We start from the raw sequence: 57,671 nt of genomic DNA, 5'->3' as shown, positions 1-57,671 counted from the left end.
GCCTCTTCGGCGGCGAGGATGCGAACCAGCTTGCCGTCGAACATGGTCGCCGCGCCCCGGTACGGGTAGCCCACGGCGTCGATGAACCGGCGGATCTCTGTCGAGGACTTGCTCCAGTCGATCCGGTAGTCCTGCTCGTCGCGCCACACGCTGTAGGTTGCCTGGCGTTCGTCCTGCGGCGTCGCCTCGAGTGGAGCTCCGTCGAGCAGCGCCTGCAGGACGGTCTCGGCGCAGGCCAGGTAATTGGCGTTGATGGCCTGGATGGCGTCGGCGATCCGCAGCGGATACCGCACCGCCGTCCGCGACTGGGCAATGATCGGGCCGGTGTCGAAATCGGAGGCGCCGAAAATGGCGGAGACGCCCACTTCGCTTTCGCCGTTGATCAGGGCATTGACCAGCGGCGAAAAGCCGCGGTACCGCGGCAGCAGGGAATCGTGGAAGACGATCAGCCGCTGCGCCGGATGCTCGATGAGCCAGCGCCAGGACACGGCCAGCGCGTACGGCGTTTCGACCTTGCCGAAGTCCGCCCGCCTGACCCAGCGCAGCTGGTGCCCGGCGCAGAACGCGATGATTTCATCCGCATGGTCCTTGCGCAGCGAGCCGTCGCTGCCGACCACGACCAGGTCGAACAGCGAGCCGTATTTCGCCGTCGTCTCGACCAGGAACCGGTAGCCCTTTTCCGTCATCAGGAACAGGGTCAGCATGCGGGTGTCCTGGGCCATCCGCTCACCCGAGGTGCTTGTCCGCCTCGCTCGTGAACGCGTCGGCGTAGAACTCCTCCGGCGGCAGTTTCGCGACCTTGACGTACTCGGCCCGGGCCGAATCGACCACGATCGGCGCGCCGCAGGCGTAGACCTGGTGCGCCGACAGGAACGGGAAGTCCTCCAGCACCGCCTTGTGCACAAAGCCCGTGCGCCCGGTCCAGTTGTCTTCGGGCAGGGCGTCGGAGACCACCGGCACGTACTTGAGGTTCGGCATCTCGGCGAGCTTCGTGCGCACCCAGTCGTCGAGGTACAGGTCGGCCGGGCGGCGGCCACCCCAGTACAGCGTCGCCGGGCGGGTGATGCCCTTGAACTGCATGTGCTCAATCACCGCCTTGATCGGCGCGAAACCGGTGCCCGACGCCAGCAGGATCATCGGCTTGTCGGAGTCCTCGCGCAGGAAGAAGCTGCCGAACGGCCCCTCCACCCGCAGGATCTCCTTTTCCTTCATCGCCGTGAACACGTGTTCGGTGAACTTGCCGCCCGGCATGTGGCGGATGTGCAGCTCCACGTGCGGGCCGTTGTGCGGCGCGTTCGCCATCGAGTAGCTGCGGCGCGCGCCATCGCGCAGGATGAACTCGATGTACTGGCCGGCGTGGTAGCGCAGCGCGTCGTTGGCCGGCAACTGAAGCTTGACCACCATCACGTCGTGCGACTTCTTCTCCAGCGAGATCACGCGCGAGGGCATCTTGCGCACCGGGAACGCGCTCTCGTCGGTGACCTGTTTCGATTCCAGCACCAGGTCGGTCCGCGGCACGCCGCAGCAGGTGAGGATGTAGCCGTTGGCTTCTTCCTCCGGGCTCAGCGCCTTGGTCTGGTGCTCGCCGTGCACCACGGTGCCTTCGAGCTTGCGGCACTTGCACGAGCCGCACGCGCCGTCCTTGCAGCCGTACGGCATGCCGATGCCCTGGCGGATCGCGGCGGCGAGGATCGCCTCGCCTTCTTCCACGCGAAACGAGCGGCCGCTGGGCTGCACCGTCACCTGAAATGGCCCGCTCGCGGTCTCGGCGCTCGACATGGTTTGGGTATCCTCGCTGTCTGTCCCTGTGTATCGGTCGATTGTGCCTTCAAACCAAAGCCCCCTCGGCGCCTTGCCGGCCCGCTTCCGCCGCGAGCGCGTGCTCGTCGTCGGCTGTGGCGACGTCGGCACCCGGGCCGCGCGCATGCTCGGCCGGCGGGTGCGCCTGCTCGCGCTGACGTCGTCGCCGGAGCGCTCGCCGCGCCTGCGCGAGCTCGGCATCACACCCCTGGCGGGCGACCTCGACCGCCCGGCGACGCTGGCCCGGCTGGCCGGACTGGCCACGCGCGTCATCCATCTCGCGCCGCCCGAGGGCGACCTGGCCGCCGACTGGTGGCGCGACTTCCGCACGCTGGCCTTGCTGCGCGCGCTGCGCCGCAGGGAGCCGCCGAGATCGATCGTGTATGCCTCGACCACCGGCGTGTACGGCGACTGCGGCGGGGCGCGAATCGACGAGACGCGCGCCGTCAACCCGCGCACGCCGCGCGCGCAGCGGCGGGTGGATGCGGAACGCGCGGTACGCCACTACGGCCGCGCGGCGCATGTGCGCGCAAGCATCCTGCGCATTCCGGGCATCTACGCGCCCGACCGCGAAGGCGGCACGCCGCGCGAGCGCCTGCTGCGCGGCACGCCGGTGCTGCAGGCGCCCGACGACGTCTACACCAGCCACATCCATGCCGACGACCTGGCCCGCGCCGTGCTGGCGGCGATGTGGCGCGGCCGGCCGCAGCGGGTCTGCAACGCCGCCGACGACACCGAGCTGAAGATGGGCGACTACTTCGACCTGGCGGCCGACCTGTACGGCCTGCCCCGGCCGCGCCGCCTGCCGCGCAGCACCGCGGAGGCTGAGTTGCCGCTGATGCTCCTCAGCTTCATGAGCGAATCGCGGCGGCTGGACAACCGGCGGCTGAAGGAGGAGTTGCGGGTGAGGCTGTGGTATCCGACGGTGGAAAGCGGGCTGCGGGAGAGGCCCTCACCCTAGTGCCCTGTCCCACAAACATCTGTACTCTCGTTCGGATGGATGCGGGGATGATCGGTGGTTGGCCAGAGCGGGTCCAGACTGGACGTCTGGACCCGCTTTGGACGGCCGCCGAGCGCCCCGCAGGCGCCGAACCCTCCGGGCTGGCTCGTAGCGGGCCGCATGCCGCGTTACGGTCACCGGCCAATACGTCAAGTATTGGCCGGCGCCCGCGCCTTGCCTGCGGCCCGCTACGAACCAGCGAGAGCACAGATATTTGTGGGACAGGACACTAGCCCTCTCCCGGAGGGAGAGGGGATCTTCACTCCCTCCCCCTCTGGGGGAAGGGGTTGGGGTGGGGGCACGCACGAACCCGCACCCCTGTTCGCCACGCGCCACACTCCTGGCGTCTTTCCCATCGCCGATGCCGCCGCCGCTCCCATAATCCGACAGCTGAACAATCCGGCCATCTTCCAATGATCCAACCCGTCATCCTCTGCGGCGGCTCCGGCACCCGGCTCTGGCCCTTGTCCAGGAAGTCGTTCCCCAAGCAGTTCGTGCCGCTGATCGGCGGGCGCAGCCTGCTGCAGCTCACCCTGGAACGGGTCAAGCCGTTCGGGCAGGGCCAGGCCAGGCCCGAGACCATCTGCGTCGGCTCCGAGGAACACCGCTTCTTCATCCGCGACGCGGCCGAGGCCGCCGGCACGGCGGGCACCATCATCCTGGAGCCGGTCGCACGCAACACGGCAGCCGCCATGGCGCTGGCGGCCCTGCACGCGGCCCCCGACCAGAAGCTGCTCTTCGCCCCGGCCGACCACCACATCCCGGACATCGACGCCTTCGTCCGGATGGTGCAAGCCGCGGCGCCGGCTGCCGATGCCGGCGCCATGGTGATCTTCGGCGTCACGCCCAGTTTTCCGAGCACGGCCTACGGCTACGTGGAACAGGGCGCGGGCAATTCCAACGGCGGATTCGCCGTCTCGCGCTTCATCGAAAAGCCCGACGCCCAGAAGGCGCAGCAATTGCTGCTGGCAGGCAACGTGCTGTGGAATGCAGGCATCTTCCTGTGCACCGCTGCCACGCTGTTGCATGCATTGGAAAAGCACGCCCCCGATATCCTGGCGGCCTGCCGCAAGGCCATCGCCAATCCGGCGCGCGACGGCGACTTCCTGCGCCCGGATGCGCAGGCATTTGCCGCCTGCCGCTCCGAGAGCATCGATTACGCCGTGATCGAGAAGCACGACAACGTGGTGGTGTTTCCGTTCAGCGGCGCCTGGAGCGACGTCGGCAGCTGGAACGCGGTCGCCGATCTCACGCCGCCCGACGCCGCCGGCAACCGCATTTCGGGCAACGGCTCCGCCTTGGCGGCCGAAACCACCTATATCCATGCGCCCACCCGCCGGGTCGTGGCGCTGGGGACCAGGGACCTGCTGATCATCGACACGCCCGATGCGCTGCTGGTCGCCGCCCGCTCGGCCGCCGAACAGGTCAAGTCGGTCGTCGCCGCGCTGGAAGCCGAAGAGCGGCCCGAAGCCGTGGTGCACCGCAAGGTCGCGCGTCCCTGGGGCTGGTTCGACAGCATGGAGGCCGGCGACCGCTTCGTCGTCAAGCACATCCACGTCAAGCCGGGGGCGTCGCTCAGCCTGCAGATGCACCACCACCGCGCCGAACACTGGGTGGTCGTGCGCGGCACCGCCGAAGTCACCTGCGGCAGCGAAACCTTCCTGCTGTCCGAAAACCAGTCCACCTACATCCCGCTGGGCGAGGTGCACCGGCTGCGCAATCCGGGCAAGACCGATCTCGAGATGATCGAGGTGCAGTCGGGCGGCTATCTCGAGGAGGACGACATCGTCCGCTTCGACGATTCGTACGGACGCGTGGTGCCGCTGGACACCGCGAAGAAGGCGGCCTGAGGCTGCCGCGGCCATGACCCAGGACAAGGTCTACGTGGCGGGCCACCTCGGGATGGTGGGCTCGGCGATCGTGCGCGCCTTGGCGGCGCGCGGGACCGGGAACCTCGTCACGCGCACCCATGCCCAACTGGACCTGGTCGACCAGGCCGCCGTCCGCGCCTTTTTTGCCGCCGAGCGTCCGACCCGGGTGGTCCTGGCCGCGGCGAAGGTAGGCGGCATCCATGCCAACGACACTTTTCCGGCCGACTTCATCTATCGCAACCTCATGATCGAGGCCAACGTGATCGACGCGGCCTTCCGCGCCGGCGTCGGCAAGCTGCTCTTTCTCGGATCGAGCTGCATCTATCCGCGGCTGGCCCCGCAACCGATGCGCGAGGACGCGCTGCTCACCGGGCCGCTGGAGCCCACCAACGAGCCGTACGCCATCGCCAAGATCGCCGGCATCAAGCTGTGCGAGAGCTACAACCGGCAATACGGTGTCGACTACCGCAGCGTGATGCCTACCAACCTGTACGGTCCCGGCGACAACTACCACCCCGAGAACTCGCACGTGATCCCGGCCCTGATCCGCCGCTTCCACGAGGCCAAGGCAAACGCGCGGCCCGCCGTGACGGTCTGGGGCACCGGCACGCCGCTGCGCGAGTTCCTGCACGTCGACGACCTGGCGGCCGCCTGCCTGCACGTGATGGACCTGGACCGGGGCACTTACCAGAGGCACACGCAACCGATGCTGGGCCACGTCAACGTCGGCAGCGGCGCCGAAATTTCCATCCGCGACCTGGCCGCGCTGGTGGCGCGAACCGTCGGCTACGCCGGCGAGATCGTTTTCGACGCGACCAGGCCGGACGGCACCCCGCGCAAGCTGATGGACAGTTCCCGCATCGCGGCGCTGGGCTGGCGGCCGACGATCGGCCTGGAGCAAGGCCTGCGGCAGACCTATGCCGCCTTCCTGCAGGCGGCGGCCGCGCAGGCATCCACCGGAACACAGACATGACCGCACGCGAAAAAGTAGCCCTGATCACGGGCATCACCGGGCAGGACGGCGCGTACCTGGCGGAGTTCCTGCTGGGCAAGGGCTACGTCGTCCACGGCCTCAAGCGCCGCACCAGCCTGTTCAACACCGACCGCATCGACCACCTGTACCAGGACCGGCACGAGAAGGACGTGCGCTTCTTCCTGCACCACGGCGACCTCACCGACAGTTCCAGCCTGACACGCATCATCCAGCAGGCGCGGCCGGCCGAGATCTACAACCTGGCGGCGCAAAGCCACGTGGCCGTCAGCTTCGAGGAGCCGGAATACACCGCCAATTCGGACGCGCTGGGCGCGCTGCGCATCCTGGAGGCCATCCGGATCCTGGGCATGGAGAAATCGACGCGCTTCTACCAGGCCTCTACCAGCGAGCTGTACGGGCTGGTGCAGGAGAGCCCGCAGAAGGAGACCACCCCGTTCTACCCGCGCAGCCCGTACGCCGTCGCCAAGCTGTACGCGTACTGGATCACCGTCAACTACCGCGAGGCGTACGGCATCTACGCCTGCAACGGCATCCTGTTCAACCACGAGAGCCCGGTGCGCGGCGAGACCTTCGTCACCCGCAAGATCACCCGGGCCCTCGCGCGGATCAAGCTGGGGCTGCAGGACTGCCTCTACCTCGGCAACCTGGACGCCAGGCGGGACTGGGGCCACGCCAGGGACTACGTCGAGATGATGTGGCTGATGCTGCAGCAGGAGCAGCCCGAGGACTTCGTGGTCGCCACCGGCGTGCAATACAGCGTCCGCGATTTCGTCGATGCCGCCGCCCGCGAGTTCGGGATGTCCATCACCTGGAAGGGCACCGGCGTGGCCGAAAAGGGCTACGACGCGGCCGGCCGCTGCATCGTCGAGGTCGACCCGCGCTACTTCCGTCCGACCGAAGTGGAGACCTTGCTTGGCGATGCCAGCAAGGCGAAGGACAAGCTCGGGTGGGTGCCGAAGATCTCGTTCGCGGAATTGGTGGCCGAGATGGCGCGCGAAGACCTGCGGTCGGCCGAGCGCGACGAGCTGATCAAGAGACACGGCTACCAGCCGATGGACTACAACGAGTGAGCGCGACGATGGACATCTCGGTGGTCATTCCGGCCAGGAACCGGGAGACGAAGCTGCCGTATTGCCTGGAGTCTGTGATTTCGCAGACGCTGCCGCCCCGGGAAATCATCGTCGTCGACGACCGCTCCACCGACGGCACGCGCGCCGTCGTCGAGTCGTACGCGAAACATGGCGTGCGCTACGAGCGGCTGCCCGAAGGCCGTGGCGCGCAGGCCGCCAGGAACCACGGCATCCGTTCGGCGCGCTGCGACTGGATCGCGTTCCAGGACTCCGACGACCGGTGGCTGCCGACCAAGCTCGAAAAGCAGGTGGGGGCGCTGAAGGCCAACGGGTCGTCCGACCGCCTGGTGGTCATCACCAACGGACGCATCGTCTTCACCGATGGAACGCGCTCGGCCCCCCTCATCGAGTGGGGCTTTCACGGCAACTGCCATCGCAAGCTGCTGCTGCGCAGCGGCCCGATGTTCCCGACGATGCTGGTGAGCAAGCGGGCCCTCGACGACATCGGCCTGCTTGACGAGGACTGCCCTTCGTACCAGGAGTGGGACACGGCCATCCGGCTTTCCGAGCGCTGCGGCTTCCTGCACCTGGACGAATGCCTGTTCGAATGGGTGGCGCACAACGACGAGTCGATCAGCAAGGACCCGGCGCGCGACCTCGCCGGCCATGAATACGTGATGCGCAAGCACCGCGCGGCGATCATCGACGCCCACGGGCCGGTGGCCTGGCGCATGGCCGTGGCCGGCCTGGTGGCCAGGGCGCTGGCGTTCGGCGCGTTCGACCAGGCCGAGCGCCTCGCCGCGAGCGAGTTGCCGGCGCTGGCGCGATCCCTCACGTCGGCGCTGGTTCGCCGGCACAAGTCGCCGCGCCGCGCGGGCACGCTGCTCAAGGTCGCGGCGGCGATCCCTCTTGGAGCCACGAGATGATCGACGCAGTCAAGTGCGAAGGCCGGGACCTGGCCCTGATCCTGAGGGCGAGCTACGCTGGCGAAGGCATCCAGTTCTTCACGCCCCCCGACTTCTCGCAGCAACTCGCGTACATGAACCGCCCGGCCGGCTACGTCATCCCGCCGCACGTGCACAACCCGGTGCCGCGCGACGTGCAGTTCACCAAGGAGGTGCTGTTCATCAGGTCGGGCCGGGTGCGGGTGGATTTCTACGACGAGGGCCAGCGCTACCTGGAAAGCCGGGTGCTGGCTGCGGGCGACGTGATCCTGCTGGCCTTCGGCGGCCACGGCTTCGAGATGCTCGAGCCCAGCGAGATCATCGAGGTCAAGCAAGGTCCCTACGCGGGCGATGCCGACAAGACCCGGTTCGAGCCCGTGCCGCCCGGCCAGGTGGTGCTGAAGGACTGATGCCCATGACCAGCGCCCCCGCCGTCTTCGACGCCTACAGCCGCTATTACAACCTGCTGTACCGCGACAAGGACTATGCCGGCGAGGCCGCGTACGTCCATGGCCTGCTCGGGCGCCATGGCCGCGGTGCGGGCGACCTGCTGGAGCTGGGCTGCGGCACCGGCAAGCACGGACGGCTCCTGGCGCAGCAGGGATACCGTGTGCATGGCATCGAACGCAGCGAAGCGATGGTGGCGCAGGCGGTCCAGGGCGAGGGGTTCACCTGCCAGGTGGGCGACATCCGCACGACGCGGATGCACCGCACGTACGACGCGGTGCTGTCGCTGTTCCATGTCGTCAGTTACCAGACCGGCAACGAGGACGTGCAGTCCGTGTTCGCCCGCGCCGGCGAGCACGTGCCGGGCGGCGGCCTGTTCGTGTTCGACTTCTGGTATTCGCCCGCCGTGTACGCGCAGCGTCCGTCGGTGCGGGTCAAGCGCATGGCCGACGAACACGTGGAGATCACGCGGATCGCCGAGCCCGCGACGTACCCCGATGCGAACCGGGTCGACGTGCACTACACCATCTACGCCCGCGACCGCGCCAGCGGCGCCGTGCAGACGTTGACCGAGGTCCACGCCATGCGCCACTTCTCGCTGCCCGAGATCGACCTCCTGGCCGCGGCGAGCGGCTTCCGCCGCATCGCCGCCGAGGAGTTCCTCACCGGCCGTCCGCCCGGCGAGGACACCTGGGGCGTCTGCGTCGTCCTGAGAAAGAACTGAGACATGGCCGGCTTCATTCCCGTCAACGAGCCCTTGCTGGACGGCAACGAGAAGAAGTACCTGCTGGAATGCATAGCGAGCGGCTGGATCTCCTCCGAAGGCCCGTTCGTGAAGGAGTTCGAGCAGAAGTTCGCCGCCCGGGTCGGCCGCAAGCACGGCATCGCCGTGTCCAACGGCACGGGCGCGCTGGACGCCGCCGTGGAGGCATTGGACATAGGGCCGGGCGACGAAGTGATCATGCCGGCCTTCACCATCATCTCCTGCGTCAACCAGGTCGTGCGCAACGGCGCCACGCCGGTGCTGGTGGACAGCGACCCGGCCACCTGGAACATGGACGCCGCCCAGGTCGAGGCGAAGATCACGCCGCGCACCAAGGCCATCATGATCGTCCACATCTACGGCCTGCCGGTGGACGTGGACCCGGTGCTGGACGTCGCCCGGCGGCACGGCCTCAAGGTGATCGAGGACGCCGCCGAGATGCACGGCCAGACGTACCGCGGCCGGCCGTGCGGCAGCTTCGGCGACCTGAGCACCTTCAGCTTCTATCCCAACAAGCACGTCACCACCGGCGAAGGCGGGATGATCGTCACCGACGACGACGAACTCGCCGAGACCTGCCGCGGCCTGCGCAACCTCTGCTTCCAGCCGCACAAGCGCTTCGTGCACGAGCGCCTGGGCTGGAACCTGCGCATGACCAACCTGCAGGCGGCGCTCGGCCTGGCCCAGCTCGAACGGCTCGACGAGTTCGTGGCCCGCAAGCGCCGCATGGGCGCGCTCTACACCCGTCTGCTGGCCGGCCTGCCCGGCGTGCAACTGCCGCTGACCCACACCGCCTACGCCGACAACATCTACTGGGTCTACGGCCTGGTCCTCGACGAATCGACGGGGCTGGACGCCGAGACGGCGATGAAGCGCCTGGCCGACCGCGGCGTGGGAACGCGCCCGTTCTTCTGCCCCATGCACCAGCAGCCCGTGCTGCGCAAGCGCGGGCTCTTCGAGGGCGAGCGCCATCCGGCGGCCGAGCGCATGTACCGGCAGGGGTTCTACGTGCCGAGCGGCATGGCGCTGTCGGACGACAGCATCGGCGTGGTGGCCGGCATCCTGCACCAGGTGCTGCGGCCGTGAGCGGCGCGCCCGTCATGCGTCCGGTCCGCCTGGCCGTCGTCCTCGAGCAGGAGATCCACCAGGGCGGCGGCTACCAGCAGTCGGTGAATGCGGCGCGCCTGGTCATGCGGCTCCCCAGGGACCTGGCGGAACCGGTGTTCCTCACCTTGCACGAAGGCAACCTGGCGGCGCTCGAGCGGCACGGCATTCGCGCCTCGCACCTGCGCGTGTCGGCAGCCGCTCGCGTGCTGGCCAGGATCGAACACGAATGGCCCAACCTGCATGGACCCTGCCGAACGCTGGCCGGCGGTGCGGCGCTGGAAGCGCAGTTGTCCCGGCGCGGCATCGACCTGGTCTACTTCCTTTCGCCGTCGCTGCTGGCGCGGCATCTCGACACGCTGAACTACATCACCACGGTGTGGGACCTGTGCCACCGCGACGAACCGGAGTTTCCCGAAGTGCGGCGCGGCCGCGAGTTCGAGCAGCGCGAGTCGGTGTACCACAGCATCCTGCCCAGGGCGACGGCCGTGCTGGTCGATTCGGAGGCGGGCCGCTACAACGTGGTGCGCCGTTACGGCGTCGACGCCTGGCGGACCCACGTGATGCCGTTCTCGCCGGCGGCGGCGCAGGACATCTCCGACGAGGCCTACCAGGCAGGCTTTTTCGACGTGAAGGAGCGGTACGGCCTGGCCGGCGACTACGTGTTCTATCCGGCCCAGTTCTGGCCGCACAAGAACCACGTGTACCTGCTGGAGGGCCTGCAGCGCCTGGAGCAACTGCACGGCCACCGGCTGGGCGCCGTCTTTTCGGGCGGCGACAAGGGCAACCTGGCGTTCGTGAAGGCCAAAGCCGAAAAACTGGGTCTTGCCGACCGGGTCAGGTTCGCGGGCTTCGTTCCCGACGGGCAGATGCCGTATTTCTACCGGCAGTCGGTGGCGCTGGTGATGCCGACGTATTTCGGGCCGACCAACCTGCCACCGCTGGAGGCCTTCGCCAACTCGGTACCCGTGCTCTATCCGGACAAGCCGGGCCTGCGCGAGCAGGTCGGCGATGCGGCGTTGCTGATGGATCTGCGCCGTCCCGATTCCATGGCGCGCCACCTGGCCGACCTCATGGCCAGCCCGGGATTGCGGGCGCGCCTGGTTGCAGCCGGGCACGCGAAGCTGGCACGGCACAGCGACGAGGATCGTCTTGCGACGCTGCGGGCGATCGTCGAGGACTTCCGGCGCCGCAGGGCCGCATGGCGATGAGCAGCGCGCTCGGCACGGCGGCGGCGAGCATCGGCACGCGGCCCATCCTGCACATCGTCACCCTCGACAAGTTCATCGCGCCGTTCATCGACTTCGTGGAGCAGGAGTGCGGCGACTTCGACCGCCACCGGTTCATCTGCCTCGGCGACTCGCAGCGCTATCCGCTGCGCCAGCGGCCCAACGTGCTGCTGGAAGCCGGACTGACGCCCTGGCAGCTGCGGCTGGAACTCCTGCGCGCGACGAACCGGGCCGACAGGATCATCCTGCACGGCCTCTTCGACGAGCGCGCGGTGCGGCTGCTTGCGCTCCAGCCCTGGCTGCTGGCCAGGTGCTACTGGATGATCTGGGGCGGCGACCTGTACTGGTACCGGTCGGCCCCTCGCACGTGGGCCTGGCGCAGGAACGAGTTCCTGCGCGAATTCGTCATCAGGCGGCTGGGCCACCTGGTGAGCTACATCGAAGGCGACGTGGCGCGCGCCCGCGAGTGGTACGGCGCGCGCGGCCGCTACCGCGAGTGCCTGATGTACACGAGCAACGTGTACCGGCACGCCGGCATGCCGCCGCGCAGTGGCGGCACCATCAACATCCTGGTCGGCAATTCGGCCGACCCCACCAACGAGCATCTCGAGGTGCTGCGCAAACTGGCCGCGCACCGCGACGCCGACATCAAGGTCTTCGCGCCGCTGTCGTACGGAGACCTGGAGTACGGGCGCGCGATCGCGCAGGAAGGGCGCCGGCTCCTGGGCGAGAAGTTCGTGGCGCTGACCGACTTCATGCGTCCGGACGACTACCTGGGCCTGCTGCGCGAGATGGACGTGGCGGTCTTCAACCATCGCCGCCAGCAAGGCATGGGCAACATCATCACCTTGCTGGGGCTGGGCAAGAAGGTGTTCCTGCGCAGCGACATCAGCACCTGGGAGTTCCTGCAGGGGCTGCAGCTGGCCGTGTTCGACGTCGCCGGGCTGGACCCGGTGCCGCTCGACGAGGACACCGCCCGCGCCAACACGAAGATCGTGGCCGAGCGGTTTTCCGCCGACGTCTTGCGGGCACAGCTGCGCTCGCTGTTCGAGTCCCCATGATCAGCAGGCACCACGCCAACCGACAGGCGCACAACTGGCTGGTCTACGACATCGGGGACCGGTTTCTCGAGCAATTCGTTCCCCTGTACAAGGGGGTGCTCTACGACCTCGGCGCCGGCGAGGCGCCATATCGCGAGTTCTTCACCCGGCACAGCGACAAGTACGTCACCGTCGACTGGTCCGGCAGCCAGCACCCGATCCAGGCCGACATCGTGGCGGACCTCAACGAGCCCTTGCCGGTCGCATCCGGGGTTGCCGACACCGTCGTGTCGCTGTCGGTGCTGGAGCACCTGCGTGAACCCGGGCGGATGCTCGCCGAGGCGCACCGCATCCTGAGGCCGGGCGGGGCCATCGTGCTGCAGGTGCCCTGGCAGTGGTGGGTGCACGAAGCGCCCCACGACTTCTACCGCTACACGCCGTACGCGCTGGAGCACCTGTTGAGGACGGCCGGGTTCGTCGACGTCACCGTGCATCCCCAGGCCGGGTTCTTCACCACCATGACGCTGAAGGCGAACTACTTCAGCTGCCGTCTCGTCCGGGGACCCGCCCCGGTGCGGCTGCTGCTGCGGGCGGTGTTCTCGGTGTTCTGGTTCGCCGGGCAGAAGCTGGCGCCCCTGCTCGACCGGCTGGACGACGACTGGGCCCTGGAGGCCTGTGGCTACTACGTGACGGCAAGAAGAAATTGAACCTCCGCCAACGGGCACTCAGCGGGGTCCGGTGGACCGCGGCCGAAAACCTCTTCAACGTGGTTTCCGGCATCGTGTTCATCGCGGTGCTGGCGCGCCTGCTGCAGCCACAGGCCTTCGGCCTGATGGCCATCGCTGCCGTCGTGCTGGGCTTCTCCCAGTTCTTCGCCGACATGGGCATCAGCAACGGCATCATCCATCGCCAGGATGTGAGCGAGTCCCAACTCAGCACCCTCTATTGGGTCAATGTCGCCGCCGGGCTGGTCGTCTTCGGCGTCGTCGTGGCGCTGGCGGGCCCCTTGGCGACGTTCTATCGCGAGCCCGAGCTGGCGTCCGTGATCATGGTGGCCGCGCTGACATTGCTGGTGCAGCCGTTCGGACAGCAATTCGGCGTGCTCCTCCAAAAGGAATTGCATTTCAATTTGCTCGCGCGCATCGGCATGGCCAGCAGGTTTTGCGGGCTGGTGGCGGCCGTTCTATTGGCATGGTCCGGCGCGGGCGTCTATTCTCTGGTCTATTCGGCCGTGCTCACCGCGGCGCTCGAAACCGCATTGACCGTCGTATTCGGGCGGCGAATTCATCGCCCGCGGCTGCATTTCCGGCCGGCGGAAGTGCGGCATTTCTTCAGCTTCGGCGCCTGGCAGATGGGCGAGGCGGTCATCAATTTCTTCAACGCCAACCTGGACAGCCTGCTGATCGGCCGCCTGGCGGGCACGGAAGCGCTGGGCCTGTATTCGGTCGCCAGGCAGCTGGTGATGCGGCCGGCCGAGATCGTCAACCCAATCGTGACGCGGGTGTCGACGCCAGTGATGGCCAAGGTGCAGGACGACCTGGCGCGACTGCGAGCCATCTACCTGCAGACGATCAACCACCTGTCGTCGCTCAATTTCCCGATCTACGCGGCCATCGCCGTCTTCGCCCGCGAGATCACGCTGCTGCTGTTCGGCGAGAAGTGGCTGGCGGCGGTCCCGCTGATCCAGATCCTGGCCGCGTACGCGGCGGTCCGGTCCACCGCCAACCCGGTCGGCTCGCTCCTGCTCGCGCGAGGCCGGGTCCGGCGCGGGTTCTGGTGGAACGTGGGCCTGCTGGTGCTGCTGCCGGCCTTCATCGCCGTCGGTGCCACGTGGGGCGTTGCCGGCGTGGCGTGGTCGCTGCTCGCCATGCAGTGCCTGCTGCTGGTGCCCGGCTGGCTGCTGCTGGTGCGGCCGCTGTGCGGTGCCGGCTTCCGGCAGTACCACGCGCAGTTGATCGTTCCGGCGCTGGCTGCCGCGGCTGCCGCGCTGGCGGGCTTTCTGGCAGCCTCGGCGGTGCCCGGAACGATCCCGAGGCTGGCCGCCGGTCTCGCGGCAGGCGCCGCCGTCACCCTGGTGGTCTATCGCGCCTGGAACCGCGAGTTCCTGGAAGCACTGGCTGCCATGGTGCGGCGCGGTTGACCCGACCGGCGGCGGGCCTGGCGCCGGTCAGGCGCTCACTCGGTCGATCGCGCCTTGTGCCGCGTCGACGACCCGGGCCTGGTGTTGGTCCAGGCCGATCCACAGCGGCAACCTCACGAGCCGGTCGGCCGCGTCGGTCGTCAGCGGCAGTTGGCCGGCAGCGCGCCCGTGGCGCAGGCCGTGCGGCGAGCTGTGCAGCGGGACGTAGTGGAAGACGCTGTGGATGTCCTGGCCGGCCAGCCGCTGGATGAACGAAGTGCGCTGCTCCAGGCCGGACAGCAGCAGGTAGTACATGTGCGCGTTGTGCCCGCACCCGGCGGGAACGATCGGGCGGCGCAGGGCGCCGGAGCGCGCCAGCGGCTCGAAGGCGGCGTGGTACGCGTCCCACAGCGCCAGCCGCTGGCGCGTGATGGACTGCACCTCCTGCATCTGCGCCCACAGGAAGGCGGCGACGATCTCGCCGGGCAGGTACGACGAGCCGATGTCGACCCAGGTGTACTTGTCCACCTGGCCGCGGAAGAACAGGCTGCGGTTGGTGCCTTTCTCGCGGATGATTTCGGCTCGCTCGGCCAGGTGCGGATCGTTGACCAGGAGCGCACCGCCTTCGCCCGAGATGATGTTCTTGGTCTCGTGGAACGAAAAGCAGCCCAGGTGGCCGATGGTGCCGAGCGGGCGCCCCTTGTAGGTGGCCATCACGCCCTGGGCGGCGTCCTCGATCACGAGCAGGCCGTTGGCGCGGGCGATGTCCATGATGGCGTCCATCTCGCATGCCACGCCGGCGTAATGCACGGGCACGATGGCCTTGGTCCGGCGCGTGATGGCGCGCTCGATCAGCCGCTCGTCGATGTTGAGCGTGTCGGGCCGGATGTCGACGAACACCGGCACGCCGCCGCGCAGCACGAACGCGTTGGCCGTCGACACGAAGGTGAAGGACGGCATGATGATCTCGTCGCCCGGCTGGATGTCCGCCAGGATCGCCGCCATCTCCAGCGCCGCCGTGCACGAGTGCGTCAGCAGCGCCTTCGCGCAGCCGGTGGTCTGCTCCAGCCACCCGCTGCACAACCGCGTGAAATGCCCGTCGCCCGCCAGTTGGCCCCTGGCATGGGCCTCGGCGATGTAGTGCAGCTCTTTGCCGGTGAGATACGGCTTGTTGAACGGAATATGCATGGCAGCCCTCGTGCGTCCAATGTATCGGACTTTCTCCCTCTCCCGCTTGCGGGAGAGGGCAGGGGTGAGGGTGACTTGCTCCCTCCCCCTTTGGGGGAGGGCAGGGGTGGGGGCAACCCCCTATCTGTCTCCCTCTCCCGCTCGCGGGAGAGGGCAGGGGTGAGGGTGCTCCCCCTCAAATCCCCTTCGGCTTCGCCATCGTCGTCATCCGATCCACCCCTCGCACCGTGATCGTCTGCATCTCCTCCCCGCGCAGCACCGTCACCCGGATCTCGTCGTCGGGGTTGGCCCGCTTCCACAGGCGCTTGTAGAAGCCCTCCAGCGAAGCCACCGCCTCGCCGTCGATGGCCACGATCACGTCGCCGCGCTGGATGCCGCCCTGTTGCGCCGGGCTGCCGGCCGCCACCCGCACCACGATCACCCGCCCGTCCTGCTCGCCCGACGTCACGCCCAGCCACGGCCGGTGACTCTGCTTCGTGCTGCCGGTGGCCTGCAGTTCGTCGAGGATCGGCTTGAGCAGATCGACCGGCACGAACATGTTCCCCGGCACGCGCGGCGCCTGCCCCAGCGCGTCGGCCACGAACAGGCTGCCGATGCCAAGCAGCTCGCCACGCTGGTTGAACAACGGCGCGCCGCTATGGTTGCCCACGGCGGGACTGGTGAAGAGGGCGCCCTCGATGTGGTATTCCCAGTAGCCCGAGAACGGCCGTTTGCTGACCAGGTGCGTGAGTTCCACCTCGGCGTCCTCGCCGCCGGTGGACACCATCATCGGTTCACCCGCCGCCGCCTGCCCGGCGTCGCCCAGCCGCACCGGGCTCACACCCCGCAACGGCATCAGCGGCCGCACCAGCCCGAAGCCGGTGGCCACGTCGTACGCCACCGGCCGGGCCGGCCAGGTCTTGCGGTCCTGCGTGGTCACCTGGATGGTGTCGGCTTCGAGGATGAGGTAGCCGATGGTGAGGATCAAGCCGTCGGCGGTGATCACCACCCCGGAGCCGCTGCGCTGCCGCCCCAGGGTCTCTGCCGAGCGGGCATCGGCGATGGCCGTCACCTCCAGGCCCACCACGGCTGCATTGGCCCGCTTGAGGGTCTCCAGCGCGGACTGCACGCCCGCTGCACTGTCAGTTGCACCGAATGCGGGCGACACCGCGCCCAGGAACAGCGACACCACGAGCACGAGACGCGGCCACATGACACACCCCCTGAAAGCGACGGTCCGACATCGGAAGAATGGGCGTTCCCGCGGGTTCTGGCAACCGGTTCAGCGCGGGCGTACGAGTTACAGCGCTCCAGCCTAAGGACCACCACTCTGCGCGCCGTGGGTCGAATTGAATGAAGGCGGAAATCCCGCATAATTGGAATTCCTCCAATTCATCTTCAAAGGGAAATCATGGCGACGTATATCGAGCTGATGGAAAAGGCGCAGCAACTGATGGCCGAGGCCGAACAGGTGCGGCAAAAGGAAATAGACGCCGTGATCGCCGATATCCGCCAGAAGATGGAAACCTACGGCCTGACGGCGCAGGACATCGGCGGCGCGGCCGCCCCGCGCAAGCGCAGCACCGGTGCCAAAGGAAAGAGCGCCGTCAAATACCGCGGCCCGAACGGCGAAACATGGTCCGGCGGCCGTGGCCGCAAGCCGCGCTGGGTCCAGGAGGCGCTGAAGGCCGGCAAGAAGATCGAAGACTTCGCAGTCTGAACCCGACGGCAGGCGGGCATCTCGCCCTCGCCGCAACGCCCGCCTCGAGCGGGCTTTTTTGCGCCCATTCCCCACGGCCGCCGTCGGGTGAAGCGCACCGCGAGTGATATCCGTCACGACAAACCGACCCAAGCGTAACGAACTGTCGTTTTTGTGTCTCAGAAAATCGCTGTGTCGTAGTGGGTGTTTTCCCACACTGGACGCGGCGAACTTCGTGAACTACAGTCGCCACTCGCCGTGCAAGCCCGAGGGCACACCCCGGCGAGAGGTCATTCGCAGTACTGGAGTGGTGCACGGAGCGGTTTCATGAAGGTACAAATACATGCTTGACACATATGCAGTTTCGTGGCAAGCGGCATCCGCCGCGGTGGCGTTGCTGTGTGCCTTCTCGGTATCGCTCGCCCTGGTGTTGACCAAGAAGCACCACGGCCACCTCACGCTGGACAGCACCATCGGCGTGCAGAAGTTCCATGCGGAGCCGACGCCCCGCGTCGGCGGAATCGGCATCTACCTCGGCGTCGTGCTGGCCTGGGTGGTTGTGCGCGACAAGGGCGTGCGCGACATCCTCGGCGTCATCCTGGTCGCCGGTTTCGTGCCGCTGGTGTGCGGCCTCGCGGAAGACCTCACCAAGCGCGTTGGCGTCCTGCCGCGCCTCGTCGCCACCATGCTCGGCGGGTTTGTCGCCTGGCTGATCACCGGCGTCGCGCTTGATCGGCTGGATGTCTACGGCCTCGACTGGATCATGACGATCACGCCGATCGCGGTGCTGTTCACCGCCTTCGCCGTGGGCGGCGTCGCCAACGCCATCAACATCATCGACGGCTTCCACGGCCTGGCCAGCGGCACGACGATCATCGCGCTGATGGCGTTGGGATCGATCGCTGCGCAGGCCGACGACCCGCAACTGGCCATCGCCTGCTTCATGCTGGCGGCCGCTATCGGCGGCTTCTGGCTGGTGAACTACCCGTGGGGCAAGTTGTTCATGGGCGACGGCGGCGCCTACTTCTCCGGGTTCGCGCTCGCCTGGCTGGCCGTGCTGCTGCCGGTCCGCAACCCCGAAGTTTCAGTATGGGCGGCGTTGCTCGTGTGCGCATACCCGGTGATCGAAGTGATCTACAGCATGGCCCGCCGCTACGCCAAGCGCCAGTCGCCGGGGGCGCCTGACAGCGGCCATCTTCACAGCCTGATCAAGGTGAAGCTGATTCGGCCGAAGTTGTCGGCGATCGGGGTCGACAAGAGCGTGAGGAATGCGGCGGTGTCGCCGATCATGTGGGGGTTCAGCGCGTTGCCGGCGGTCGCTGCCACGGTCTATTTCGATCGGCCCCTGCTGCTGGTCTTGGGAACTGCCATTTGCGCGCTGTCGTATCACGCCTCGTACAGGTACTTGGCTCAAAAGATGGGGGTCGATGGGTCGACGCAAGTGGCGGCGTCCTCCGCATTGCCTCCGTATCGGTTGGGCAGGCACACCAACCGTCAGCGTCAACACGGCCGTGACCGGCGGACGATAGTGGGGCGCAGTTAAGCCTGCTCATCCTCTCATCCGGACGCAGATATAGGCAACCGTACGGTTCGGCGGTTCCCGCAAAAGGCGTCGGCTTTTTTTAATATTTCCGAGAATGTTACATTTTTAATGCTGCGAGAATTTGGTTAGTTGCTGCTGCAGGCGAAAACAAACGTCCAAAAAGCTGTTTGCACCGGCCGCGCATCTCCAGATCGCGCTCTAGCTGTAGCAATAAATCCTCTGCGAGTCCGTGCAGCGTTGCGACGGAGTTATCCGTGCAAGCTCGACCAACGTCCTCTGTTCGTATTAATTTTACAAGATCGTTGCCATTATTTACAGTTGCAAGTACCGGCAAACCGCTTTGCATGTATGTGAGAAATTTTCCTGGAATATTGTGAGTTTTATGGCGTGGATCTAGTGCAACGATGCCCGCTTGGCATTGTGCAAGTAGACCAGGAATTTGTTGCGGCTCGATTTCATCAAAAAAGAGCACATTCTGCAGCCCCCGCGTTCGTGCGTTAGTCACTAAGCGTGAGGCGTCACTGCCGCGGCCCACGAACACGAAACCGATGTCTTGTCGCCCGCGAAACGAGTCCGCTAATTCCAGAAGAATATCCATTCCCTGCGCTACGCCCATGTTACCAGCATAGACAAAGATCTTCCGGTCGGATAGGGTGGTTCCTGTGAGATTGATCGAGCAACCGCAGACTGGTGCGTCGGCGAGCCAATTTTGGAGCACCTCCAGTCTGCCGAAACCGCGGTCTTTCCACTTTTTAAAGAATTCGAGATTTCCAGGACTCTGTACGCCAATCGTGTCTGCTACCAAATACTGATACTGAGCGACAGCTTTGAAAAACCAATATAGCGCACCCCGACCCATCAGGCCCATGTCCACTGCCCACTCCGGGAAAATGTCCCGAACGATCAGGTAGCTGTTGCAGTTACTCGCCTTCTTAAGCACGTTCGCGACCGGCCCGAGAAAGATGCTGGGTGAATACCATATGACGCCGTCCCATCTGGTCTCAGCCAGAGGACTCTGGCGTAAGTTTTTGATCATCGCAAATGGCATGCACATTTCAGCCAGGGTGCGGTGCGCGTAGTTCAAATCTTTCGTTCTTGGGGCCCGCAGACGTAGCACTTGCACATTTTCGCGATGCTCGAGCGACCACGGTCTGTCCAACCCCGCAGCAGGGAGTATCACGGTTATATCGATGCCCTCCTGTGCAAACTGGCGAGAAAGATCCCTAAGCTGAACGGCACCAGACGTCCTGAATGGCGGGAACGTGTCGGCAATCAAAGCGATTCGACGTGCCACCTCATTTGCACCAGACGGTCCGGTTGATGTAGTCGATGTAGCTCAATAACACTCGAATAACTTGATTGGAAACATGCGGATTCTCGTACTCGATTACGCTCAATGTCGGTCTGGCGCTGGCGGAGTATTGCCGCGTCACCGCTCTGACTGCGTCGAGGACCCGCTCCGGCTTGAGACCGCTCATGATTAACGTTCCTGTGTCCATTCCTTCTGGTCGCTCGTGGGCGTTGCGGATCGTGACGGCCGGAATGTTCATGAGAGATGCTTCCTCGGTGATCGTGCCACTATCGGATAGCACACAGCGGGCATTCAGCTGCAACTGAATGTAGTCGTGGAATCCGAACGGCTTGCTGAAGATAATTTGTTTGTGCAGGTGTCGGCCACCTCGCTGATCCAGCTGCTTGCGTGTGCGGGGATGGGTTGAAACGATCACTGGGATGTTGTATTCGTTAACAAGGGCGTTTAGTGCGTCGAGAAGGTCCTGCAGATTTTCAGGAGAGTCCACGTTTTCCTCACGGTGCGCACTCACCACAAAAAACCTCTTCGGTTCTAGGCCGAGCCGCTGTAGCACCTGTGACTCCTGAATCTGCGGCATATAGAAATCGAGAACCTCCCTCATGTGAGAACCGGTCTTAAAGATGGTCTCGGGGCGCAGTCCTTCCGCGAGCAAATAGCTCCGAGCGTGCTCGGTCAACACAAAGTTCACATCGGCGAGATGGTCGACGATCTTCCGGTTCAACTCCTCCGGTACCCTCTGGTCGAAGCAACGATTGCCTGCCTCAAAGTGGAATACGGGTATCTTGCGCCGCTTCGCCGCCACCACTGCGAGGCAGGAATTGGTGTCGCCGTAGAGCAGGACTGCTTCTGGAGTCTCGCGTTCGAGAATTTCATCGCTCTTGGCTATAACAGTGGCAATGGTCTGAGCTGCGTTTCGTCCCGCGGCATTTAAGAACGCGTCCGGTTTCCGTATGCCGAGGTCGTCGAAGAACACTTGGTTCAGTTCGTAGTCGTAGTTCTGTCCCGTGTGGACCAAGTAATGGGAGGTCTCGCGGTCCAGCGCCGCGATGACCCGGCTCATTTTTATGAGTTCCGGCCGCGTTCCGACGATCGTCATTACCTTACGCACCGAGTTGCTCCTGAATGTACGGTAGCCGGAGAAGCAACTTTTTCACTGCTGGCACTGGGAGCCGTTCGGTGTTGTGCGAGGTGTAGTCGTCGAGCTCAGAAATTCTTGTTTCGCCCTCGACGAAGTACTTGCTGTAGTTCAGATCGCGGTTGTCTGCTGGGATCCGATAGTAGAGGCCCATGTCCTCGGCTCTTGCCATCTCCTCACGGGATACGAGAGACTCGTACAGCTTTTCGCCGTGCCGGGTCCCGATCACTTTGATGTGCGACTTGGATTCGAATACCTCGATCAGCGCCTTCGCCAAGTCTTCGACAGTGGATGCTGGGGCTTTTTGAATGAAAGTATCGCCTTGGCCCGCATGGTGGAACGCATGGAGTACGAGATCCACTGAGTCCTCGAGGGACATCAAGAACCTTGTCATCGAGGGATCCGTGACCGTCACCGGTTTGCCTTCCTTGATCTGTGAGACGAATAATGGAATTACTGAACCTCGCGAGGCCATGACGTTTCCGTAGCGTGTCGCACACATCACGGTTTCGCCGGCGGAGCGCAGCCGTGATTTCGCGACCATGAGTTTTTCCATCATCGCCTTTGACAACCCCATGGCGTTGATCGGATACACGGCCTTGTCTGTGCTCAATACCACAACACGACCGACATTGTGGGTGACAGCGGCGTTCAGGACGTTTTCGGCTCCGAGAACATTAGTTCGGACGGCCTCCATCGGGTAGAACTCGCAGGAAGGAACCTGCTTCAGGGCCGCCGCATGGAAGACGTAGTCGACCCCTTTCATTGCGTCGTAGACGCTGTTGTACTCCCGCACATCGCCAATGTAGAACTTCAGTTTGGAGTTGGCGTAAGCGATCCGCATGTCCTCCTGCTTCTTTTCATCGCGGCTGAAGATGCGAATCTCCTTCACTGCGGTCCTGAGAAAGCGATCCAACACTGCATTCCCGAAGGAGCCCGTTCCGCCGGTGATCATCAGGGTCTTATTGTCGAACATTACACGGTCCCCGCTTCGTTGTGCTTGCGCATGTTCCCGACCAAGGTTGGCCAGTCTGGCACCACGTACCCCGTGCTCAGTCGGAATCTCTCGGATGACAGAGACCGGTCGACTTTCACCGTGTCATCAGGTACGAGATTGATTGATTTTTCGTAGACCTCCGCGACCAGCCTAAGGAGGGAGTACTTGTCAATGGGAGCGGACGACACATGGTACAAACCCCGCAATGCTGGGCGTGGCAGGACGAAATCACGGATGACCCGCGCTAGTTCATCGGTCGGAAGGCCGGAAAAGATGGCCTTGGTGTAGCCGCGCGCTTCGCTGGTTTGGCTCAAAAACCATGATAGAAGGCTTCTGGAGCCAGCAAGTTCATGCCCGATGATTGAAGTGCGGAGCGTGATTGCATTATCGTAATCGATCTCTCCCAAGAGCTTGCTCCGTCCGTACAGATCCTGCGCATCGGGAGCATCATCTTCTGAATAGTTGCCACGCAAGCCGGAAAAGACGCAATCGGTACTAATGTGGATCACGCGCGCACCAACCAGTGACGCCAGACGGGCTAGTCTATGCGGAAAGATGGAATTGATCGGAATTACGGTGAGAGGATCGGTTGACGCAGCCAGTTGCTTTACCACTCCGACGCAGTTGATCACGACATCTGGCCGGATCCTCTGTATGGCGCCCACAAGATCGTCGGAACGTTCGATGTCGATGCCGCAGATGACCTTCCCATGCCCCTCCGGAGGGAGCTGAGGCCCCCGAGACGAGCGCGATGAGCCGAACACGTCCAGCCCATTCGTGCCGGCCAATATGCGGAACACGACGCTGCCGAGCATCCCCGTCACGCCCAGAACCAGTACTCTGCACCGCTTTTTCACAAATTCCTCCCGATCTTGCGTGCCACTTGGAGATTGACTCCCTGGGCTACGCGTGCCCTGTTGTTGTGGCACGCCGTGCTCGAGGCCTGAGCGTCAGTGAACATCCGTCTGCGCCGCACCAGCCCTCGCCTCAGAGGTTGTGTCTTTTCCGATATCGTCCTATCACCTATGTGCAGCGAGGTTCCCGCAGCCAGAAGCTCGTAGGCCGCTTGACCGAAATGTTGTCCATGCGGGCGAGGCGGCTCGAACGAAACGCTCGTGACTAAGGGCTCTGTATTCCGTCTGACAGAACTGCAGTGGGCGCCCGGCGGAGATGTCTTGTCGCACATGTTGATCAGTGGACCCACTGGGCCAAGTCTGCTGCATCCCCCGCGGGACCAAGATGATGGAAATCATGGTGCCCGCTCGTACCATGGAGCGTGTGGGTGCGGATGAACAACCGGCCCGCACTGGGCGGCGGACAGGGTACTTCTGCTCGTTCCGTACGCCAGGGTTTCGAGTTATCCAGGTTTTGCTTGCTAAATTCGAGGTTGTTCACGCCAACTTGGCCTTGAACGCGAATCCCGGGAGGGCTCACAGGTCGCGAAAGACCTTACCGGACGCCGAGCAAGCGCGACAGCTGCGCAACAATCCGCTCCGCTGCCTTGCCGTCCCACTTGTCCGGGATCCCGCCGCTCTTCCACTGTCCGGCCATCAAGCGGGCGAGTGCTGGGCCGAGATTCACCGGGTCAGCGCCCACCAGTTCATTGGTGCCGATGCTCACCGTCTCCGGCCGCTCCGTGTTGTCGCGCAGCGTCAGGCACGGTACACGCATCACCGTGGTTTCCTCAGTGATACCACCCGAGTCGGTAATCACCCCCTTGGCATGTCTCACCAAGTGGTTGAATTCCAAATAGCCTTGCGGATCTACGTAATGAAGGCTCGGCATCTGGTTTTCTAACGCGCGCAGGTTCTTAGCAGTGCGTGGGTGTACCGGGAACACCACCGGCAACCCGCCCGTTCCGTCCGCGATCGCACGCAGCAGGCGCAGCAACTGCTGCTCGCCATCGACGTTCGCGGGCCGGTGCAGTGTCACGACAAAATACCGACCAGGCTCCAACCCCAGCTTGTCCCAGAACAGCGGTGGACGCAAGCGGGGCATATGCGTGAGCAGCGTATCGATCATCGTGTTGCCGACGAAGAAAATGCGGTCATCCGTCACCCCGGCACGGCGCAGGTTCGCGTTGGCTGTTTCGCTGGTGGTGAAGAACCAGTTGGTGATTGAATCCGTCACTACCCGGTTGATTTCCTCCGGCATCGTCCAGTCGCCGGATCGGATGCCGCCTTCGACATGAGCCACTGGCACGCCCAGCTTGCGAGCCACGATGGCGCACGCCATCGTCGAGGTCACATCCCCCACCACGAGGCACAAATCGCTGCGTTGCTCCAACAGCAATTTCTCGTAGCGAACCATGATGGCGGCGGTCTGCTCCGCTTGCGTGCCCGACCCGACCTCCAGATTGAAGTCTGGCTCGGGGATGCGAAGCTGCTCGAAGAAGCCACCGGACATGGCGCGGTCGTAGTGCTGGCCCGTATGAATGAGGCGGTATCTGAGCGAACTCCCCTGCGTTTCTGCAGCAGCCCCTAACGCATCGATGATCGCGGCGATCTTCATGAAATTGGGGCGGGCGCCGGCGATGAGGTCAATCGACTTCACCCTTTTTTCTCCGCCAAAATGGCCCAACCACGTTCGGCTGAATTCAAGCTAAATGTATATAAGATGGTCATGTTTGTACTGGGACGACAAGTATGCTGTGGCAGCCATCCGCTCGGGCTCCAGAATGCAGTGCGTGAAGTTGTATTTCTCGCCACTGCGGGATGCAGGTGTAACCGAATGAGCTGGAGAAATCCAGCACTGCGGCAAACATACTGTCGAACGCGTGCATCAGCATTGCACGGGATGGGTCGTCAAAGCACTTCATGGGCGAGCGCCGAGTCAAGACTTCGCGAAAACGGGGGCAGCCCTGGATGCCCCTGCGTCGCCTCGCAGGCCCGAGCCGGCGAGGGGGGAGATTTGATTGCCATGGTTTTGAAGCCGGTCCCAAGAAAAGCAGAGGTATGCATTAGCTATCCTTGGGGACGCCGTCCAGCAACGCTTCCCAGAAGTCTGCGGGTGAGTAGGGGACAATCGCAGGGTGAGCTTGGTCCAGGAAGCGGCGAACGGCGCTCGCAATCGAATGTGCCGAGGTCGCGTCGAAAGTCTGCGCCGGGGTGCATACGTCCCGGACATAGTCGCGTTCGGGAGCAAGGATTGGCAGGGAGATCTGTTCCGCCTCAATCAGGGGCAGGCCGAACGATTCCAAAAGCGATGGGAAGATGAGGGCACGCGATCTCCGGTACAGGAGGAGGATCTGATGATGCGACATCTGCCCCAGGTTGTAGACTTCGGCGCCGGTCCGAGTGCGCAAGGCATCGACCGCCCGCGCGAGGGCAGCATCGCGTGGGCCTAGCGTCAGTGCCAGTCTCGGTTTGAGGCCCTGCGTGGCCAACTCACGCCAAGCTTCCAAAAGCGTGCGATGGTTCTTATGGGCTTCACCATCTGCAACGTAGACGAAGTCCCATTCGGGGTCACGGGCATCGCCCGGTACCTCGATGGGCTGATGGTCCGCGAAGGGAAACACCCGTACGGTTGGTCTTTCCACGGGTTCTCCGCCGTACCACAGCAGTAGCTCTCGCGCCATAGTGGGTGTCTGAACCACATATTCCGCGACCCGGAAGCGGAGCAGCCGACCTATCAGGCGTTCCAAACATAGGCGGGTCGCTGTCCGCGCAGAAAAGCCAGCCAACGCCGAGCGCCCGAAGTAATGGCGATTCTGCTGGAACACTACGATCCGCCCCCGGTTCGGCAGCAGCGGTGGCAGCCCATGAAAACATAAGACGACGTCGCCAGTCTGGCAGGTTTTGTTTAGCGCGACCTCCGCACTCCCGCGGGATACCATTGTTGGTTCCACCCACCACACGCTCTCCCCTCCCGCCAGCGCTAGTCGAGAACGCGCCCGCTCGTCGAGGAACGCCCGCAGAGGAATTCGCGCGGGCCAGGCCGCCAGTAGCGCGCGCAACAACACATATCCTCCGCCCGTGTGAACGTTGGGGGCGTAGAGAACGACACTCCTCGTCGAGCCGCGTGTCTCCGGGGGCTGGTGGGGCACGACTTCGCTTGACAGATGCCCGTGCAACCTCATGATGCTGTCCCCCCCGTCGCGGGAGCAATGGCGACTTGCTGCATCGCCGTCTTTGGGAACAGCTTGAAGAAGAGCAGCGCATAGGCTATCGCGAACATCGTGGTCAACTCCTCCGAGTGCACCCCAAACGCGATTAGCCAAGCAGCATACGCCCAGACCAGAACGAACAACGACGGCCCGTGGCTACGCGCATTTATGCGAAACACGTGGTAGAGCGGATATCCGAGCAGGAATACCAACGCACCGAAACCGAAAAATCCTAGGCTGTACAGAGTGTTGAGATACAGGCTCAGAAAAGAGGCAATTAGGTCGTTCCCCGTCGCCGTGGAAAATTCGATGTTCGCATTGCCAAGGCCGCTGCCTGCAAAGGGGAAGGCCGTTTCGGCGAGGTATTCGTAGACGTAGTTGCGGTTGCTCTCGATCATGCCGCCCGACCAAATCTCCTTGGTGCGGAATTCCACAGTGTCGAGCAACAAGCCGGACAACGCCAAGTCCACGCCATACACTAAGAGCAAACCCAGTGCCAAACCTCCGAAGGCGCGTCCGACCATTTTTGTGGAGCACCTCGGCCGATGCGGCCGCAAGAAGATGGCGACGTAAGACACGCCGAGGCCGATGAGCAGTGACATGATGCCCGTCATGCTGCCGGTGAGAAGAATTGAGGCACCCATCAGCAGCTTGTGGGGCTCGAACTGCTTGGGATTGTGGGCGAATGACAGGACGAAAGGCACCATCAACCATTCGGCGAGATGGCTTGGCTCACGGAACGATCCGATCGCCCGGTGGAAGGCGTATGTAAACGTCGTCGACTGCTCGCCGCCGCCTGTTCCCATCCTCGAACGGGGAAGAACCTCCGGCAGTCCGTATAGCTGCGCGAGATAAACATAGATGGCATAGGCGGCGACAAGCGTCCCGAGTTTCACAACAAGTTGGATCACACGCTGCTGATGGCCAGCCCGACACAGCCTCACCACGATAACCGCGGAAGCTACAAAAGAAAAGACGGTAAGGTATCGCAAGATGACGTAGGCCGCGTAGGAGGTGTTAGCCTTCAGCGGAAGGTTCCGCCCAAACTCTGGCCAGTTGAAGAGATTGATGACCAGCGCCCATGCAAGCAGCAGCGAGACGGGAAAATAGAGCCCCTCATACAGTCTTCGCGGCCCAGCAAGGAAGCGGGATGCCACGGCGACCGTGCCCGCCAGTCCCAGCCATGGCAGTGGGATGCCAAGAATGGATACGGAGGCGAGTCCATTCAGGGCCAGGAATACCGCAAATAGACCAAACAGTGTCGTTCTCACGGCAATTTAACCGCAATTCAAACCGGCATCAGCGCGGCGCCGCAGCATGGCTTCATAACACGCGCAGACATAAGAAATTGAGTAACGCGCCAATTCTGCTTCAACCGCCTCGCCCGGCACGACAGGCTTGGCTAGCACGAACGCCCGGATGGTGTCGACAGTCTCCTGGACGGGCAGCCCCACAGTGCGGTAGACATGCAGCACCGCAGGATACTGAGCTAGTGCTGCGAGTGACGTATCCCGGGACGAGCTGACAAGATTCAGGATTGGCTTCCCCACGGCCATGTACTCGATCACCTTACTCGCCAGTTGGGTCTCGGATTCGTTGCCGATGTTCACCAGCACGGTGGCGTCGACCATCGCCTGCAGCACTTCCGCACGGTCGACGAGCCCGTGGACGAACAGCGCCCCTTGCGCGGCTTCCTGATAAGCCGCAAGATCCTCGGCGCAATCGTTCACCGAGCCGTAGAAGTGCATTTCCAACCGGTCCTGCGGCAGCGCCGCTCGCAGAGCGGAAAAGCACTCCAGTAGAAACCGTGGGCTGCGCAGCTTGCGGTACAGGGTGCCCACAAACACAATCCGCACGACTCCATCGCCTGCATGAGGCGACGGGGGCGGCGGCGTCGGGAGCGACAACAGGGGAGGCACGACCCGCACCTTCCCGTGTGGCGGCGAAAAGAATGATTCATAGACGCCTTGGGTGCTCGGCGTGGTGACGCTGATCGCGTCCGCCGTGGCGACGACGTGTGCCTCGACCCGGCGGCTCAGCCAGCCGTATAGGCGTCGGTTGTTGGGTGACGGCTCCTGCATGAGATGGAAGGGGTCGCCTATATCGACCATCCAGCTTGCCTGTGGTGCCGCTGGCCGCAAAAGCGCACCGACCAGGTGGCCGGTGAACGGGTGGGAGACCGAAATAATCCAGTCGTACCGGTGGCTCGAACAAAGGGAACGACCGGCTCGGACGGCAGGGATGATCCAGCCGCAGGCGTAGTCTGGCCAGCGAAGCGCCCGCCACAGCGAGCGTGCCAGACTGCGCAACCTGGCCTGCCATGCTGCGGGCGCTGGGGCAGAGCCCTTGCTCGGCATCGTACTAACCGGCTGTGCAGACGTCGCGATCAGCCAGTCGCGCACTCGATGGATCACTACGCCGTGTTCGCGCTCCTGCTGCTCGCCGCGCGATGCGCACAGAACGTGCACCTCGTGTCCGTTGCGCGCGAGCTGAGCAGCCACCGACGACCAGCGGAACGCTCGCGGGTTCAGGTCGGGGGAGTATGAATAGGTCAGGATCAGCAGCTTCATGGCGAACGGGGCATATCGGGAGATTGCAGCCGGCCGTAGCCGGGCGAAAAGGGTAGCCCAACCGGCGTCGGGTCCGTGAGCACGAGGTTGCCCTCGGCGAGGTCGTTTACCGCTACGTCGCTTTCAGAAAGCGCGACCTGCCGGTAGACCCATGCGCCATAGCCCCGGTGACGCCCCACGAAGCCCAGCGGTCCGAAGTACAGGCACTCGCCTTCGGCTGCGCCACGCAAGTCGAAGATCCCGCGGTCAAGGTCGGCCGGTTCGCGACCGGCCACGCGGGGCACATGATGCGCTGCCGCCGAACGATAGGCATTGCGACGTTCGGGCAGGGGAGTGTAGATATACGTTCCCGGGTCGCGCACAATCGTGCGGCCGTCGATCACCAGCTCGATGCCTAATTGGTCGCAATGCGCATGAGCGCCTAGCCCGGCGATGCCGATCTCGCCGCATCGGATCGCTAAGTACAGGCGCGGGCTGCGAAACACGTAGCATCCCATCCTGGGGAATGCTTGGCACTGCAAGCCGGTGAGCAGACCTGCTCGCTCTGCTGTGGGCGGCGCTGCGGTAAAGCGGGTGGTCCAACGTTGGCGGGCAGCCGCCGCCCCATGGCGCGCACTGCAGTCCGCGAAGGCCGATTCATCGCCGAGTTGCCGAAACGGCGTGCTTGCCGCCCGTACCGGGGTGCCGCTAAAGTCTGCACGGGCGAGAACCCGCAACAGGTAGGCAGCGGGATCGCGGCCGCCCCCTGGATCGGATGGCACTCCCAGCAGCGCCTCGATGCCGGCGACCAGCGACGAATGGTCGAGGGACCATGCGGCGGCAGCCAGACTGTTAGCGCAGCGCACCTGCTCGATATTGCCAAGAGTGATGAAGCGACCGCTGTCGTTGTCGCCAAATTGCACGACGAGACCGTCCGGCCGCGTCATGGTCCGCGTGAAGTCCGCCATCCTCGCAAGGCGCTGCCGGACCCATTCCGGAATCAGTGGCCCCTCGGGCAGCGGGGGCACCGGCTGCAATCGTGGCAGCGTGCGATACCGATGGACGCACCGCAGGACTGCCTGCTTTGGCGGCGGGAGCCCTTCGAGCAGCGCGCAGGCCCACAACACCATTTCCGCCGACAGCCGGTGATAGCAGGTCGATGCCTCGAAGTTGCTTCCGTCGTCGTGAAACTGATAGGCGACTTCCACCAACAGTTCCTGCGCCGCGAACGCCAGCCACGCGTCCACCTCTTCGCTGTGCGGAAGGTAGGCTGCGATGAAAAGCAGACCAGCGATGTTCGCGAGATAGTGGTTGCCGCGATGCTGCGGCCACCACTCGAGGTTGGCGACTACGTGCCGTCCGTGGGCAAAGATGCTCCCGGCAAAAACCGCCTCGAAAGCGTCATCGAAGCGGACGTCCGCCGACAACGCGATGTCATGCGCGACCAGCAGATTCGCAGCGCGAATCGCAACATCCATTGTGCAGGCCCAATTGACCCCAAAACCGGGCGGGTTGTTAGCGATGAAATCAAGAACTTGGTTGCGCAACTCGGCCGCGTAGCGGTCGATGGCATCGAATCCTGGTGACCCTGCGCGGGCAAAATGACAAGCGAGCGCCAGCGCCGGCAGGTGCTGGCAGCGCGCCAGCTCCCATGGGACCTTGATGTCGACCCCCGGCAGGGGCGCGATGCCGATGTCGCGGTGCCAAGTGCGTTCATGCCAGCGATAGCCCGACTTGAAGTCGCGCTGCCAGTCGATGCGGATGTAGGCGGGCTGCACCAGATCCCAAATCCGCTTCGCCTCCGGACGGTTCCTGGCATTGATGCGGCTTTCGTCGAAGGCCGCCCAGGCATCGGCGCGCGCGGGAAGGCAGCCGTGGTATCGGTGGCCTTCGAGCCCCTGGCAGCGCGCGCAGTACGCAACGATTACCGGGCCGGATCCGAGCAGGTCGAACCGGTGCGCCAGGGCATCGGTGGCTTGCCGCCGAATGATCCTGGCGAACTCTTCGCCGAAGGTCGGGCGCAGGAGGAAGGAGCCGTCCGCCAATGCTGCAAAGCGCCGCGGCAGGTCAGCCGGCTGGCAGGCGCCGGCGAGCACGAAGGTGGGGACGATGCGGCAACGCGCTTTCTCTATCGCAACGGACAGTTCCCGGCGCAAGCGTCCCATCCCCCGGCGGGCCAGGTTCCGCAGCATCCATGGCATCGTGGGGCGCACCATGGCCTCAGACCACGCCGCCGGATTGCTTGCGCTCGAACAGCCGGCGGATCTCCACAAATATCGCTCCCCACACCAGGACGGTCGAGGCGAGCGCCACGAACACCTGAGTCCATGCGATGCCCCAGATACCATGTTGGACGCTCATCGGATAACCTATCCCGATCGTGAGGGCGGTGGTCACCAGCGCGATGCCAGTCCCGAGCCGGATGGCGCCGATCCCAACCAGCGCCGCGCCCCCGATTGCATAGGTGCACCATAGGCAGAACTTGATCATCAGCAACCCAACGAACAGCGATAGATGCTGGTACCGCGGCCCGAGGAAGTACACCTCGACTATCCAGGCCACCAGGACGGAGATGGCAGCCAGCGGGATTGCCGCAGCCGATAGAAGTCCGGACCACTTCAATAATTGCGCGCGGAAGCGCTGGGGCTGGTTGAGCAACGCGGTGAACGTCGGGGTAGCAATCCCCTGGGCGGCGCCGCCGACCGCTACTGCGGAAAAGAAGAAGATAGTGGCGAGCGAATAGACTGCCACCTGCTCCTTATCGACTCCGGTCACGTCCAGGAGGATCAGGTCGGCGTACTGCCCTACGACGGTAATCAGCGAGCCCGTCACGCTATGGAACGCCAAGCTGGAGAAATCGGCCGGAATCCGCAGAGCTCCGATCGGCCGCCATGCGGGGCGTGTCGCTAGAAGCAGTGGAACACAGGCCAGATAGGTGAGCGCCAACGACGATACCAGCAGCCCGGGCAGGCCATGGCAGTACGTGGCCCCTGCAGTGACCGCAAGCGCCATGAAGCGCGTGGCGACGGGGAAGTACGCCATCAGCTTGAACCGGCGCTCTGCTTGCAGGTACACCCCCAGCAGGCTGGTGGCAGCGAGGGCGGGAAGCTGCAGTGCATAGGCGCCGAACACAGAGCTTTCGAGCGGATCGGCCGGCTTGGCAGCGATCAGCAGCAGCAGGATACCCAGCGTGGTGAGCGCCACGGTCAGCATCCGCTTTAGCGCGAGGCCCAGGAGGCCGCGGCGGGCTGTGCCGTCGAACGCATTGTCGGCGCAGTAGCGCAGGACCGGGGCAGTCAGCCCGCCGGCGGCAACCACCGTGGCCACAGCCACGTAGGCGAGTGCTACCCGCACTATGCCGAACTCCCCGGGGTCGAGCAGTCGCGCGATCACCAGCACCGTCGCGAAGCCGAAAGCCTGCTGCGCGGCGTTCCCCAATATCACGTGCGGCAAGTCGCGCCTGGCCAGCGCACGCGCGGCTCGCCCGATCCCGCCCGCGCCCATTAGGGCTCGACCTTTAGCCGGATCTTGCCGCTGCGAGTGCGCACCGGTGCCGGAATCAGTTCGACGCACCAATCGACGTCGAGCCCTGAAAAGTCGAACCCCCGCAGCAAGCCGCCCGCGTCGCGTACCGCGACCCTGGGCACGACCAGCAGGGTTGCACGTCCGGCGCAGTCCTGCCGAACCTGGAGGTGGCGGACTTCGTCGAAGGCAGCGTGGTGACGCCCGAAGATGATCGAGGTCAGCGCCAGCCTTCGTTGTTGGCGGTCCACGATGAAGTCGCCGATACGGCCTTCCGAGATGCGGAATACCAGGGAGCCGCGCGATGCGCATACCGGCTCCACCCGGTCACCCGTGTCGTAGCGGATGAAGGGATGCACACGGTTGTGCATGGACGTGCACACGAGGCGGTGGTCCGCGCCATCCGCGGCCGGCACCGCCTCGCAATACCCGTACGTTGGCAGCGAGCGATACAGACCGAGCGCCGTCTCGTGGGCGAGCAAGGCCATCTCGCTGTGCCCGTACCAGCTGATGATGTTGGTGGACAGCATCTGCTCGATTGGCTCGCGGTACATCGGAGCGGGGTATTCCGATCCCAGCAGCACACCGGCGAGCCCCTGACGGAAGCGTGCCGCCGTTACCGGTGGCAACTGGGCCAGAGCGTGCGCGAACTCGGCCACCAGGCTGGGGTAGCCGTGCAGCCACCGGATAATCCGTTGCGCCGGCAGTGCGGCCACGGCCCGCACTACCACCTGCATGTCGGCATTGGCATTGACGATGTACTCGTTGTGCCGGGGGTGGTAGCGCAATGGTTCGCCATCCGGGAAATAGGTGCCGCCAAATCGCAGCTTCATGTGGTTTACGCGGTAGCCGCGCGCCGTCCAGATCGCATGCATGTGCGCCCACTCCACTGGCATAGCATTCTTCTCCAGCAGGAAAGCTAGCGGCTCGCCTGAGGTGCCGCCGGTGTTGGCAGTCCGGCCCGATAAGCCTTTAGCGGTGCGTGCCTCGATGGGATGTTCCTGGAGGTCATGCTTGGTGACGACAGGGACCATGTCCCAGTTGTCCAACGTCCGCAACTCGCGCGGAGAGAAGCCACGCTTGTCGTAGAACTCGCGATAGAACGGAACCCGCCCGTACGCATGTTCCAGCAGGGCTTGCAGCCGGCGGAGCAGTGCGGCCTGGGATGCCTCGGGCCCCGCCCGTCCGGCCTCTGCGATGCTCCTTCGCATGCGCAGATACCCTGGGCCGATGCGCACGAAGGCAGGCACGGACGACAGCGGTCCTGCCCAATGTTCCGCCAAGCGAAGCACTCGGCTGCGCAGTGTCGACCGCATAGCCGCGGCGACAGTGGCCGTATGTGCGTGGATCGGGCTCATCGTTGGACAGGTCTCATCCTTCGAAGCCGACCCGGCGATAGACGTCGAGCATGTCCCGGGCAACGATGCGGGCGTCGTGGTACTTCTCGGCGTAGGCCCGGCTCGCCGCGGCCGTCTCGGCGCGCCACTGTGGTTCCATGATGAGCCTGCGCAGCACGTCGAGCACGGTGTCGGGGTTTGCATTGACCAGCGGCAGGTCCGATGGGTACCTGGCGATGAGGTCCGGCCGGATGTAGGTCACCGTCGCCTTGCCCGCGGCCATCGCCTCGACGGCGGTCACACCGTGGGAGCCGCAGCGCAGTTCGTCGACATAGACATCGCAGGCGGAAAGCTCGCGGAAAAATTCGGCCTGAGTGAGCTGCCGGATGAGGCGAAATTCGAATTCGAGCCCCTCCGACCGCAACTGCTTGAACGCGGCCACGATTTGCTCCGTTCCCTTGACCAGGGGCTCCGTCGGCACGTGCAGGAAGACTGGTCGGCGATCGAGGTTCAGCGGAATGGGCTGCAAGCGGTCGAGATCGACGGGCTGTCGAAACGTGAACACGTCCTTGAAGAAGGGAGTCACGTACTCGGCCATCTCGCAATCAGTCGCTACGTACGGGACGTAGCGGGCGACGGACCGCAGGTAGCGGCGGATACTCTCGTCGCGCGCGGGATCCGCCGGGCGATAGAAGTAGGGATTGCGTGCTCGCGCAATCTCTACAATGCGCGCGTCGCCGCCCCCGAAACTGACAATCATTGGAACGCTGCGGGCCGCGAGGTACCGCCCCTCTAGCACATGATGCATGCTGCCGCGCAGCAAGTGACTGCCGTGGTAGTGCACCAGCGAATACTGCTGCGGGACGCGGGCGAGGAAGGACGCGCGCTGCAGCATGCGCACTGACCGCGACGACGAGGTACGGCTGATGGCCGCATGGTGCGGCAGGCGCCGATTCAGGTCGTGCACGTCCCTTTCCTCCGGAATCACGTTCTCGGATGGATATCCCAGCCGGGTCAGCGCTTCGGCCAAGAGGAAGGGCCAACCGGCAAGACTGCCGTACTGAAGGATGGGTTTGTCGACCACGATGGCGCTGGCGGCTACTTCGCCGTGTACTTGATGTAGAAGCTCTTGGGCACCAGATCCATGCGGTACAGCAGCCAGAAGAGCGGGCGCAGGCGCTCGAACGTCTTCTTGTAAGTGCGGTAGTCCTTGTATGTCTTGCGCGGCAGGTTCATCAGGTGCTCGAACTCCGTGTCGGAGAAGCCTAGGCGCTTCTTCACTAAGTCGACTAGGTCGTCCTCGATGAAGGGCGGCTGCTTCATGAGCTCGAGCGCGTCCTCGCGCGACATCCAGCCATTGCGGCAGTACGCAGAATAGCCCGCGATGCGGAAGTCGGTGTCCCAGCGGCGTGGGAAAAAGTAGCTATGGACAAACGCGGTGAAGCGGTTTTCCAGGTGGTGACCACCGTACCACTGCCAACCGTACGTCTCGGCGAGCAGCGTCTTCGCCGCTTCCTTGTCATAGTCGATGTAGTACAGTGGGCGGATCTTCTTGATGCCGCCGAAGATCATCCAGCGTAGCTGGTCCTTCAGCCACAGGTTCGGAAAAGTCTTGAGTGGCATGGTGCCGAATTCCTTCTGCACGGTCTCGATGTATTTGCCGTCCATGTAAGCCCAGCCCAGGGGCGCCACACCCTCCGTGCGGAACGAGTGGCCCTCGATCATGTACTTGATGCCAAACTTCTCGGCGGCGCGGTAAAGCGTGGTCGCGAGGCCGATGTCCGTGGGGCAGTCAACGTCCTTCACGCCCGCCTTGAAGAAGGATCGGTAGATGTCGTCGTACTCTTTGTTGTCGACTACGATCGTGAACAGATCGACGTCGAGCGCGTCGAGCACGTTATGAATGTTCTCGGTGGCGATCGTGCTGTTCCACGTGTTGTCGTAGTGTGCGGCCAGCAGACGCAGTCCGTACTTTTGACGCATCTCGTGCACGAGGAACGACGAGTCGCACCCGCCGCTCACGCCGATCACAGCGTCGTACTTGCGCCCCTTGCCGGCGGCCTTGATTTCGTCGACGATCGTCTGCAGGCGCGCGGCGCCTTCCGCACCCGTCGGGTACTCGCGTTCGAGCCCCTCGATCTGGCGGCAGTAGTTGCACACCCCTTCGTGGTCGAACGACACGTTGGGTACAGTTTCGTCATAGATGCAAAGAGTGCAGATCTGGCCCACGGTTTTCACTGGAGTAGTTGTTCCTGATCGCGGCGGGACGGGAACTTGACCAGCACCCCTAGGTCCTTGCCCTGGAAGACGGCCATGCTGCCGATGGCGACCGCGGACGCGTCGCCTCGCTTCGCCGCCTCGCGGATATGTTCGGTTTTCCCCGCGCCACCGGTGGCGATGAGTGGTATGGAGACGGCATGCGCCACCTCCTTGATGAGGTCGATGTCCATTCCGGACCAGGTGCCGTCGCGGTCCACCGAGTACAGCAGAATCTCGCCGGCGCCCTCGCGCTCGAAGCGCCGCGCGGCATCAGCGGGCTTCATCTTCGTGTCGTCTTGCGCGTTGCGCACACGCACGGACGTGCGGCCGAAGAAGCCGCCGGACATCACGTCAAGCGTGACAACCACTGCTTGGCTGCCGAACTCGTCACTGGCGCGCTTCACGAGGTCAGGCACCTCAAACGCCGCCGCACCTAGCGAGATCTTCTCGATGCCCATTGTGTAGAGCCGGCGCATTTCCTCGATGCCGCGCACGCCGCCACCGTAGCACACGGGCATGAAGCATTCGCTGAGCACCTTCTCGAGGGTCGCGTAGTCGATGCCCGTGCCCTTGCTAGTGGCGTGGATGTCGAGCAGCATGAGCTCGTCGACTTCCTTCTGGTTGAAGATGCGGATGATGTTCACCGGGTCACCGACGTACGTGGCTTCCTTGAACTTCACAGTCTTCAGAAGTGCACCATTGCTCATGAGCAGGCAGGGGATCAGTCGTTTTGCGAGCATGCTCATAGCTCTGCGAAATTCTTCAGCAACTGCATACCGTACTTGTGGCTCTTTTCGGGGTGGAACTGCACCCCCAACACGTTTCGCCGCTGAATGCCAGAGACGAATGAGTAGCCATAGGTGCTGCGCAGTAGCTCGTCCGACGGATCATCCGGCATGTAGTGGTACGAATGCACGAAGTAGAACCGCGCCCCAGTCTCCAGGCCCTTCACGACCGCGTGTTCGCGAACAGCCGTCGCGCCGTTCCAGCCCATGTGCGGGATCTTCAGGCCGACGTCAGCCCGTTGATCCTCAAAACGGAAGCGCCGTACGGTACCCGGCACGAGACCGAGGCCGGGCAACCTGCCTTCCTCACTGGAACTTGCGAGCAGCTGCATGCCAAGGCAGATGCCCAGCAGCGGCACGCCCTCGGTTGCCTTCTCGCGGAGCGGCCCGTCCAGCCCCTGCTGCTTCAAGCGCGACATGGCTACGTCGAAGCTGCCCACGCCGGGCAACAGAATCTTCGTCGCCGCGCGCAGGTCCCCGGGCGTGCCGACGGGCTTCGCCGTCCCGCCCACGCGCTTGATCATGTTGAGAACGGAGCCGACGTTGCCTACGCCATATTCGACGATGCTGACCGTCATAGCGTCGCCTGCGCCTTGCCGAGCACGCGACCCCGCTCCGCCGCGATGTAGTCTTCGTTGATCGTCTTGACGACGCGGCTGGGGTTGCCGCTCACCACGGAGTATGGCGGGATGTCCTTATTCACAACCGTCAGCGGCGCGATCACGCACTTGTCACCGATGGTCACGCCCGCCAGGATGACCGACGGGCCAGCGATGAACACACCTGAGCCGATCTTCGTGGGTCTCCGCTCGATCAGCTCGCTGCCGCTGAAATTTTGCAACGTTAGGTTTGTGAGTTGGCTCGTATGCGACCAGATGTACACGCCCAGGCCGATGCTCGTGTGCGAACCGATCGACAAGCCACCCGATGCATCGAGCACGGCGTTTTCCCCGACCCAGACGTATTCGCCGCATTCGAGCTTCTCAGGTGAAATGATCTTGGCGCCCTCGCGCATGCGGCAAGTCTCGTCCAGGCCGTGCGACGCCGCGCGTTCGTCGTCGGTCATCACTAGCCCGAGTGCGCGGCGTAGGATGTCCGGCCGGAGCTTACGCTGCCGCGCGCCGTCCTTGATGCGGAAGTCCGCCGCTTCCCAAAGGGTTCGAACCTGCCGCAGCAGTTCGTCCTTGGCGCTCACAAGACCCTCCGGATGCGGTCGACAACATCGTCGACGTCCACGCCGGAATACATCGGCAACGTGATGGTGTTCGCCTCGAGTGCGCGGGCGACGGGGTTCACCTGCCCGTACTTCTTCGCGTAATACGTGCTGTTGCTCAGGCAGTACGTGCCCAACGTCGTCTCGACGCCCGAGTCCTTGAGTTTGGTGATCAGGCTGTCGCGTGCGACGCCTTCCGGCACCGTGAACACCATCGACTGCACGTTGTAGCGGACGCCCGGGCCGATCTCCTGGACGATGAAGCCCAGCGGCCGCAGCAATTCGATGTAGCGCTCGCGGGTAGCGTTTCGCTCGTCGATCACGGTGTCGAGCCGGGCGAGCTGCTTGCTGCCCATCACTGCCTGAAGGTCGGGCAGGCGGAAGTTGTAGCCGAACTCCGGAAAGTCCAGGCCCGGCCCACGCATGCCTTTCGCACCGTGGGCGAGCTTCACGCGAAGCCATTCCGCCCACTCGGATCGGTCGGTGGTGATGGCGCCGCCCTCACCCGTGCTGATCAGCTTGCGAGGATGGAAGCTGAAGCAGGACAGGTCCGCGATGCCGCCGACCCGCTTACCGTTCTCGCTGCTGCCAATCGCGCACGCGGCGTCCTCTATCAGCGGGATGCCGCGCGCTCGGCACAGCGCCGTAATCTCGGAGATGCCGGTTGGATTGCCGAGCGCGTCGACGAAGATCACCGCCTTGGTTCGCGGTGTGATCAGCCCTTCGAGGGTTGCGGCTGTCAAGTTGTAGGTGGTGAGTGAAACATCGCCGAAAACAGGCATGGCGCCGAGGTCTTCGACGACGTTGGCACTGGCTGGGAATGAGAAGTCGGACACAACAACTTCGTCGCCAGCGCCGATGCCCAGCAGCTTGAGGCACGCCCACAGTGCAGTGGTCGCCGAGGTCGCGAGGAACGCGTGCTTCGCGCCAGTGAACGCCGCAAGTTCACGCTGGAAGCGCTCGACGTACGGCCCGCGCGTGAACATGCCGCTGTTGAAGATGCTGCGGAACTCGAGTTCGACATCGTCGAAACTGATATAGGGCTTCATCAAGCGGATGTTGCTCATTTTGCGGCCCCGATGCGATTCACGTACCAGTCAAGCGTCTCGCGCAGGCCGGACTGGAAATCGGTGAGTGAATAGTCGATTAGTGCGCGCACCTTTTGGTTGCTGGCGTTGTGACACAGCACGTCGGCCTGCCGCGCTGGCTTGCGTACGATCTCTCCGCGATAGCCCAGCATCGCGGCGATGCGCGCCACCAGTTCGCCGATGGCGATTTGGTTGTCCGTGGAAATATTGACCGATTCGCCAGTGGGCAGCACCCGGAACAGCTTTATGACGGCATCGACCGTGTCGCACACGTGGATGAAGTCGCGGCTCTGCTTGCCGTCGCCGTGGATCTCCGGAGTGCCGCCCGTCAGGATGCGCCATGCGGTCAGGGGGATCACGCCAGCCAGCAGCCCGCGGTGGTTCTGGCGAGGGCCATAGTTGTTGAAAGGGCGAACGATGAGGCCGTCCAGTCCAAACATATGCACATAGCTCTCCACGGCCAGGTCGGCCGCCGCCTTGCCGGCGGCATAGGTTGTCGTCGGATTGCGGGGATGCTGTTCGTCCATGGGCTCGTAGACAGCCGAGCCATAGACTTCCGAAGTGGAGAAATGGCAAAGGGACTTGAAGGCGCCCCGGCGCTGCAGCTCCAGCAGGTTCAACGCGACCGTCACGTTAGTGCCAAAAGCGTTGGCCGGATTCAGGAAGGAGTAGTTGAGTGCCTTGGTTGCGCAATTAAAGACGATATTGATTGGGTGCCGGCTGAAGATGTAGTCCAAGCTCGTGACGAACTCGGCGTCATCCTTGTAGAAGCTCACCCTACCGGTAGACATGGCCTGCTCGAGATTCTCCTCGCGGCCGAGGAACAGGTTGTCGACCACGACCACGTGCGCCGCCCCCTCCGCCAGCAGGCGGTCCACTAGGTGGCTACCGATGAAGCCCGCCCCCCCAGTCACCAGAACCGTCTCGCCTGCCAGCTTCCGCAGAGTGCTCACGCCACCACCGCCCGCTGGATTTGCTCGCAGATACGCATGGCCGCCAAGCCAGCGTCGGCCGTCGGCAGGCCATCCCTGCCGCCCTCGCGACAACTGGCGATGAACGCCTGCAACTCGGACAGCAGGGCCTCCTGGGGCCGCACCTCAATCGTCTCCTGGATGGCGGAGATCGTGTAAGGTTGGCCTTCACGCTGCCGGATTTCGGACTGGCGGTTGATGATGATTTCCTTGCGCAGCAGTTCGCAGTCTACAAACATGTCGAGGCAGGTTGCCTCGATCAGGCGCACCTTCTTGTCGGTGACTCGGCTGGCCTGAATGCGAGAGAAGCGGCCGTTGTCGTGGGTGATCAGGGCCGAGGCGAAGTCGATCATGCTCTCCCGAGCGAAGCCGTGGGCCACCACGGATTTCGCCGGGCCGTTCAGGTACAGGGCGAGGTCGATGTCGTGGACCATCAGGTCGGTCACCACGTCCACATCAGTGATCCGGGCGCTCAGTTTATTGGTTCGCGTGAAGTCGATGCTGATCACCCGCTGCGCCTTGTCGATGATTGACTTCAACCCAAGCACGGCCGGGTTGAAGCGCTCGATGAAGCCGACCTGCAGGTTCAGTTCCTGGCGGGCTGCGATGGCCGCGATCGCTTCAGCCTCAGCAAGGGTGCCGGCCATCGGCTTTTCGACGAAGATGTTGCGGACTTTCTTCGCCGCCATGCGGATGTACTCGGCGTGGGTCATAGTTGGAGTGCAGATGATCACCGCGTCCGCGCCGTCGAGCGCGGCAGCCGGATGACCCCCGCCCGGCACGCCGTATGCCGCCGCCAGCCGCTGGGCGAGCGCTTCGTCCACATCGGCGAGGAAAGTCAGCTCCACCCCTTTCAGCATCGACAGCACACGCAGGTGGTTCTGACCCATGCGGCCCACGCCGACCAAGCTCACTTTCAGCGGCGCCTTCATTGCGGTTCCCCTGCCGGCAGCCGGTTGCCGGCCTTGTCTACCTTAGCGACGGCACGAGCCGGGTTACCCATCACCAGGGTGTAGGGCGGCACGTCGCGGGTCACCACGCTGCCCGCGGCTACCATGGCGTACTCGCCGACCGTGACGCCGCAGACGATGGTGCAATTCGCCCCGAGGCTTGCGCCGTGGGCGATGCGGGTCGAGGTGATCTTCCAGTCGGCGTTGAAGGCACGCGGCACCCGGTCGTTGGTAAAGACCACGTTCGGGCCGACGAAGACGTCGTTGCCGATCTCGACGCCATGATAGACCGACACACTGTTCTGGATCTTGCAGCGGTCGCCGATTTTCACCGAATGGTCGACATAGACGTCCTTCGACAGGATGCAGCCCGCGCCGATATGAGCCTCCTCGCGGATCTGAACATTGATCCACACCTTGGTCCCGGTGCCGATGTGCGCCTGCGGCGACACGTTTGCGGTCGGGTGGACGAACACGTTGCTGGTCATTTTGGCCTCACTTCCGGAGCGCGCTGGCAGCCACGTCCAGCACACGTTGGATTTCGCCGGTCGTCATGTACGAAAACAACGGCAGGTTTAGAACCGAGGCGCACAACGTCTCTCCAACATTCCCGCCGCAATGTCCCTTGCTGACGCCTTGCGCGCCCGGCTGTTGCGACATTACGCCCGGGTAGATGTTGCCGAAGCCGACGCCGGCGGCCCGAAACGCCGCCTCGAGGGCCGCCTTCCGCTCCGGGTCCCGAATCAGGCACACGTTGCAGTACCCGTTCTCGGTGTAGTCGGCCGGCGGCGCCATTACCTCAATGCCGAGGGAGGGAAGCCGCTCGCGGTAAAGGGCTGCCGATGCCCGGCGCGATGCGATGCGTGTGCCGATGTGGTCAAGGCTCAGGTTGAGAAAGGCGGCCTGCAGGGAATCCAGGCGCGAATTCCATCCGATGTCGCCGTAGCCATAGTGCGCCGTCCGGCCGTGGTTGCCTAGGCGTCGCACCCGCTCCGCGAGCTCGGCATCGTCCGTGAACACTGCGCCGCCGTCGCCAGCGCCGCCCAGCACCTTGGCCGGGTAGAAAGAGGTCGTAGAGATCAGTGCCCCCGTATAGGCGGGTTTGCCCCGGTACTCGGCCCCGAAGCATTGCGCGCCGTCTTCAAGCAGCGCCACTTTCTTTTCCACGCAGAGTGCGCGGATGTCGTCGAGGCGGCTGCTGCCCCATCCGTATAGGTGTGCAATGATGACCGCCTTAGGCCCGAAGCGGACGATGCCGTCGGCCAAGGCGTCAAAGGCTACGCCGCCGTCGGCGATGTCCGCGTCAACGGTGACGGGGTTTGCCCCCACGTTAACCACGGCCTCAAGCGTTGCCCAGAACGTGACGTCTGGCACGAGAACCGTATCCCCGCGTCCGACGTCCAGAGCGCGTAGCGCGAGCTGCAGTGCGTCCGTGCCGTTGGCGCAGGTCACCGCGTGGGACACACCGGCGAAGTGGCTCAGGCGCGATTCGAGGCGCGGGATCTCCGGTCCGCCGATGAACTGCGCGTTCGCCGCCATGGCAGCTAACGTCGCATTGAGCGTCTCGAGGAAACCGCTCTCATAGCGCTTGAGGTCGATGAACGGGACTTTGATTGGATTCTCCATGGCGGGGTCCAGGTTCCTAAAAAAGATCATCGGCAACGTCGCAGTGGAATGCCAGTGGTTATCAGTTAGGTTGTCCCAGCAGGCGGTCCACCTCGAAGCTGAGTTGCGTGGCCTGCAACTGCTGCCACAGCGCAATCGGCCACCCGGCCTCGCCCCGAATGCTGCGCGCGAACGCTACCAGCTCTTCGCTCTGGCCCTTGGCGGTTGCGCGTGTGGCCAGCGGCTTCTGCCTAACCCCCGCGACCTCCAGGCTGCGGTAGTCGTGCAGCGAGATGACCAAGCCATCGACGAAGACTTCCATTCGCTCCTTGGGATGGTCCGTGCAACCGAGCGCGGTGTAGGTAAGAGTGGCGACGGAGCCGTCCTCAAAGGAAAGCGTGGCGACGAAGTTGTCGCTGGCCGCGTAATAGGCGGTCGCGGGTCTGATAGATAGGGCGTGGACTTGACTGACCTTGGCGCCCGTGAGGAATGTGAATAGGTCGTAGATGTGGCAGGCCTCGCCGCGGTTGCGGCCACCGCCCTCGGGCCCGTGCACCCAGTGGTCAAGCGGAATATAGCCCGCGTTCATCCGATAGTTGATGATCATCGGGTTGCTCCGGCCGGCCACCAATGCCCCAATGCGCTGCGCGTACGGTGAGAAACGGCGGTTGAACCCGGTGAGGAGGATGGGCCGGGCGGACCGGTCGTTGCCATAGAAATCTACGATTGCGGCCAGCTCGGACTCGCGCAGTGCAAGCGGCTTTTCGACTAGGACGTGCTTGCCGGCTTGCAACGCCTCCAGTGCCATGCGCCCATGCAAGTCGTGGCGTGTTGTGATGATCACCGCATCGATATTTTTGTCTGCAAGCACTTCACGGAAATCCGTGGTGCAGTAGTCGGCACCATAGCGCTTGCCCATATATGCAGCGTTGTGACCGCTGCGGCTGACCACCGCGCGCAGGTGGAAGTCGCCCTTGAGCCTCGCGAGATTAGGAAGGTGCATGCTTTTGGCAAAACCGCCGGCACCTACCAGCGCGACGCGAACGACCCGCGCGTCCGAGGTGGCCGCGAGAGGTGCGAGGTTGACCCGGCGCGCCGGCGCTTGCTCGGCGCGTGAATACGACAGAAGCACCATGAGCGGTCGGTCGGCGCCGCCCTGCAAGGAGCGATACGCGGCCGCGATGTCTGCCAGCGGGTGGACCGCAGTAATTAGCGCCTTTAAGTCTAGAGTGCCGTCCGCGATCAAGCGCAAATACTCCGACATATTGCGCCCCTCGGTCCAGCGTACGTAGGCCAGTGGATAGTCGAGGCCGGTCTCCTCGTAGCCAGTGTCGTAGCGGCCCGGGCCATACGATGTGGAGATTAGGAAATCGAGTTCCTTTGCGTAGAAGTCCGCGCGCTGCAGAGCTAGTCCGACGTCGCCAACCAGCACGACTCTCGCCTTGCGACGGCACATGCGGAAGGCGGTGGAAACGATGGCGTCGGAAGGACTGGCGGCGGTAATGATGACGCCGTCCGCTCCCGTGCCGCCAGTGATACGGGCGACCTGTAGCACGTCTTCGCCGTCGTCCGGGTGCACGCCCCAGTTCATCCCCTGGCTCTCCGCGAGGGCGATGCGCTCGCGGTCGAGGTCCACACCGATGACGCGGCATCCGTTGGCGCGTAGCAGCTGCGCCGTCAGCTGACCGAGGATGCCCAGACCGAGTACGACGAACGTTTCGCCGAGCGTGGGCGCCGCGCGGCGGATACCCTGAAGGGCAATTGCACCGAGTGCGACGGAGGAAGCCGCCTCGAACCCCACGTTATCCGGAATCCGCACCACAAGGTTCTTGGGGACGCGCACGACCTCGGCGTGGAAGGCGCATTGAGCGCCTGCGCAGGCAACGCGGTCGCCCCGGGCGAAGTCCTCCACACCATCGCCAACCTCAATAATGACACCAGCACCAGAATATCCAATCGGCGATTCCAGTGACAACTGGTCGTGGACGATCCGCCGGAAGGCGGCCGGGCCATCAGCAACCGCGATCTCGAAGGCCGTCTTTACGTTCTGCGGTTGCCGCAGCGCACGCTTCCACAGCGGAACTCCGCTAGCCCTGATCCCGGACATCTCGGTTCCGATCGAGATACAGGAATGATCCATCGCGATCAAGACGGTGCCAGGCTCGGCCAGCGGAACCGGGACTTCGTTTAGCCGGACTGCACCGCCGCTGACCATGACCTGTTTCACTGCCGGACACCCTCAAGATCCGTCACGATCCTGCTCGCTGGTGCCTTGCGCTGGGACCCCACTGCATACCACGGTATGGTCTTGGCGATCCCTTCGGCTAACCGGTGAGTAGGCAAATAGCCTAGCAGGCGCTGTGCCTTGCTGACGTCGGCCTGACTGTGGCGTACGTCACCGGCACGAAAACCTCGGTGAAGGGGCTGAGTGCCCTGCAGGTGCGGGTGCCGAGGGAGCAGGTTGCGGTGAAGTTCGGTATACAAGTTGTTGAGGGTGGTGCGCTCACCCGCCGCTACGTTGTAGACTTGGTTGAGGGGGGAGGCGCTATCCTCCCCAGGCATGCATGGAACGGAAGCGGCTGTGGCGGCTAGCAGGTTGGCCTGCACGGCGTTGGCCACAAAGCAGAAGTCGCGGCTGGTTTCGCCGTCTCCGTTGACGTAGACGGGGTCACCCCTGATCATGCTGGCAATCCATTTGGGGATGACGGCGGCGTAGGCGCCTTCGGGGTCTTGGCGTGGGCCGAACACGTTGAAGTAGCGCAGGCCGATCGAGTCGAAGCCGTAGCAACGGGCGAAGACCTCGGCGTACAGCTCGTTCACATATTTGGTCACAGCGTAGGGGCTAAGCGGCTTGCCGATCCTATCTTCTACTTTTGGGAGGTCGGGGTGGTCACCGTAGGTGCTGCTGCTGGCGGCGTACGTGAAGCTCTTGACTTTGGCCTCCCGGGAGGCGATCAGCACGTTCAGAAAACCGCTGACGTTCGTTGCATTAGATGCAATCGGATCGACCAGCGACCGCGGCACTGACCCCAGCGCAGCTTGATGCAAGACAAAGTCCACGCCTGCGCATGCTCTGTGACAATCGTCGAGATTGCGGATGTCGCCCTTGATCGAGTCGAAGTTGGCCCACTGAGTGGGGGTGACCAGGGTTTGCACCTCATCGAGGTTGCGTTGATAGCCGGTGACGAAGTTGTCGAGGCCGACCACGCGCTGGTCGAGCTTGAGCAAGGTTTCCAGCAGGTTGCTGCCGATGAAGCCAGCTACTCCGGTGATGAGCCAAGTGTGGGGCTCGCTCGGCAAACGGGTCAGAAGACGGTCGTACGCGGTCATGGGCGGGACACGGTCATGGACGGGGCGCGAGATCATAGGCGGCCGTCAGCAGCACCTAGCGGAAGAATGCTCTTCACGTCGTACAGCACGGCTCCGGGCTGGCCAAAGGCCTTGATGCCAATTGCGCCAAGTTCCGAAAATTCGCGGTGCGCCACCGCCAGCACCACGGCTGCGTAGTGGCCGGGGCGCGGCAGCTCCGTCAACACCTGCAAACCGTATTCGTGCTCGGCTTCGGCGCCGTCCACCCATGGGTCGAACACGTCGACCTGGGTGTTATAGCGTTCGAGGGTGCGCACGATGTCCACCACCTTCGTGTTGCGCAGATCGGGACAGTCTTCCTTGAAGGTCAGGCCCAGTACCAGGATCTTGCTGCCCAGCACCGGGAGGTTCTTGCGCAGCATCAGTTTGATCGTTTCGTCGGCCACGTGGACGGCCATGTTGTCGTTGATGCGGCGCCCCGCCAGGATCACCTGGGGCGAGTAGCCGACCTCCTCGGCCTTGTGGGTCAGGTAGTAGGGGTCCACGCCGATGCAGTGGCCGCCCACCAACCCGGGGCGAAATGGGAGGAAGTTCCACTTGGTGCCGGCGGCCTGCAGTACTTCCAAGGTGTCGATGCCAAGCCTGTGGAAGATAAGGCTTAGCTCGTTCATCAACGCGATATTGACGTCGCGCTGGATGTTCTCGATCACCTTGGCCGCTTCGGCCACCCTGATGCTGCTGGCCTGGTGCGTGCCCGCAGTGATGATCTGAGCGTACAACGCAGTGACGGCGCCGGCCACGGCCGGCGTGCTGCCGCTGGTGATCTTGCGGATGCTCGGCAGGCGGTGCTCTTTGTCACCGGGATTGATTCGCTCGGGGCTATAGCCACAGTAGAAGTCGACGTTGAATTTCTTGCCACTGAATCGCTCCAGCACGGGCACGCATACCTCTTCGGTGGCACCGGGGTAAACGGTGGATTCGTAGATCACCACCGCGCCGTCGGGCATGACCTTGCCCACGGTTTCGCTGGCTTTGATCAGAGGCGTCATCTCTGGCCGGTTGGCCCGGTCGACCGGTGTGGGGACGGTGACGATGAAGATGCCACAAGATCTAAGCGCTTGCGGATCGCTCGTGAACGTCAGCTCGCGCGCAGCCTTGAGGTCTTCCGTGCCGACTTCCAGGGTGCCGTCCCAGCCTGACCGCAATTCAGCGATGCGCTTTGCATGGATGTCGAATCCCACGACCGGGCGTTGTCTGCCGAACTCGACGGCCAGCGGAAGGCCGACGTAGCCCAACCCGATGACGGCGATCTTCTTCTCGGTGAGGTTCATTAGCCCTTCACTCTCGAGCGGTCGTTAAGAAATTCCCCGGTACTGGCAGCGTCCTGGCGTGAGAGCTCGGTTCGCATTGCGTCGATTTCACCCTTGAGCGCAACGTATTCGGCTTCCTTACGCATGAGATAGGCGCGCGTCAGGCTGACCTTCGCCTTCACGCCTTCGGGGGTGAGCAGGTATAGGTAGCCGAGTTTGTTGTCGCTGCGCCGGAAGTTGCCGGCTTTGAGATGGCCTTTTTCCAGGAGCGCTTTCAGCAGGTAATTGGTCTTGCCCAAGCTCACGCCCAGCCGCTGCGCCAGTTGCCGCTGGCTGATGCCGGGCTCGGCGGCGATGACTTTCAGGATGGACAAGTGAGCCTGTTCCCTTGAGGTCATTCGGTCTGGTGAGGCCTGTTCAATCATTGAACGAACATTGTACGGTCCCGACCCGATCGGTGACAAGACGTAAGCGTCGCCGTCTGGGCGGCGGTGCTGCCAACCGTTTTCCCGGTCGACGGGGCCTACCTCGGCCCTTGGTAGCTGTACTGGCGGTACCTGTAGCCACCGTACTTGTAACCGTAGCTGCCGTAGTGGCGGCGGCTCATATCCATTGCATTGAACAGCACGCCGCTAACAGTCTTACCCGCGTGAGCCAGGCGTTTAGCGCTCTCGTGCAACTCTCCGATCTGGGTTTGTCCCGCGCGCGCCACCAGCAAGACCGTGCCGACTTGGGCCGCCATGCCCAGCGTGTCAGCGGCGACCAGCACCGGCGGCGTGTCCACGATCACCAAGTCATACTGTGGCGAGAGTTCGTCGAGCACGTTGGCGAACGCCGCACTCATCATCAGCTCGGCCGGATTGGGCGGCAACACGCCTGTGGTGAGCACATCCAGGTTTGGCACCAGGCCGCGCCGGATAACTGCCGAGGCTTGCAGGCTGCCGGCGACGACTTCCGACAGGCCGCGCTCTCGCTGGGTGCCAAAGAAGTGGTTGAGGTGGCCCTTGCGCAGGTCGGCGTCGATCAGCAGCACGCGCTTGCCTGCGCTCGCGAGAAGCGCCGCAAAGTTGGCCGAGACAAAGCTCTTGCCCACACCTGGCGTCGCCCCGGTGATCAACACGCGATTGTTGGGAGCTTCCAGCATCGCAAACTGCAAGGCGGTGCGTAAGCTGCGCAGGCTTTCTACCGCTGGGTCGCTCGGAGAGAGTAGGGCGAGCAAGTGCTGGCCGGGCTGCCTCGCGAGAGCAAGCTTGGTCAACGCCTCTTGTTCCGCGCTCAAAGGGATGGTGCTGTAGACGCCGAGTCCGGTGTGAGCCTCGATCTCCTGCGGATTGCGAATCCCACGGAACAAAGCGTTGCGGGCTAAAGCTACCACGACCCCGCTCAATAGCCCCAGCATTGCGGCAAGAGCCAGCACGAGGGAGCGTTTCGGTTTCACCGCCTGTTCCGGCACTGTCGCTTCGTCGATCAGGCGGACGTTACCTACCTTGCCCTCGCGGATCAACTGCAGCTGCAGCGCGTTGTTGCGTAGGCTCTGGTACGCCTCGTTGTTGACCTTGGCGTCGCGCTCGAGGCGCAAAGCGTCCTGCTGCACGCTCGGCATGGCTCGCACGCGCGCGTTGAGGCTGCCGATCTCGCGATTCCAGGCCGCGATCTGCGCATCGAGCGTCTTCACCACCGGATGCTCCGTCATGAAGCGCGACACCAGTTCGCGCCGCTTTTGCTGGGCCTCGAGCAGCTTGCCCTGCAAGTCGACGCTGCGGCTCAAGATCAGCTTGGCCTCCTCGTCCAGCGCCACCGTCCCCTGCTTGTTGCGATATTGGTTGTAGGCTTCTTCGGACTGGTCCAGCTGTTTCTTGAACTGCGGCAGTTGCACGTCAAGGAAGGCCAGCATCTTCTGCGCTTCAGCGGCCTTGCGCTCCACGTTCTGACGCACATATTGGCGCCCGATCTCGTTCAGCACCAGCGCCAGCTTTTCCGGTTCGGCGCCTTGCAGCGTGGCGTCGATCACGCCCGACTGGCGACCTTGTTCGGCAAGCTTCAGACTGGATTGCAGGCCTCGGATCGCGGTCAACCGCGAGCGCCGCGTCAGGTTGAATTCCGCGCCGGGTTTGCCCTGCATGCTGCTCACCAGCAGCGAGACGGTGCCAAGGGGTGTGGTCCGTACCAGCGGTGCGCCCACGCTTCCAAGCAGGTCGCTGGGCAGGTTGGGGTGCGACAGGCCGTACTGCCCATTCCCGTGCGCAGTCACGCGAAAGGGCGAGCCTTCCAGTCCCTGCGGCACGTCGAAGGCTGTCACCGAAATGGTTTCGGCGCCGGTTACGTAGCCTCCTATGCCCAAAAAGCCAGGTTCAGACACGGCGGTGGCACGGCGGGCCAGCCAGTTTCCGACCAGAGGCAGGTAGTGCGGACCGGCATCGATGTACAGCAGCGTGCTGTCCACCGCCTGCCCGATCACCATGCGCGAACGGATGATCTCCATCTCTGCCGCTGCCGGGGTCTTGACGTCGAACAGGCTCGCCGCCTCGCCTAAAAAGCTCTTTGCGGAACCCGAGGAGTCTTCCACTTGGATCAGCAGGTTGGCCTCGTATACCGGCCGCGCTAGGAAGGCATAAGCGCCGCCGATGACGATGGCCAAAACGGTAATTGCCGAAACGATCCACCGGTTGTCAACGAGGATGTCCCAGTACTCGACGAGGTTTATCTCGTCGTCATCCTCGACTGGCACCGGCGCCGGCAGCGCCGTCTGGTTCAACTGGTTGTGCAAAGGCGTGCGTGCGTTCATGGCGTGGCTGGTCAGATCTTGTGGATGCGCTGGAGCCATGCATGGACCCCGCTGTCGATGAGTTGAAGCGCCTCGCGGAAAGCAGCTTCGGGCTGCCGATACGGGTCGGGCACGTCGCGTTTGTCGAATTCGCCGATGCGGAACACCTTGCCGCAGGCAAAGGGGTACATCTGCTCCAGGCGCTTCCGCTGGTCGGCGGACATCACCAGCACCAGATCGCTGCGTTTGCACATGTCCCCAGTGATCTGGACGGCCCGGTGCGGTGCGATGTCGATGCCGCGTGCATCCATCAGGCGCACGGCGGTTTCGTCGGCGGGCATGCCGATCAAGGCGCCAAGGCCGGCGGAGCGCACGCTGAGCCGAGGCAACGCCGTCTTCAAGAGGCCCTCGGCCATCGGGCTGCGGCAGATGTTGCCTTCGCAGACGACCAGGATGTCTTTCATGGATTCGTGATGCTGCGGCCCGTGCTGAGCACCTGGGCGGAAGGAAGGATCAAGCTGATGATGCGGTTCCAGTTGACCAGCGGCACCGGGTCGATGTAGACCACGTCTCTCGGACGCAGCGAGAACGTGTCGGCGAGTGCCAGCGCGCTCGGCGTGCTGGCGTTCAGGTGGAAGACCGCGGGCGAGCCCTGCGCGGTGTTGCGGATGACGTATATCTGCCCGGTGTTGGCCGTGGTGAGGTTGGGCCCGCCCGCCTCGCCCAATGCCTGGTTGAGGCTGAGTCGGCCGTTGTGCATGGGCAGCGCGGACGGTTTCGCGATCTCGCCCACCACGTAGACCTTGTTTTCGTCGCGATGGCGCACCGTCACCAGGTCGCCGTTCTGCAGCAGAATCCGGTTGGCGCTGACGCCCAACTCCTGCAATTGCATGAGGTTGACGACGGTGGTCTGGTTGTTGCGGGTCAGGGTGACGAACGAGCGGTCGCCGGTCGGCGTGATGCCACCGGCGCGGTTGATCGCCTCCGGCAGCGTCATCGGCACGTCGGTGAAGATCTGGGTGCCGGGTGTGCGAACTTCGCCTTCCACATAGGCTCGGCGGCTGCGAAAGGACTGGATGCGGACGGTGACCTGGGGGTCCTTGATAACTCGCGTGAGCCGTTTCGCCAGTAGCTCCGAGGCCTCGATCTCGGTCAGGCCTTCCACCTTCAGTCGGCCCACATAGGGGAAGGTGATCTGGCCATCCGCCCCGACGATGAATCCTGGCGCGGAACTGATGCCGGTCGGATCGACGCCCTGGCTGATGACGGCCGCATTGCTCTGCAACAGCTCGGGATGGTCGTACACGACGATGCCGATCACGTCGCTGGGGCCGATGGTGTATGGCTTGGGGTCCGCGAAAAGCGCCTGCACCTCGGCCGGGATGCCGCGCGGCTGGCTCTGCGCCTGCGCCTGCACCAGCGCCGGCGTGATTTGCGTGATGACGCCTTGCGGCGGGCTGTTGGGGTCGGCCGGCACGTATTGCCCCAGCGTCACGCTGGTGCGCTGCTTCGGGTCGGCGTAGTCGAAGCCGGGTGCCGTGACGACGGCGCAGCCCTGCACCAGCAGCGCTGCCAGCAAGGGGCCGATCAGGCGGCGGACGGCAATGAGTCCCGGTGTGTGCATGAAGTCTTTGGATGTATTACGCATGTGCACTGATGGCAAACTCTATAGGGACTGGCCGGGTGTTTCCAGCGTGCTTGCCCCGATGGCACAGCTCGGACGTGCACACCTGCGCAGCTGGTACCGTCCTGTTGTCACCGGGCTGCATCGCGGATGCGGCGGATGTTGTCTTCGAAGTAGACGAGCCCCGCGCGGTCGGAGTTGAAGGTCGCGTCCAGGGAGGGCGCCGGCGCCGGCAGGCCGAAGCCCGGGCGCACGGCGTTGTTCTTGCTGGGGTCGCGCACTAGCGTTTCCTTGGCGTGGGCAAAGCGGGGCGTGCCGCCCACCTGCAAGTGACGCCCGACGGTGGCTTCGCGCCGCGGTCCGATCGGCACCGACAGCTCCAGGCCGACGAACTGGCGGGTGGGCGCGCCCTCGAAGCTGGTGCGCTTGTAGTAGGCGCGTACCGAGACGTCGCTGAACCACTGGCGCAGGCCGAGCTGGATGCCGCGGTCGTTGTAGAAGAACTGGCCGGCACTGGCTTCCAGCCAGGTTCGCGTCGGCGCCACGTTGTAGCGGTAGCTCGCCAGCAGCGGCCTGGCCGTGCGCGGGCCGACGTTGGGCAGCCCCGAATCGAACCGGTCGTTGCGCATCCAGCCGGTCTCGGCGGTGAGGCGGTGTCGGCCTTCGCCCGGCTCCCAGCGCACGGCGCCGTGCAGCCCGTCGAAGTGGCTGCCGAAGCGGCCCACGCTGGCCTGTGCCGTCACGCCGGCAAGGCCCCAGCGTCTCGCCTTGACGTCGCCGCCGGGGGCGAGCCAGCGCTCCATCGGCAGGCGCAGGGTCTGGGTCAGGGCCAGGCGTTCGGTCTCCGACCGGATGCGCCACGTGCCGAACACGCCGTCGGCCTCGTAGTCGCGGCTTTGCGCCAGCGGCACGTTGCGGCGCCACTCCACGCTGGCGCCGTCCCACAGCGGCAGTTGCAGGCCGATGTTGACGCCCGCCGAATAGTCGAGGGCGCCGAATTCGGTGCCTATGCTGGTCTGCAGCACCGGCCCCACGGTGACTCGCAGTCTTTGCCACGCCGGTTGCCGGTTGCGAACGATCCACGCGACGCCGTCGTGCAGCGGCTCCAGGGCGCCGGTGCCGGGCGTGGAGAGCTGGCCGGCGGCGCAGGCCGCGCCTTCGTTGGCGATCCAGTCGCGCAGGCAGTCGCTCTGGCCGGTGACGGCCACCAGCGGCGTCTGGCGCTGCGTGAGGATCAGGCGGTAGGCGGTCCTGGTGTCGGCCAAGGTGCGGGCCACGGCGCCGAGGGCGACGCCGAGCGCGTCGACGGAGTTCCAGTTGTAGGTGCCGTTGTTGGCGCGCACCGCGATGGACCCGTCCGGCATGCGGCCGACGGAGATGTCTTCCAGGCCCTTGTCCTGCAAGGCGGAGGCGAGCCGCTCCAGGTCGGTGTCGGTCGGCGGCATGGGCGGCACGGGGGAGGGGACCGCCGGCGTCGTCGTGGCGTGGCCTGGCGTCGTTGCCTGCGATGGCGGCAAGGCGCGCGCTTCGTAGGCGGGCAGCGGCCGCTGCGCACCCGTGAGCGCCGGTAGCGGGCCCTTGGCTCCGGCGCCGGGAAGGGCGGGCACCTTGTAGAGCGGGATCGAGAGGCCCGCGCTCAACCAGGCGCGGCGCGTGAGGTTGTTGTCGTTGAGCCGGTGGTTGCTGCCGACATAGGCTTTCCAGCCCTCGGGCAGCCAGGAGTCGGGGGCGAACAGGCGCACGCCGGCCCAGGCATTGCCGTCGGCGTACTCGATCTGCCCGCGCACCCACGGCAGTGGCTGCCACGCGGCTGCGGCGAATGGGCCGTGCAACGGGGACATGGCCGTGGCGCGCGCGCCGCTGCGGCGCGCGACGCCCGCGCTGGCTTCGAATGGCCCCTCGTGGTACGTCAGCACCCCGTAGTACGTTCGGAAGTTGGTGGCCGCACCGCCCAGGTCGGTGGCGCCGGCAGCGATGTGGAAGCGATTGGCCGCATCGAGGCCGATGGCGAACTTGCCCGACGCGGAGAGATCCCGCGTGCCGCAACCTTCGGTAAAGCAGTTGCGGTGGATGCTGTTGGTCGCCAGCCGCCCGGAGATTTCCAGGTTGGGCAGGAGGCCGAAACCGAAGACGAAGTTGTGGCCGGTCGCGCGCGCCAGGCCCGGCAGCTGACGGTCGTATGTCGCTTCGGCGCGGCCCCAGTCGAGCAGGTGCGCGTTGGGGGTTATCCCTAGCCCAGTGTAGCCTGCCTGCGTCAGTGTCGTGACTTGTGCCGCTGCCGCGGCGGACCACATTGCTAGAACGGCGGCAGTGAGAGTGGTCGGGAATCGCATCATGCGTAGGCGGCGTGCTGGACGAGGCTCGGTAAATTCACCAACTCACTAGAGGAGATGACGCGGATAAGCTCGGCAATTCTATGAGAGGCGTGTCGAAACCGCTTCGCTTTTATTTACACTCCGTACTCTTTGTTGTAATCTGCGCCGACGGTAGGACCTCTCTGAAAGGGACATCAATGAACAAGACAACCGCGCTTCTCCTGAGTGTTTTCACGGCAGTCGCGCTCACGGGCTGCGGTGGTGGCGGTGGTGGTGGCGAGCCGCCGCCGGTGCTGGTGGCGCCCCCGCAGGTCAACGTTGCGGCGGCGCCCACCACGGTTGCTGCCGTCGAGGACGTTCCGTTCACCTTCACCGCGGGTGTGCCCGAACTGGGGACGACGGGCACGACGACCTTGGCGTTCACGGACACTTCGACGACGCCGGCGTTCTCGATCGTTGCCGAAGGTGGCACGGCCACGGGCACGACTACCTTCGGGTCGTGCATCTTCACGGTGACGGCATCCACCTTCCCCGCCGGGTCCAGGCTCGCGCAGGGCGCCGTCGTCACCGTCAATCCCTGCAACATCAACGTGAACACTGCCGGCCTGCAGGCCACCGGCGTGGCGGCGAGCCGCAGCGTGGCGCTGGCGCTCGGCAGCGCAGTGTCGAGCGGCCAGTCCGTCACGGTTCAGGTGAACCCCGGCGGGCAACTGGTGCTCAACGGCAACAGCGTCGGCACCGTGACCCTGACGCCGGTGACCGGCTGATACTGGCGATCTCTTGGTCAGCGCAAACGGCCCGCTTCGGCGGGCCGTTTGCCTTTTACTTGACGATCTCGAGGATGAAGTGGCAGTAGATGCCCGGCCCGAAGCGCGGCTTGTCGCGCAGCGCGTGCAGCGTATAGCGCAGCCCGCAACTGGTGGCCGGGTCCAGCACGCGGCGCTTGAGCGCCGGGGCGTCGTACTTGCGTGACGCGGGAACGCCGAAGTACGCCCTTTGCAGGTATTCGGTGGCGCCCGGGTCGCCGCGGCCCTTGCCCCAGTACTCGGGTGTCGAGTACGTGCAGTGGTGCGTGTGCATGTACAGCGGCACGATCACGATGCGGCCGCCGGGCCTGAGGATGCGCGCGGCTTCGCGGATGAAGCGCGTGTCGCTGTCGCCCTCGAACATCTCGTAGGCGCAGTGCAAGGAGGCGCCGCCGACCGACGCGTCGGCGAAGGCGGTGGCAGTCGCGTCCTCCTCGCGGTAGTAAGGCAGGGCGCTGAATTCAGGCTGCACGGCCAGGTCGATGGCAAAGGCCTGCAGGCGCCGGCGCTCGCGCAGGCTGCGGGCCCAGGGCGAGCCGCAGGCCGCCACGTCGACGTAGACGTCGTCGCCGCCGAAGCCTTCGAGGCCGAGCATCTGGCTGGCGATCCAGTGCTCCAGCAGCTTCTCGTGCCAGACGCCGCCGTCACGGCCGCCGTGATAGTCGGGCGGGAACCAGTCGCCGGCCATGAAGGCGCGGAAGGCCTCGGGCGACGGTGAGTAGTCGTGCACCTCGACGCCCAGCCCGGCCAGGTCCCGCTCGATGCGGACCAGTTCGTCGTCGGTGGGGTTGCGGTACGCGGGGGCTTTCCAGAGCCGCCAGTGGAGCGGAGCCGTCTTTCGGCGCAGCATCTCCCGGCCGATGCGCAGCGACCCCGCGAGGCCGTGCCGCCTGATCTTTTCGACGTAACCCATGGGCCCGGAGTGTGCCAGCCGCGCGCTTGCGGCGCCAGGGAACGCATGGGTTCGGAGGATGGTGCCTCGGGTCGGACTCGAACCGACACTTCTTGCGAAACGGGATTTTGAGTCCCGCGCGTCTACCGATTTCGCCACCGAGGCTGCGCCAAATTCACCTCTCCGCCTGGGGGGAGGGGAGCCGCGAATTATAGTCACCCCCATGACCTACCCGACCATCGAAGACGCCATCGGCCGGACGCCGCTGGTGGCGCTGCAGCGCATAGGCGCGGCCGAGAACCGGCAGCGCGGCAACGTGATCCTGGGCAAGCTGGAGGGCAACAACCCGGCCGGCTCGGTGAAGGACCGGCCGGCGCTGTCGATGATCAAGCGAGCCGAGGAGCGCGGCGAGATCAAGCCGGGCGACACGCTGATCGAGGCGACTTCGGGCAACACCGGCATCGCGCTGGCGATGGCCGCGGCGATCAAGGGCTACCGCATGGTGCTGATCATGCCGGAGGACCTGTCGGTGGAGCGGGCGCAGACGATGAAGGCGTTCGGCGCCGAGCTGCTGCTCACGCCCAAGAGCGGCGGCATGGAATACGCGCGCGACCTGGCCGAGAACATGCAGCGCGACGGCAAGGGCCGGGTGCTGGACCAGTTCGCCAACGAGGACAACCCCCGCATCCACTACGAGACCACGGGGCCGGAGCTGTGGGACGACACCCAGGGCCGGATCACGCACTTCGTCAGCGCGATGGGAACCACCGGGACGATCACCGGCGTGTCGCGGTTCCTGAAGGAGAAGAACCCGGAGATCCGCATCATCGGCGCGCAACCGAAGGAAGGCTCGCGCATCCCCGGCATTCGCAAGTGGCCCCAGGAATACCTGCCGCGCATCTACGACCCGAGCACGGTGGACGAGACGGTGCTGGTGAGCCAGGAAGACGCCGAGGAGATGTGCCGGCGGCTGGCGCGCGAGGAAGGCATCTTCGGCGGCATCTCGGCGGCCGGCGCCTGCTGGGTGGCGATGGAGATCGCGAAGCAGGTGGAGCACGCGACGATCGCGTTCGTGGTGTGCGATAGGGGAGACCGCTACTTGTCGACCGGTGTCTTCCCGGCATGATGCGACGGTGACCACCGACTACAAGTTCTGCCCTTGCTGCGCGGCGCCGCTGCGCATGCTGTCGCAGGTGGAGGACGGCGGGCCGAAGGAGCGCCTGCGCTGCGCCGGCTGCGGCTGGACGCACTGGAACAATCCGACGCCGGTGCTGGCCGCGGTGATCCAGTACCAGGACCGGATCCTGCTGGCGCGCAACGCGGCGTGGACCAACAAGATGTACGCGCTGATCACCGGCTTCATGGAGGCGGGCGAGACGCCGGCCGAAGGCGTGGCGCGCGAGGTGAAGGAAGAGACCAACCTCGACGTGCGCGAGCTGAATCTGATCGGCGTGTACGACTTCCAGCGGATGAACCAGGTGATCATCGCGTACCACGCGGTGGCCGAGGGCGAGGTGCGGCTGTCGCCGGAGCTGGTGGACTGGCGGCTGTTCGAGTACGAGAAGGTCAGGTGCTGGCCGGCCGGCACCGGCCGGGCGCTGGCCGACTGGCTGCGCAGCCGCGGCGTGGAGCCGCAGTTCATGGACAGCGTGCGCCGCGACTGACGGTGCAAAATGGAACGGCGATGAACATCGACAAGGAAATCGACACCCGCGGGCTGAATTGCCCGCTGCCCATCCTCAAGGCCAAGAAGGCGCTGGCCGAGTTGAAGAGCGGCCAGACGCTGAAGGTGGTGTCCACCGACGCCGGGTCGGTGCGCGACTTCCAGGCGTTCGCGAAGCAGACGGGCAACGAGCTGGTGGAGCAGACGACCGCCGGCGTGGATTTCGTCCATGTGTTGAGGCGGCGTTGAGGCTGTGCAAAAACTCCCGCGGAGGTTCGCCGGCCGGTCAGCGTTTCTGACTAGTTAAACGTTGACCAGGCATCGCCGCCCCTGCCGATGCCATGCCCCGCTACAAACCTGTAGACCGCAG

The 57,671-nt window shown here is 64.5% G+C and carries 52 protein-coding genes and 1 tRNA gene (1 of these 53 running past the window's edge); 18 read left to right on the top strand and 35 right to left on the bottom strand.

Annotation, left to right across the window (positions count from 1 at the left end; all coding sequences use genetic code 11):
* Together RAMLITH_RS23405 and RAMLITH_RS23400 are read right to left on the bottom strand one after the other, a co-directional pair.
* A protein-coding gene (locus tag RAMLITH_RS23405) for a methionyl-tRNA formyltransferase (protein WP_168109873.1) crosses the window boundary here: on the bottom strand, nt 1-704 show its 5' portion. The gene continues 199 nt to the left of window position 1, outside the view; only the first 704 of its 903 coding nucleotides appear in the window; its start codon is at nt 702-704; its stop codon lies off the left edge, out of view.
* A gap of 22 nt (nt 705-726) precedes the next feature.
* On the bottom strand, nt 727-1,779 hold the full coding sequence (locus tag RAMLITH_RS23400) for a CDP-6-deoxy-delta-3,4-glucoseen reductase (RefSeq protein WP_168109872.1): 1,053 nt from the start codon (nt 1,777-1,779) through the stop codon (nt 727-729).
* Nucleotides 1,780-1,822: 43 nt separating this feature from the next.
* Between RAMLITH_RS23400 and RAMLITH_RS23395 the strand changes: the two genes are divergently transcribed.
* The 12 genes from RAMLITH_RS23395 to RAMLITH_RS23340 all read left to right on the top strand — a co-directional run bounded on the left by RAMLITH_RS23395 (nt 1,823) and on the right by RAMLITH_RS23340 (nt 14,402).
* Nucleotides 1,823-2,761, top strand: a complete 939-nt coding sequence (locus tag RAMLITH_RS23395; protein WP_168109871.1) for an NAD-dependent epimerase/dehydratase family protein — start codon at nt 1,823-1,825, stop codon at nt 2,759-2,761.
* Nucleotides 2,762-3,213: 452 nt separating this feature from the next.
* Entirely contained in the window at nt 3,214-4,650 is a 1,437-nt protein-coding gene (locus RAMLITH_RS23390; protein WP_168109870.1) for a mannose-1-phosphate guanylyltransferase/mannose-6-phosphate isomerase, read from the top strand.
* 13 nt (nt 4,651-4,663) lie between these two features.
* A complete protein-coding gene (gene fcl, locus RAMLITH_RS23385) occupies nt 4,664-5,644 on the top strand; it encodes a GDP-L-fucose synthase (protein WP_168109869.1) in 981 nt (326 codons plus the stop codon).
* A complete protein-coding gene (gmd, locus tag RAMLITH_RS23380; protein ID WP_168109868.1) occupies nt 5,641-6,735 on the top strand; it encodes a GDP-mannose 4,6-dehydratase in 1,095 nt (364 codons plus the stop codon). The genes fcl and gmd overlap by 4 nt, the downstream gene beginning before the upstream one ends.
* Nucleotides 6,732-7,661, top strand: coding sequence for a glycosyltransferase (locus RAMLITH_RS23375; RefSeq protein WP_168109867.1), 930 nt, complete (start codon nt 6,732-6,734; stop codon nt 7,659-7,661). Before gmd ends, RAMLITH_RS23375 begins: the two co-directional genes overlap by 4 nt.
* Entirely contained in the window at nt 7,658-8,089 is a 432-nt protein-coding gene (locus tag RAMLITH_RS25920; RefSeq protein ID WP_168109866.1) for a cupin domain-containing protein, read from the top strand. The genes RAMLITH_RS23375 and RAMLITH_RS25920 overlap by 4 nt, the downstream gene beginning before the upstream one ends.
* Before the next feature lie 5 nt (nt 8,090-8,094).
* Nucleotides 8,095-8,850, top strand: a complete 756-nt coding sequence (locus tag RAMLITH_RS23365) for a class I SAM-dependent DNA methyltransferase (RefSeq protein WP_168109865.1) — start codon at nt 8,095-8,097, stop codon at nt 8,848-8,850.
* A 3-nt stretch (nt 8,851-8,853) separates the two neighbouring features.
* Entirely contained in the window at nt 8,854-9,975 is a 1,122-nt protein-coding gene (locus RAMLITH_RS23360) for a DegT/DnrJ/EryC1/StrS family aminotransferase (RefSeq protein ID WP_168109864.1), read from the top strand.
* Nucleotides 9,972-11,204: a glycosyltransferase family 4 protein gene (locus RAMLITH_RS23355; protein WP_337786200.1), complete on the top strand. Its 1,233-nt coding sequence runs from the start codon at nt 9,972-9,974 to the stop codon at nt 11,202-11,204. Before RAMLITH_RS23360 ends, RAMLITH_RS23355 begins: the two co-directional genes overlap by 4 nt.
* The gene (locus tag RAMLITH_RS23350; protein WP_168109863.1) at nt 11,195-12,283 is read left to right on the top strand and encodes a TDP-N-acetylfucosamine:lipid II N-acetylfucosaminyltransferase family protein; all 1,089 of its coding nucleotides are present in this window, start codon (nt 11,195-11,197) and stop codon (nt 12,281-12,283) included. The genes RAMLITH_RS23355 and RAMLITH_RS23350 overlap by 10 nt, the downstream gene beginning before the upstream one ends.
* On the top strand, nt 12,280-12,969 hold the full coding sequence (locus RAMLITH_RS23345; RefSeq protein ID WP_168109862.1) for a class I SAM-dependent methyltransferase: 690 nt from the start codon (nt 12,280-12,282) through the stop codon (nt 12,967-12,969). Before RAMLITH_RS23350 ends, RAMLITH_RS23345 begins: the two co-directional genes overlap by 4 nt.
* Entirely contained in the window at nt 12,966-14,402 is a 1,437-nt protein-coding gene (locus tag RAMLITH_RS23340) for an MOP flippase family protein (RefSeq protein WP_168109861.1), read from the top strand. Before RAMLITH_RS23345 ends, RAMLITH_RS23340 begins: the two co-directional genes overlap by 4 nt.
* Nucleotides 14,403-14,429: 27 nt before the next feature.
* Here the strand turns inward: RAMLITH_RS23340 and rffA are convergent, their stop codons facing one another.
* Both rffA and RAMLITH_RS23330 read right to left on the bottom strand, forming a co-directional pair.
* Nucleotides 14,430-15,569: a dTDP-4-amino-4,6-dideoxygalactose transaminase gene (rffA, locus tag RAMLITH_RS23335; RefSeq protein WP_168109860.1), complete on the bottom strand. Its 1,140-nt coding sequence runs from the start codon at nt 15,567-15,569 to the stop codon at nt 14,430-14,432.
* 175 nt (nt 15,570-15,744) lie between these two features.
* Nucleotides 15,745-16,761, bottom strand: a complete 1,017-nt coding sequence (locus RAMLITH_RS23330; RefSeq protein ID WP_168109859.1) for a S1C family serine protease — start codon at nt 16,759-16,761, stop codon at nt 15,745-15,747.
* Between the two features lie 219 nt (nt 16,762-16,980).
* On the opposite strand from RAMLITH_RS23330, the gene RAMLITH_RS23325 reads away from it, so the two are divergent.
* Nucleotides 16,981-17,268: an H-NS histone family protein gene (locus tag RAMLITH_RS23325; protein WP_238344357.1), complete on the top strand. Its 288-nt coding sequence runs from the start codon at nt 16,981-16,983 to the stop codon at nt 17,266-17,268.
* A 322-nt stretch (nt 17,269-17,590) separates the two neighbouring features.
* The gene (locus RAMLITH_RS23320; RefSeq protein WP_168109857.1) at nt 17,591-18,790 is read left to right on the top strand and encodes an MraY family glycosyltransferase; all 1,200 of its coding nucleotides are present in this window, start codon (nt 17,591-17,593) and stop codon (nt 18,788-18,790) included.
* 97 nt (nt 18,791-18,887) lie between these two features.
* Here the strand turns inward: RAMLITH_RS23320 and RAMLITH_RS26235 are convergent, their stop codons facing one another.
* From RAMLITH_RS26235 to RAMLITH_RS23175, 29 genes are all read right to left on the bottom strand, one after another.
* The gene (locus RAMLITH_RS26235; RefSeq protein WP_168109856.1) at nt 18,888-20,084 is read right to left on the bottom strand and encodes a glycosyltransferase; all 1,197 of its coding nucleotides are present in this window, start codon (nt 20,082-20,084) and stop codon (nt 18,888-18,890) included.
* A gap of 1 nt (nt 20,085) precedes the next feature.
* Complete coding sequence (gene wecB / locus RAMLITH_RS23310; protein WP_181017813.1) at nt 20,086-21,198, bottom strand: non-hydrolyzing UDP-N-acetylglucosamine 2-epimerase; 1,113 nt, start codon at nt 21,196-21,198, stop codon at nt 20,086-20,088.
* A 4-nt stretch (nt 21,199-21,202) separates the two neighbouring features.
* Complete coding sequence (locus tag RAMLITH_RS23305; protein WP_168109854.1) at nt 21,203-22,213, bottom strand: polysaccharide biosynthesis protein; 1,011 nt, start codon at nt 22,211-22,213, stop codon at nt 21,203-21,205.
* Nucleotides 22,213-23,091 carry a sugar nucleotide-binding protein gene (locus tag RAMLITH_RS23300; protein WP_168109853.1) on the bottom strand — a complete coding sequence of 293 codons (879 nt, stop codon included), beginning with the start codon at nt 23,089-23,091 and terminating at the stop codon, nt 22,213-22,215. The genes RAMLITH_RS23305 and RAMLITH_RS23300 overlap by 1 nt, the downstream gene beginning before the upstream one ends.
* A 592-nt stretch (nt 23,092-23,683) precedes the next feature.
* Nucleotides 23,684-24,787 carry a non-hydrolyzing UDP-N-acetylglucosamine 2-epimerase gene (gene wecB / locus RAMLITH_RS23295; RefSeq protein WP_168109852.1) on the bottom strand — a complete coding sequence of 368 codons (1,104 nt, stop codon included), beginning with the start codon at nt 24,785-24,787 and terminating at the stop codon, nt 23,684-23,686.
* A gap of 406 nt (nt 24,788-25,193) precedes the next feature.
* Nucleotides 25,194-25,772 (bottom strand): glycosyltransferase, encoded by a 579-nt coding sequence (locus RAMLITH_RS23290; protein WP_168109851.1) that lies wholly within the window; start codon nt 25,770-25,772, stop codon nt 25,194-25,196.
* 536 nt (nt 25,773-26,308) lie between these two features.
* The gene (locus tag RAMLITH_RS23285; RefSeq protein WP_168109850.1) at nt 26,309-27,610 is read right to left on the bottom strand and encodes a hypothetical protein; all 1,302 of its coding nucleotides are present in this window, start codon (nt 27,608-27,610) and stop codon (nt 26,309-26,311) included.
* A gap of 6 nt (nt 27,611-27,616) precedes the next feature.
* Nucleotides 27,617-28,909, bottom strand: a complete 1,293-nt coding sequence (locus RAMLITH_RS23280; RefSeq protein WP_168109849.1) for a glycosyltransferase — start codon at nt 28,907-28,909, stop codon at nt 27,617-27,619.
* Entirely contained in the window at nt 28,906-31,080 is a 2,175-nt protein-coding gene (locus RAMLITH_RS23275; protein ID WP_168109848.1) for a heparinase II/III domain-containing protein, read from the bottom strand. The genes RAMLITH_RS23280 and RAMLITH_RS23275 overlap by 4 nt, the downstream gene beginning before the upstream one ends.
* A gap of 28 nt (nt 31,081-31,108) precedes the next feature.
* Entirely contained in the window at nt 31,109-32,392 is a 1,284-nt protein-coding gene (locus RAMLITH_RS23270; protein ID WP_168109847.1) for a lipopolysaccharide biosynthesis protein, read from the bottom strand.
* Nucleotides 32,392-33,660, bottom strand: a complete 1,269-nt coding sequence (locus tag RAMLITH_RS23265; RefSeq protein WP_168109846.1) for a phenylacetate--CoA ligase family protein — start codon at nt 33,658-33,660, stop codon at nt 32,392-32,394. The genes RAMLITH_RS23270 and RAMLITH_RS23265 overlap by 1 nt, the downstream gene beginning before the upstream one ends.
* Nucleotides 33,661-33,781: 121 nt before the next feature.
* The gene (locus RAMLITH_RS23260) at nt 33,782-34,831 is read right to left on the bottom strand and encodes a glycosyltransferase family protein (protein WP_168109845.1); all 1,050 of its coding nucleotides are present in this window, start codon (nt 34,829-34,831) and stop codon (nt 33,782-33,784) included.
* 14 nt (nt 34,832-34,845) lie between these two features.
* Nucleotides 34,846-35,985, bottom strand: coding sequence for an N-acetyl sugar amidotransferase (locus RAMLITH_RS23255; protein ID WP_168109844.1), 1,140 nt, complete (start codon nt 35,983-35,985; stop codon nt 34,846-34,848).
* Nucleotides 35,982-36,752, bottom strand: a complete 771-nt coding sequence (locus tag RAMLITH_RS23250; RefSeq protein WP_238344356.1) for an AglZ/HisF2 family acetamidino modification protein — start codon at nt 36,750-36,752, stop codon at nt 35,982-35,984. Before RAMLITH_RS23250 ends, RAMLITH_RS23255 begins: the two co-directional genes overlap by 4 nt.
* The gene (gene hisH / locus RAMLITH_RS23245; RefSeq protein WP_168109843.1) at nt 36,749-37,369 is read right to left on the bottom strand and encodes an imidazole glycerol phosphate synthase subunit HisH; all 621 of its coding nucleotides are present in this window, start codon (nt 37,367-37,369) and stop codon (nt 36,749-36,751) included. The genes RAMLITH_RS23250 and hisH overlap by 4 nt, the downstream gene beginning before the upstream one ends.
* A complete protein-coding gene (locus tag RAMLITH_RS23240; RefSeq protein WP_202883324.1) occupies nt 37,366-37,986 on the bottom strand; it encodes an LbetaH domain-containing protein in 621 nt (206 codons plus the stop codon). Before RAMLITH_RS23240 ends, hisH begins: the two co-directional genes overlap by 4 nt.
* Nucleotides 37,983-39,071 (bottom strand): DegT/DnrJ/EryC1/StrS family aminotransferase, encoded by a 1,089-nt coding sequence (locus RAMLITH_RS23235; RefSeq protein ID WP_168109842.1) that lies wholly within the window; start codon nt 39,069-39,071, stop codon nt 37,983-37,985. Before RAMLITH_RS23235 ends, RAMLITH_RS23240 begins: the two co-directional genes overlap by 4 nt.
* Nucleotides 39,068-40,045 carry a dTDP-glucose 4,6-dehydratase gene (locus tag RAMLITH_RS23230; protein WP_337786199.1) on the bottom strand — a complete coding sequence of 326 codons (978 nt, stop codon included), beginning with the start codon at nt 40,043-40,045 and terminating at the stop codon, nt 39,068-39,070. The genes RAMLITH_RS23235 and RAMLITH_RS23230 overlap by 4 nt, the downstream gene beginning before the upstream one ends.
* Nucleotides 40,042-40,995, bottom strand: coding sequence for a Gfo/Idh/MocA family protein (locus RAMLITH_RS23225; protein WP_168109841.1), 954 nt, complete (start codon nt 40,993-40,995; stop codon nt 40,042-40,044). Before RAMLITH_RS23225 ends, RAMLITH_RS23230 begins: the two co-directional genes overlap by 4 nt.
* A complete protein-coding gene (locus RAMLITH_RS23220) occupies nt 40,992-41,501 on the bottom strand; it encodes an acyltransferase (protein ID WP_168109840.1) in 510 nt (169 codons plus the stop codon). The genes RAMLITH_RS23225 and RAMLITH_RS23220 overlap by 4 nt, the downstream gene beginning before the upstream one ends.
* 7 nt (nt 41,502-41,508) lie before the next feature.
* On the bottom strand, nt 41,509-42,639 hold the full coding sequence (locus RAMLITH_RS23215; RefSeq protein ID WP_181956481.1) for a DegT/DnrJ/EryC1/StrS family aminotransferase: 1,131 nt from the start codon (nt 42,637-42,639) through the stop codon (nt 41,509-41,511).
* A gap of 61 nt (nt 42,640-42,700) precedes the next feature.
* Nucleotides 42,701-44,845 (bottom strand): Gfo/Idh/MocA family oxidoreductase, encoded by a 2,145-nt coding sequence (locus RAMLITH_RS23210; RefSeq protein WP_168109839.1) that lies wholly within the window; start codon nt 44,843-44,845, stop codon nt 42,701-42,703.
* Entirely contained in the window at nt 44,842-45,948 is a 1,107-nt protein-coding gene (locus RAMLITH_RS23205; protein ID WP_168109838.1) for an NAD-dependent epimerase/dehydratase family protein, read from the bottom strand. Before RAMLITH_RS23205 ends, RAMLITH_RS23210 begins: the two co-directional genes overlap by 4 nt.
* A 32-nt stretch (nt 45,949-45,980) precedes the next feature.
* Complete coding sequence (gene tviB / locus RAMLITH_RS23200; protein WP_168109837.1) at nt 45,981-47,258, bottom strand: Vi polysaccharide biosynthesis UDP-N-acetylglucosamine C-6 dehydrogenase TviB; 1,278 nt, start codon at nt 47,256-47,258, stop codon at nt 45,981-45,983.
* Complete coding sequence (locus tag RAMLITH_RS23195) at nt 47,258-47,662, bottom strand: MarR family EPS-associated transcriptional regulator (protein WP_238344355.1); 405 nt, start codon at nt 47,660-47,662, stop codon at nt 47,258-47,260. Before RAMLITH_RS23195 ends, tviB begins: the two co-directional genes overlap by 1 nt.
* A 98-nt stretch (nt 47,663-47,760) precedes the next feature.
* Nucleotides 47,761-50,022: a polysaccharide biosynthesis tyrosine autokinase gene (locus RAMLITH_RS23190; protein ID WP_168109836.1), complete on the bottom strand. Its 2,262-nt coding sequence runs from the start codon at nt 50,020-50,022 to the stop codon at nt 47,761-47,763.
* An 11-nt stretch (nt 50,023-50,033) separates the two neighbouring features.
* Nucleotides 50,034-50,465, bottom strand: a complete 432-nt coding sequence (locus tag RAMLITH_RS23185) for a low molecular weight protein-tyrosine-phosphatase (RefSeq protein ID WP_168109835.1) — start codon at nt 50,463-50,465, stop codon at nt 50,034-50,036.
* Entirely contained in the window at nt 50,462-51,625 is a 1,164-nt protein-coding gene (locus tag RAMLITH_RS23180) for a polysaccharide biosynthesis/export family protein (protein WP_168109834.1), read from the bottom strand. The genes RAMLITH_RS23185 and RAMLITH_RS23180 overlap by 4 nt, the downstream gene beginning before the upstream one ends.
* A 131-nt stretch (nt 51,626-51,756) precedes the next feature.
* Nucleotides 51,757-53,919 (bottom strand): YjbH domain-containing protein, encoded by a 2,163-nt coding sequence (locus tag RAMLITH_RS23175; RefSeq protein ID WP_168109833.1) that lies wholly within the window; start codon nt 53,917-53,919, stop codon nt 51,757-51,759.
* A gap of 218 nt (nt 53,920-54,137) precedes the next feature.
* On the opposite strand from RAMLITH_RS23175, the gene RAMLITH_RS23170 reads away from it, so the two are divergent.
* Nucleotides 54,138-54,707, top strand: a complete 570-nt coding sequence (locus tag RAMLITH_RS23170; RefSeq protein ID WP_168109832.1) for a hypothetical protein — start codon at nt 54,138-54,140, stop codon at nt 54,705-54,707.
* A gap of 55 nt (nt 54,708-54,762) precedes the next feature.
* Here RAMLITH_RS23170 and RAMLITH_RS23165 read toward each other — a convergent pair whose 3' ends face one another.
* Nucleotides 54,763-55,659 carry a methyltransferase domain-containing protein gene (locus RAMLITH_RS23165; RefSeq protein WP_168109831.1) on the bottom strand — a complete coding sequence of 299 codons (897 nt, stop codon included), beginning with the start codon at nt 55,657-55,659 and terminating at the stop codon, nt 54,763-54,765.
* Between the two features lie 59 nt (nt 55,660-55,718).
* Nucleotides 55,719-55,803 (bottom strand) — tRNA-Leu (locus RAMLITH_RS23160).
* Between the two features lie 58 nt (nt 55,804-55,861).
* On the opposite strand from RAMLITH_RS23160, the gene cysM reads away from it, so the two are divergent.
* The 3 genes from cysM to RAMLITH_RS23145 are packed head-to-tail and all read left to right on the top strand — an operon-like array spanning nt 55,862 to nt 57,550.
* A complete protein-coding gene (gene cysM, locus RAMLITH_RS23155; protein WP_168109830.1) occupies nt 55,862-56,764 on the top strand; it encodes a cysteine synthase CysM in 903 nt (300 codons plus the stop codon).
* A 7-nt stretch (nt 56,765-56,771) separates the two neighbouring features.
* A complete protein-coding gene (locus RAMLITH_RS23150) occupies nt 56,772-57,302 on the top strand; it encodes an NUDIX domain-containing protein (protein WP_168109829.1) in 531 nt (176 codons plus the stop codon).
* A gap of 20 nt (nt 57,303-57,322) precedes the next feature.
* Nucleotides 57,323-57,550 (top strand): sulfurtransferase TusA family protein, encoded by a 228-nt coding sequence (locus RAMLITH_RS23145; RefSeq protein ID WP_168109828.1) that lies wholly within the window; start codon nt 57,323-57,325, stop codon nt 57,548-57,550.
* The last annotated feature ends 121 nt before the right edge of the window (nt 57,551-57,671 follow it).

Origin of the sequence: Ramlibacter lithotrophicus, assembly GCF_012184415.1 — a bacterium.
GTDB classification, from domain to species: Bacteria; Pseudomonadota; Gammaproteobacteria; order Burkholderiales; family Burkholderiaceae_C; genus Ramlibacter; species Ramlibacter lithotrophicus.
This window is presented reverse-complemented; position numbering and strand designations above follow the sequence as displayed.

Bases quoted from the DNA above. Each gene is read 5' to 3' on its own strand.
- RAMLITH_RS23400 (WP_168109872.1), bottom strand. From the start codon at position 1,779: ATGTCGAGCGCCGAGACCGCGAGCGGGCCATTTCAGGTGACGGTGCAG.
- RAMLITH_RS23390 (WP_168109870.1), top strand. From the start codon at position 3,214: ATGATCCAACCCGTCATCCTCTGCGGCGGCTCCGGCACCCGGCTCTGG.
- fcl (WP_168109869.1), top strand. From the start codon at position 4,664: ATGACCCAGGACAAGGTCTACGTGGCGGGCCACCTCGGGATGGTGGGC.
- gmd (WP_168109868.1), top strand. From the start codon at position 5,641: ATGACCGCACGCGAAAAAGTAGCCCTGATCACGGGCATCACCGGGCAG.
- RAMLITH_RS25920 (WP_168109866.1), top strand. From the start codon at position 7,658: ATGATCGACGCAGTCAAGTGCGAAGGCCGGGACCTGGCCCTGATCCTG.
- RAMLITH_RS23365 (WP_168109865.1), top strand. From the start codon at position 8,095: ATGACCAGCGCCCCCGCCGTCTTCGACGCCTACAGCCGCTATTACAAC.
- RAMLITH_RS23360 (WP_168109864.1), top strand. From the start codon at position 8,854: ATGGCCGGCTTCATTCCCGTCAACGAGCCCTTGCTGGACGGCAACGAG.
- RAMLITH_RS23350 (WP_168109863.1), top strand. From the start codon at position 11,195: ATGGCGATGAGCAGCGCGCTCGGCACGGCGGCGGCGAGCATCGGCACG.
- RAMLITH_RS23345 (WP_168109862.1), top strand. From the start codon at position 12,280: ATGATCAGCAGGCACCACGCCAACCGACAGGCGCACAACTGGCTGGTC.
- rffA (WP_168109860.1), bottom strand. From the start codon at position 15,569: ATGCATATTCCGTTCAACAAGCCGTATCTCACCGGCAAAGAGCTGCAC.
- RAMLITH_RS23330 (WP_168109859.1), bottom strand. From the start codon at position 16,761: ATGTGGCCGCGTCTCGTGCTCGTGGTGTCGCTGTTCCTGGGCGCGGTG.
- RAMLITH_RS23325 (WP_238344357.1), top strand. From the start codon at position 16,981: ATGGAAAAGGCGCAGCAACTGATGGCCGAGGCCGAACAGGTGCGGCAA.
- RAMLITH_RS23320 (WP_168109857.1), top strand. From the start codon at position 17,591: ATGCTTGACACATATGCAGTTTCGTGGCAAGCGGCATCCGCCGCGGTG.
- wecB (WP_181017813.1), bottom strand. From the start codon at position 21,198: ATGACGATCGTCGGAACGCGGCCGGAACTCATAAAAATGAGCCGGGTC.
- RAMLITH_RS23305 (WP_168109854.1), bottom strand. From the start codon at position 22,213: ATGTTCGACAATAAGACCCTGATGATCACCGGCGGAACGGGCTCCTTC.
- RAMLITH_RS23280 (WP_168109849.1), bottom strand. From the start codon at position 28,909: ATGAAGCTGCTGATCCTGACCTATTCATACTCCCCCGACCTGAACCCG.
- RAMLITH_RS23275 (WP_168109848.1), bottom strand. From the start codon at position 31,080: ATGCTGCGGAACCTGGCCCGCCGGGGGATGGGACGCTTGCGCCGGGAA.
- RAMLITH_RS23270 (WP_168109847.1), bottom strand. From the start codon at position 32,392: ATGGGCGCGGGCGGGATCGGGCGAGCCGCGCGTGCGCTGGCCAGGCGC.
- RAMLITH_RS23250 (WP_238344356.1), bottom strand. From the start codon at position 36,752: ATGAGCATGCTCGCAAAACGACTGATCCCCTGCCTGCTCATGAGCAAT.
- hisH (WP_168109843.1), bottom strand. From the start codon at position 37,369: ATGACGGTCAGCATCGTCGAATATGGCGTAGGCAACGTCGGCTCCGTT.
- RAMLITH_RS23235 (WP_168109842.1), bottom strand. From the start codon at position 39,071: ATGAGCAACATCCGCTTGATGAAGCCCTATATCAGTTTCGACGATGTC.
- RAMLITH_RS23225 (WP_168109841.1), bottom strand. From the start codon at position 40,995: ATGAAGGCGCCGCTGAAAGTGAGCTTGGTCGGCGTGGGCCGCATGGGT.
- RAMLITH_RS23220 (WP_168109840.1), bottom strand. From the start codon at position 41,501: ATGACCAGCAACGTGTTCGTCCACCCGACCGCAAACGTGTCGCCGCAG.
- RAMLITH_RS23215 (WP_181956481.1), bottom strand. From the start codon at position 42,639: ATGGAGAATCCAATCAAAGTCCCGTTCATCGACCTCAAGCGCTATGAG.
- RAMLITH_RS23205 (WP_168109838.1), bottom strand. From the start codon at position 45,948: ATGACCGCGTACGACCGTCTTCTGACCCGTTTGCCGAGCGAGCCCCAC.
- tviB (WP_168109837.1), bottom strand. From the start codon at position 47,258: ATGAACCTCACCGAGAAGAAGATCGCCGTCATCGGGTTGGGCTACGTC.
- RAMLITH_RS23195 (WP_238344355.1), bottom strand. From the start codon at position 47,662: ATGATTGAACAGGCCTCACCAGACCGAATGACCTCAAGGGAACAGGCT.
- RAMLITH_RS23190 (WP_168109836.1), bottom strand. From the start codon at position 50,022: ATGAACGCACGCACGCCTTTGCACAACCAGTTGAACCAGACGGCGCTG.
- RAMLITH_RS23185 (WP_168109835.1), bottom strand. From the start codon at position 50,465: ATGAAAGACATCCTGGTCGTCTGCGAAGGCAACATCTGCCGCAGCCCG.
- RAMLITH_RS23180 (WP_168109834.1), bottom strand. From the start codon at position 51,625: ATGCACACACCGGGACTCATTGCCGTCCGCCGCCTGATCGGCCCCTTG.
- RAMLITH_RS23175 (WP_168109833.1), bottom strand. From the start codon at position 53,919: ATGTGGTCCGCCGCGGCAGCGGCACAAGTCACGACACTGACGCAGGCA.
- RAMLITH_RS23170 (WP_168109832.1), top strand. From the start codon at position 54,138: ATGAACAAGACAACCGCGCTTCTCCTGAGTGTTTTCACGGCAGTCGCG.
- RAMLITH_RS23165 (WP_168109831.1), bottom strand. From the start codon at position 55,659: ATGGGTTACGTCGAAAAGATCAGGCGGCACGGCCTCGCGGGGTCGCTG.
- cysM (WP_168109830.1), top strand. From the start codon at position 55,862: ATGACCTACCCGACCATCGAAGACGCCATCGGCCGGACGCCGCTGGTG.
- RAMLITH_RS23145 (WP_168109828.1), top strand. From the start codon at position 57,323: ATGAACATCGACAAGGAAATCGACACCCGCGGGCTGAATTGCCCGCTG.